This is a genomic window from Neobittarella massiliensis (ex Bilen et al. 2018), from assembly GCF_014269355.1.
Taxonomy (GTDB): Bacteria; Bacillota; Clostridia; order Oscillospirales; family Ruminococcaceae; genus Neobittarella; species Neobittarella massiliensis.
This window is the reverse complement of sequence record NZ_JACOGI010000002.1, coordinates 344,758-402,428: the sequence shown is the minus strand read 5'-3', so window position 1 is coordinate 402,428 and position 57,671 is coordinate 344,758. Positions and strand designations below refer to the sequence as shown.

Below are 57,671 nucleotides of genomic sequence, written 5' to 3'. Positions count from 1 at the left end.
CACCTCGCTGCGCGCCATCGAAAACGTCAAATTCCCCATGCTCATCAACGTGCTCTCCTACTCGGTGAACATCTGCCTCAACTACTGTCTCATCTTCGGCAAGCTGGGCTTTCCCCAGATGGGGGTCACCGGCGCAGCGGCGGGCACGCTGCTGGCGCGGGTGATAGAGCTGGTCGTCATCCTGCTCTACTTCACCTTTGCCGAGCGGCGCATAACCCTGCGCCTTCACGATCTGCTCCACTTCGACCGGCGGGTGGAACTGCCCTACGTCAAACAGATGCTGCCCACCACCGTCACCCAGGTGCTCTACGGGGTGGGCTGCACCATGTACCCGCTGGTGTTCGGCCGGCTGGATACCGGTGCCATGGCCGCCTACTCGGTGGCTTTTGCCGCCAATCAGCTGTTCACCTCGGCCATCTTCGGGCTGGTCAACGCCTCCTGCGTGCTCACCGGCAAAGCCATCGGCGAGGGAGATCGCCAGGCGGTCATGCGTAAGGGGCGCACCTTCAACTGGCTGTGCGTGGCCATCTCGCTGGTGTCGGCACTGGCGCTGTTTTTGTGCAAAGACCTGCTGCTGGGCCTCTACGCCATCGGCCCCGACACGCTGCACATCACCGACCAGTTCTTGGTGCTCTCGGCCATCACCATGCTGCCGGTGGGGATGGAGGGCATGTTCGCCGGCGGCAGCCTGCGCGGCGGCGGCGACGCCACCTTCAACATGATCTCCACCAACATCTGCCTGTGGCTGGTCGGCATCCCGCTGGTGTTCGTCGCCGGTTTCTGGCTCCACTGGCCCATGTGGGCGGTATTTCTGTGCACCAAGCTGTACTTTGTCATCAAGGCCATCTGCTGCCAGCTGCGCTTTAACTCCGGCAAGTGGATCAAAGACGTTACCAGCGCCAAAAAAGAGCAGCCGATAAGCAGCCGGGCCTGACTGCCGCCCTGAGGGGGCGGCCTATATAAGGGGGGTATCGCATTGAGATTGCGGCTACAGATCGAGCGCAGCGGCCAGTTTTACAAGTCGGTACTGGCTATCGCCCTGCCGGTGGCGCTCCTAAACATCTTCAATTTTAGCGTGGGCATGGTCGACAGCGTCATGCTGGGCCAGCTGGGCGAAACGGCCATGGCCGCCTCGTCGCTGGGCAACCAGGTGTTCGCCATCGTCAACAGCGTCACCTACGGCACCACCGGCGCCGCCGCCACGCTGCTCAGTCAGTACTGGGGCAAGAGGGATCTCGCCGCCATCCCCAAAGTCATCGCCGCCTGCATGCGCTACACCTTCCTCATCTGTCTGGCGGCGTCTGTGGTGGTGTTTTTGCAGCCGGTGGCCATCATGCGCATCTTTTCCAGCGATATGGCCGTCATCGCCGCCGGGGCGGGGTACCTGCGCATCTACTCGCTCTCCTACGCGCTGTACGCTATCTCCATCACGCTCATCACCTCGCTGCGGGCCATCGAGAACGTGCGCGTGCCCATGCTCATCAACATGCTCTCCTACTCGCTGAATATCGGCTTTAACTACTGTCTCATCTTCGGCAAGTTCGGGCTGCCGGCACTGGGCATCACCGGCGCGGCCATCGGCACGCTGTGTGCCCGCATCATCGAGCTGCTGGCCCTCATCATCTACTGCAAATTTTTCGAAAAAACGGTGCACATCACGCTGGGCAGCTTTTTCTGCTTCGACCGGGGTATCGAGCACCGCTTTTTCAGGCTGCTGGTGCCCATCACCATCACCGAGGTACTCTTCGGCGTGGGCAGCACCATGTACCCGCTGGTATTCGGCCGGCTGGATACCGGCGCTATGGCCGCCTACTCGGTCTCCTACGCACTGCAGCAGCTGTGCACCTCGCTCACCTTTGCCCTGTGCAGCGCCGCCTGTGTGCTCATCGGCAAAGCCGTCGGCGAAGGCGACCGGCAAAAGGTGATGGCCCAATCCAAGGCCTTTCACCTCATGTGCTGGGCGGTGGGCTTTCTCTCAGGCGCCTTTCTCTACTTTGGCAAAAACTGGCTGCTGGGCCTCTACGCCATAACTCCCGAGACCATGGCCGTCACCGACAACTTCCTCACACTGTCCGCCCTTACGCTGTCCATCGTGGCCATGGAGGGCATGTACGCCGCCGGCACGCTGCGCGGCGGCGGCGATGCCACCTTCAACATGATCTTTACCAACCTCTGTCTGTGGGGTATCGGCATCCCGCTGGTGTTTATCGCCGGTTTTGTGCTCCACTGGCCCATGTGGGCGGTATTTCTGCTCACCAAATCCTACTACCTAATCAAGGCCCTGTGCTGCCTGGTTCGCTTTTACTCCGGCAAATGGATCAAAGACGTCACCGCCGACGGCAAGTTCCTCAAAAAAACAGCGGCCGAGCCCAGCTGACCGGCAGCGGTCTATCCCCCTCAATACCGCTAAAAAACAGGCCGGTATATCTCTGTTTTCTCCATTGTTTTTGCCCTGTGGACAGTGGTACAATATTCCTATATCGCACGGGCGCCAAGCAAGTCCGCTCGCCCGCCACTTTTTACGCACGATTACAGGAGGAATACGACTATGCCACAGGTAGATTTAGCCCCCGACGAGAAGATCTGGCACCTGCAGATCTCTAAAAACGATATCAAAGGCGCCAAATACGCCATCCTGCCCGGCGACCCTGGCCGCGTGCCCAAGATCGCCGCCCTGCTCGACAGGCCCGAAAAGATCAACGTCAACCGCGAATACGTCACCTACACCGGCTACGTGGGCGATGCCAAAGTGGTGGTCTGCTCCACCGGTATCGGCGGCCCCTCCGCCTCTATCGCCGTAGAGGAGCTGCACATGCTGGGGGTGGATAACTTCATCCGCATCGGCACCTGCGGCGGCATCCACCTGGATGTGCTGGGCGGCGACGTGGTGGTGGTCACCGGCGCCATCCGCGCCGAGGGCACCTCCCGCGAGTACCTGCCCATCGAGTTCCCCGCCGTGTCCGATCTCGACATGGCCGTGGCTCTGCGCGACGGCGCCAAAAACCTGGGCTACCGCTACCACACCGGCGTGGTGGAGTGCAAAGACTCCTACTACGGCCAGCACTCCCCCGAGCGCATGCCCGTATCCTACGAGCTGCTCAACCGCTGGGAGGCCTGGAAACGCGCCGGCACCCTGGGCAGCGAGATGGAATCGGCTGCCCTGTTCACCGTCTGTGCCGCCATCGGCGCCAAGGCCGGTGCGGTCATGCACTGCGTGCAGAACCAGGAGCGCAAGGCGCTGGGCATGGAGAATCCCTTCGACCACGACACCGAGAAAGCCATCCGTGTGGTGCTCGAGGGCATCAAACTGCTAGAGGAGCGCGGCTTCTAAGTCCCGTTCCAACAAAAAAGTAAAAAAGAGCGCCGATGCAGCTATCGGCGCTCTTTTTCGGGAGGACTGCCCATGACAGATCAGCGTCAAAAAAGCCCCTACCGCACGCTGGGCGCGGTGTTTACCGCCGTGGGCGTGCTGGCCCTGCTGCTGGGGCTTACCTTCTACCTGCTGCAGCGGCAAGACCTGGCCAGCCGCCAGCCGGTAGTGGGGTCCATTACCGCCCTCGAGAGCAGCACCGCCTATGTCGACTACACCGCCGGCGGACAGGCGTACAGCGGGGTGCGGCTCAACTACTACAGCTCCTCCATGTACGTGGGGCAGCGCATCACCCTCTATATCGACCCCGACCGCCCCGGCCAGCCGGCGGTGCGCCAATTTCTAATGGGCTTTATCTTCGCGCTGCTGGGGCTGATATTTGCCTGCATCGGCTCCGGGCTGCTGTACTATCAGCGCCGCAAGCGCCGCCGACGGCAGTATCTGCTGCAAAACGGTCGCCCCATCACCGCCCAGGTCACCGACGTGCAGCGCGATGCCTGCATTCATGTAAATGGCCGCAGCCCCTGGGTGGTGTGGGCCCAGTATGTAGACCCCGGCAGCAGCACCATCTACCAGTTTAAGAGCGACTCGCTGTGGGCCGATCCCACCGCGCTGGTCGGCAGCACCGTGCGGGTGTACGTCGACCGCAGCGATTACCGCCGCTACTGGGTCGACACCTCTTTTCTCGATCGCTATCACATCGTGGGATAAAGTCACACTTTATGGGTCTTTTTGGCGTTTCGTTTGGTAATCCCTGGTATTGTGACCGCTTTTTTGTAGATAAATTATGTTTATATTGACTGTCTCTGTCGAATTGCTATATAATGGCTTTGTATAAGAGTTTGTCCACTTTATAAATAGAGGAGTTATCTGTGATCGAGACGCTGCTGCTGGCCGTGCTGCTGGCCCACAAGCGGGGGTATGCGCTGCGGGGCCTGCGTCAGGCCAAGCTGCTCTACCCCATCTACCTGTTCGAAGTGGTGACGCTGGGCTTTCAGGCCAGCATCTTTTTCGGGGTGTACACCTTTATCCCCTACGCCCCCATCATCAAAACCACCTACATGGTGGCGCTGGCCCTGCCGCTCATCTGCTATCAGCAGTACCGGGCCTGCCTGATCAGCGCCGGCTGCGTGTTCGCCGGCAGCATCTTAAACAATCTGGCCATGGCCGCCAACGGCGGCAAAATGCCGGTATACCCCACGCTCTCCTACCTCACCGGCTACGTCAACACCCGCAATCTCGATCTGGGCGGCAGCCTGCACGTGCTCGGCGGCAGCGCCACCAGGCTCAAGGTGCTCACCGACTATATCGACATTGGCTACAGCGTGCTCAGCATCGGCGATATTCTGGTGCGGGTCATGGGCTTTCTGGCGGTGTACTGCACGCTGCGCCACTTCCACCAGCTGTCTATCGGCGGCGGGGCGCCCGCCCCCAAAAGGAGCATTTCATGAAATTCGATATCATCCAGCTGCTGGCCCAGCTGCTGCGCGACATCCCCGAGGTACTGCTGCTCATGTGGGGGCTCTACACCTTCGCCGGGCGGCGGGTCAGCGCCAAAAATTACTGTATCTGCGGGGCCATACTGGTGCTCACCACCATCGGCTCGCGCATGCTGCCGCTGGCCAACGGGGTCTATGTCATCCTAAACGTCATCATCCTCATCCTGCTGGCCGTCAACGTCTGCAAGATCGAGGTGCTGGGCGCCATCAAGAGCAGCCTGATGGTCACCCTGCTGCTCATCCTCGGTGAGGGGATCAACGTGGTGTTGCTGCAGCTGCTGTTTAAAGACCAGGTGCTGGCCATCTTTGGCGACCCCGTGTACAAGTCCATCGCCGGGGTGCCGGCACTGGTATTTTTGGCGCTTTCCATCGCTATCGTCCGCCTGTACCGCCGGCGCAAAAACACCGCCCCCACCCCGTAACAGAAAGTCGAGGCCCTGCCCATGGAGCATCTATCCCGCGCGCTGGCCAACAAGGTGGGCGGGGCGCTGCACTACCCGCCCGAGCAGATCGAGGTGCTGGCCTACGGCTTTTTTGGATTGTTGCAAACGGCGTTTCTGCTGGCCGGCACCGCTCTGCTGGGCTGGGCGATCGGCGCCTTTTGGCCCTGCCTAGCCGCCGTGTTGGCCGGCTCGCTGCTGCGCCGCTTTGCCGGCGGCGCCCATGCCAGCACGCCCGGCCGCTGTGCGCTCATTACCCTGCTGGTCTGCGGCGCCGCCGCGCTGGCCGCCACCCTGCTGGCGCGGTCGGTATCCCGGCCGCCGCTGCTGGCGGCATATCTGGCCAGCTGTGCGCTCTGCCTGGCGGTGGTGGGGGCCCGCGCCCCGGTCGACAGCCCCAACAAGCCGCTGCCCAGTAAAGAGCGCTGCCAAAAGCTGCGGCGGGGCGCACTGACAGTGGTCGGGTGCTATACCGCCGCCGGCGCCGCCGCTCTCGTATTCGGCCCCGGCCCGCTGCCGGCAGTGACGGTGGCGGTACTGCTGGCAGTGCTGTGGCAGGTCCTCACGCTCACCCGTCTCGGCGGCAAGCTGTTGGGCCGCCTGTAAGCCTCCACTGCAAAAGTAGTCGTCCAGCGGCCCGGTACGCCCAGCTTGTAGCCGTGCCACACATTTTCACTGACCACGCGCCCCGGCCAACGCCGGCGGCGCTCCTATATGCGCAGGGCCTGTGGCCTTGTGCACACCACCAAAAGCGCCCCATAAAAGGAGGTGAACGCGATGAAGAAGAGAGCATACGCCGCTTTTGCCGCGGTGGCGGCACTGGCCGCCGCACTGATGGCGTCTTCGGCCTGCCTGTGGTTCTTCTACCAGCCCGAAGAGCCGAAAAGCCTGCGCAAGTAGGGTGTATAAGAGGGGGGCGACGTATGCCCCCCTCTCCTGCTGTCCGGTGACCTCTACCGCCTGGGCCCGCTTATCTCGCCCGGCAGTTTTCGCGCGATGGGGCCCCAACATACTCTGTCCGGCCTTCCCGTCGCCATAGAAAAGGAGAAGAAATGGCCCCTCACAAAACCTCCTATAAGCCCAGCGTGCGGGACTTTTTGTTCTCGGTGCGCCTGTTATCGCTGTTTTTTGCCTCCATCGCCTTTTTCCAGTTCATCTACCAGCAGGCGGGCGAGGCCCACGGCACCTACTTCTACCTGCTCTACGCGCCGCTGGCGGTGTGTGGGGTGTGTATCGCCGTCTTTCTGTGCATCTCCAACGTCTACCGGGCCGCCGGCAGATACGCCCGCCAGCTCAAGGTGCTGGAATGTGTGCTGATGAGCGCCATCTTTCTGTGTGCCATCGCCGTCACCGGCCTGTACCAAAGCCAGTACAAGATCCTGTTTTTATTCCTCATCATCAGCTACACCTTCGAGTACGGCATGCGTGCCGGGCTGTACCTGGCGGTGTTCGCCTCGCTGTCCATCGTCGGTATCGACCTGGTGTGGGCGCCGGTAAAAGGCGGGGTCAACCTCTATTTTCAAAATGACCTGCTGCTCTGCGGTGCCTTTATCGTCACTGCCTGGGCGCTGGGCTTTTACGCCCAGATGCGCCAGGAACACATCGCCAGTCTCGAGCGGCAGATCAATACCGATGGCCTCACCGGCCTGCTCAACCACCGCAACTTCTACGACGCGGTACAGCTGTGCTACGACACCGCCCAAAAAGAGGGTACGCCCCTGTCGCTCATCTTTGCCGACATCGACTACTTCACCACCTATAACGACTGTCACGGCCACCAGCAGGGCGACTTGGCCCTAAAAGAGACCGCCGACCTGCTGGCCTCTACCGCCGGGCAAAAGGGGCAGCTGTTTCGCTACAGCGGCGCCAAATTCGCCTGTATTCTGCCGGGGATGGACCAGCAGCAGGCCACTGTTCTGGCGCGGCAGATGCGCGATGCCATAGACCAGCACCCCTTTTACGGGCAGGAGCTGCTCCCCGCCGGCAGCCTCACCATCTCCTGCGGGGTGTGCGGGCTGAGCAGCCGCCACCTCTCCTGCAACCAGTTCGTGCAGGAGTGCGACGACGCCCTCTACCGGGCCAAGTTCTTCCGCAAAAACCGGGTGGAGGTGTACGTCTCGCTGCTGGACCAGTTCCGCGCCGCCGGCGACACCGACGATTTCGAAAACAGTCTCTCCTCCATCCGGGCGCTCATCTCGGTGGTCAACTCCCGCGACCTGTACACCTTCGGCCACACCGAGCGGGTGGTGTACTACGCCAGTCTCATGGCCAAGCGTCTGCACCTCAGCCGCGCAGACAGCCGCGCCCTGCTCTACGGCGCCTACGTGCACGACGTGGGCAAGATCAACGTCGCCAAAGAGATCCTGCTCAAGCCCATCGCCCTGACCGACGAGGAGTGGGCCGAGATGAAAAAGCACCCCAGCGACGGGGCCTACATCATCCGCAACCTGCCCAGCCTCAGTTTTGTGGCCGACCTGGTCGAGCACCACCACGAGCGCTACGACGGCAGCGGCTATCCCCACGGTCTCAAGGGGGAGGAGATCTCCTACCTGGCGCGCATCCTCACGCTGGTCGACAGCTTCGATGCCATCATCTCCAAACGCCCCTACAAAAAGGCCCGCACCATCGACGAGGCTATCGCCGAGCTGCTGCGCTGCCGCGGCACCCAGTTCGACCCCACCCTCACCGACATCTTTGTAGAGGAGCTGCGCTCCTTCCACAGCGCCCCCTACGGCGCCTGAAATTCCTCACCCCACCCAGGTGTCGCCCACTCAAGAGAGATCCGCCTGCACCGGCAAAACAGCCGGCTGGCGGGTCTCTCTCTTTGCGCCGTACCGCTCTGCGGCCCATCCCGGCGCGGGCGGCTCGCCGGCGGGGCACACCGCGTCAGCTCGGGCCCGCATATCCCCGCGCTGTCACCGCACTCCTCCCCCGCTGCCCACCGCTTTATCCGGGGGCCAGCAGCTTTTTCCCCAGCGCGCAAAAAAGGCGGCGCCCCACCGTCAAACGGGTGGGACGCCGCCTAATTTTTTATGTCTTCGCACCTGCCGGCAAACGGCCGATTAGTGCTCCTGCAGCGCTTCTTTGTCGCGGGTGACCTGCTTGATCCACTTGCTCCCGCGGGTGCGGAAGTAGCCGTAAAAGCCCTTGATGACATAGTCGCACTTGAGGATGATGAACACCACGATGGGGGAGAATTTAAACCAGAATGCCCCGGCAAAGGCAAGCGGCATAATAATGCCCCACATGATCACGGTGGTGTAGATGAGGATGTTGGTGGTATCGCCGCTGCCCACCTGCAGCCCGGTCACATACAGCGACTCGTAGGCGAAGGCGATCATGCACAGGCCGTTGATGATGATCATCTGGTCGGCCATAGCATGAGTGGCGGGGGCGATGTTGTAAAAGCCCAACACCAGGTTCTTGATCGACAACACCAGGATCATGGTGAAGATGCCCAGCCCCATGCCCAGCACGTTAAAGGTCTTTTTCTGCAGCTTGGCGCGCTGAATATCGCCCGAGCCAATGGTCTTGCCGATGATGACCGACGAGGCGCCCGACAGGCCCGACAGGAAGGTGGAGCCGATGCGGTGCAGCACCTCGGCGATCGTATTGGCGGCAATAGTAGTGGTGCCCAGACGACCAAAGATCACCGAGTAGGCCGCCATGCCGATGGTGAAGATCATCTCACTGAGCATCGACGGGGCCGCGTAAGACAAAAAGTCTTTAAACAGCACCTTGTCCTTGTGCATAAAGTCGCTGATCTTCATGCGCACGTGGGGGTTTATAAAGAACATGTGCACCAGCACGCAGCTCAGCTCGATGATACGGGCGATCAGCGTGCCGATGGCCACGCCGGTAATGCCCATCTTGGGCAGGCCAAACTTGCCGAAAATAAAACCGTAGTTCAAAAAGATGTTGACCGAGTAGGTGACCAGATTGATGATCAGCGGCGTCTTGGCGTTCTCGGTGGCGCGCACCGACAGCATGTAGGCGTTGCTCACCGCAAACATCACATAGGTCAGCGCCACGATGCGCAGGTAGTTGATACCGGCGTTTATGACCTCTTTATCGGTAGAGAAGATGCCCATGATCTGGGTGGGGAGCAGTATGACCGCGACGGCGGTGATCAGCGCCAGCAGCACCGAGCTGCGCACGGCGATAGCCAGCACCCGCTTGATGGCGTCGGTGTCCCCCTTGCCCCAGTACTGGGCAATGAGCACCGCACCGCCCAGCGTGAGCCCGCGCAGTATGCCCGAGACGATCAAAAAGGGCTGGTCGGCAATGGCCGACGCCGACATGGGCACCTCGCCCAGCGCGCCCAGCATAATGCTGTTTAACGTGGTGACACTGTACATCAGCGCCGACTGCAGCGCCAGCGGTACTGCCAGCGACAGCACCGACCCATAGAAGTACCGGTCCCGTTCGATCGCGATTCCTCTTTTCAAGTATCTTCCCTCTCTCTTCATAAAACTCTCTGTCCGGCGGCCGGCCACCGCCGCAACCCCCGGGTGGCCGCTCAAAAACACCGCGCCGCTACTTTAAAAAGTCGATGTGGGCGCCGGGCCGCACGCCCGCGCCAAACACATCTCCCCACCGAAAAACGGCGGCAGATACCCGCGCCGCACCGGCCATTACAGTTTAGCATACTCTCCACTGTTTTCCTATTGACAATGTCACGAAAATGCAAAATGACCTATGAACAGTTGCAACATATGTGCATATATCACAATTATCAGGCCTGAAACTGGCAAAGCTACACCGTTTTACCCGCCATTTACACAAATTTGCGCCAGTGCCGGTCACCGGACTCCCACCGGCCCCAGCACCCTGCTCGCACCGGGTCCAGACACAAAAATACCCGCCGCCCTGTTCTGGGGTGTCGGGTGTAAAAAAACTGTACAAAATCACCAGAGGGCGGGCGTCCTGACCCACTCCGGTCCGCTCCGGTCCGCTCCAGCCCACCTTGGCCTGCCTCAACCTGCCTCAGCCCGCTACCGTGTCGTAGTTGGCCAGCTCTCCCCGGTACAGCACCGCTCCAAAGCTCTGGCGGCCCAGGTCCTGCGGCCGTATCAGGCTAAAGTCTTTCTCAAAGTGCAGCGTACCGCTGTTTTCCAGCACAAAAGCCACGAACTGCGAGCAGACGAACCGCCGGCGAAAGCGTTTGGGCCAGCCCATCGCCATAAAAAACAGCCCGGGGAAGTTGTATTTAAACTCTGACTGGTTGCGCAAAAAGTACTCGATAATCTGCTTGGCGCGCAGGTACTGCTCGCTGCTCACCTCCAGCTGATACACCACGCAATGGGTGCCACTCAGCTCCTTGTACACGCCCCCGCGGGGGTCCTCGTGCACGAATCCCGCCTCCCAGGGCCGCTCCTTGATGGTGTTGCGCCCAAAAGAGTACAGCTGAGTCAGCGACTTGTCCAGCGATATCGAGACGTGGGTGAACTCGTTGCGGGTGATCAGCCGCAGCACCTTAGAAAACCAGGTGCCGGTGTGGGTAAACATGATGTATATGTACTGGGGCTGCACGACTGCGTCTTTCTCCATGAAAAAGGGCCACCTCTTGTCTGCGCGGCGCCGCTGGATTTGCAGCGCCGCGGCGAAATCGATCAAAACACAAAATGGGTTTCCGGCACTAGATCTTGTAGCTGCCGTCAGCCAGTGCCGCCAGCCGGGCCCTGATGGCGGGAATAGCCTGCTCGGGCGTCGTCACTTCCATCACCGAGTTCTCGATGGGGCACTGGCCGCTGCCGGTGCGGTTGGTGATAATGGGCACCTCCCGCCCACAGTGCAGCACCAGCCCCAGCTGGGCCGCCAGGTCGATGGCCGGGCGGCTGGCCACGAACGAGAAGATCTCTCTGGCGCCACACAGCGCGGCCACGAACACCGCCGCTTTGCCAAACACCCGGTCGCAGATATACGGCGCCGCCCCGGGGTACTGCTGATACAGATCTAAAAGCGGGGCGATGCCCTGCTTCTGCGAAGAAAAAAGCAGCTCTCCGCTCTCGCCGGCGGCCAGGCACTTGTCCTCGCTGTTTTCCATCTGTGCTCTGAGCTCCTGCAAAATCTTATGCACGGCACACATCCCTCTTTCTTACAAAACTCTTTCAGCTTCAGCGTGCACTACCCCGGTCACCGCGGCCAAAAAACATGCCACAGGCGCCGGCCGTATGCAGCGGGCGCCAACAGGGCGCAGTGGCGGCAGTGCGGCTATCTAATCTATTATAACAAAGCACCTCTCCCCTGCCAAGGGGCAGCGGCGCGATTCGCCTCGCTTGTGCACAAAAAAACGCACAAAAAAGGCAGCGCAACTCCTATGTGCGGGGCCATTGTTCCCCGGCGGCGCGGCTGCTATAATAGGTCTAGTACGTCATGCAACAAAATGATCATCAGGAGGAAGAGAACATGGAGGAATGCGTCTGTAGACAGTACATCCAGATCTTACAGCAGGAACTGGTGCCCGCTCTGGGCTGTACTGAGCCCATCGCCATCGCCTTTGCGGCGGCCAAGGCCCGCGAGGTACTGGGGAAGATGCCCCAGCGCATCGTCGCCAGCTGCAGCGGCAACATCATCAAAAATGTCAAGGGGGTCATCGTCCCCACCACCGGCGACATGAAAGGCATCGACGTGAGCGCGGTGCTGGGGGCCGTGGGCGGCGACAGCAGCCTGGGGCTGGAAACGCTCACCCCCATCACCCCCGCCCACCTGGCCACCTGCCGCGAGCTGCTTTCGCAGAACATCTGCCAGGTAAAACTGCTGGAAGGCGTTTCGAATCTACAGATCATTCTAGAGGTGTATGCCGATAGCGACAGCGCGCTGGTAGAGGTGTGTTACGCCCACACCAACATCGTGCGCATCGAGAAAAACGGGCAGGTACTGCTGGATGTGCGGGATCAGCAGAGCGGCAGCGGCCATGAAGGGGCCGATTACAGCACGCTCAATCTGCCCGACATCTTCGCCTTTGCCACCACCGGCGACATCAGCGAGCTGCAGCCCACCATCGACCGGCAGGTGCAGTATAACCGCGCCATCGCCCAGGAAGGGCTCAAAAATAACTACGGCGCCAGCGTGGGCAAGACGCTGCTCGAGGTGTACGGCGACCGGGTCGAAAACTTGGCCCGGGCCTGGCCGGCCGCCGGCAGCGACGCCCGTATGGGCGGCTGCGTGCTGCCGGTAGTCACCAATTCCGGCAGCGGCAATCAGGGCATGACCGTGTGTCTGCCGGTGCTGGCCTACGCCGAGCACCTGCACTGCGACCGCGAAAAGACCACCCGCGCGCTGGTGCTCGCAAACCTCATCGCCGCCTATCAAAAACGGGGTCTGGGCAAGCTCAGCGCCTATTGCGGGGCGGTCTCGGCCGCCTGCAGCGCCGGCGCCGCCATCACCTGGCTGTGCGGCGGCAGCTATCAGGATGTCTGCACCACCATCACCAACACGCTGGCCAACGTGTCGGGCATCGTCTGCGACGGGGCCAAAGGCTCCTGCGCCGCCAAGATCGCCTCGGCAGTCGACGCAGCGCTGCTGGCCCACCACATGACCCAAAAAGGCCGCACCTTCGGAGCCGGCGAAGGCCTGGTGATGGACAGCGCCGACCGCACCGTCGATGCCGTCACCCGCATGGGCCGCGAAGGCATGCGCTCTACCGACGTCGAGATCCTAAATATCATGATCGGCAAATAGCGGCACTTTTCATCATGGGGGACTTTATTCTCCCCGGCCCAACCCGGCCCAACCCAGCACAGTCCAACCCAGCACAGTCCGGCATAGAGCAGAGCAGCCGCCGACCGCACATCAAAAAGCCAGAGCAGCCGGGAAATCACTCGTTTCCCCGGCTGCTCTGGCTTTTTATAAAAGGTAGCTGGTGCCGCGCTCACCCCTCGATCTGGTGCCCCGCCTCACGCAGGCAGCACAGCGCTTTTTGGTAGTGCTGCTGTTTGGTCAGGATATAGTCGGTGTTGTAGGTCGATACGGCAAAGATACCGATCTCGTTTTGGGCCAGAATATCCGCGATCTCCGCCAGGATCCCGATCAGCGAAAAGTCTAACTGCCCCTCGATGCGCAGTATCCGCCAGCCGTCGTCGCGCTGGGTGGCGTTGGCGGGGGCGCGCTCGGTCCTGCACACCACCGATAGCTCCTCGTCTGTCTTGCCCAAAAAGCAAAATGTATCCTCCAGGTCCACCTGCGACAGGTCCGGCACCTTGCAGACCGACATCTGTACGGCAAATCTCCTTAAAACCATCTGTTCTCCCCTTATCTCATTCAGATCTTCTGTTCTTAGGCCGCCATCACCGCCGACAGCAAACTACTTCTTTTTGCGCCGCAGGGTCCTGAGCATCTGCTTGTCGTCACTGCTTACGCGAAACGAGTCGCACAGCTTCGAGATGGTCTTCTGGTGGGTGAGATCATCCAGCGCACCGCCCTGCAGCAGCTCCACCACATAGTCCGGGTCATAGAGGTAGGCAGTGGCGTAAAACCAGGCCAGCGCCATCTGCACATAGTAGTGCTCCCGGTGTATCTGCGCACACAGCGCCAGCGCCCGGCTGCGGTGGCTGTCCGCCAGCAAGTAGGTCATACACAGGACCACCGCCACCCGCACCTGCCAGGGGTCCGGCTGGTCAGCCAGCCGGGCACACAGCGCCAGCGTATAGTCCAGGTCCTTTTTCAGGCCCTTACAATGGCTGCAAAAGCTGTCGCACTGGGCCCAGTTGTGGATGCGGGGAATATACGCCTCTATATACTGCCGGGCGGTGTCGTCCAGCTCTTTGGCGGTGGCGCGCCCCAGCACCAAGCCGCACAGCACCGTCTCCTCCTGGGTGCCGTCGGCGCTGCAGTCCACAAAGCCGCGCCAGTCACCGGCGGCTATCTGCCTGGCCGCCGCCTGCAGCACCGGTGCCCGCACCCCCAAAAGCGGGGTATCGGCATCAGCCAGTATCTTCTGGTGAAACTGGCGGTAGCCGTCGTCGGCCTGTCCCTGCAGCCAGTTTATCAGCTGTTGGTAGTGTTCGCGGTCCCATCTGGTAGGCAGTGGCATATCGCTCATCATTTTTCCTCCAATATGATCGGCACCAGCTCCTGTAAGCTGGCTATGCGGTAGGTGATCTTTAACCCCTCATCCGACTTGTGTCCGGTGGGCTCGTACAATAAGCGCATGTTTTTGGGGCGAATACAGCGTGATTTGTAGTAGTCAAATGGGCATAGAATACAGCGCAGTATACACCGAGTAACTGGGAAAATAAAAACAGGTGCGGTAAAACATGCGGTCAAAAAACAGCGGGCCATCTGTACCCGCTGCTGCTATTTTACTGCGAAAGCACCCTGTCGAAAACACCGTCAAGCATATTCGCTGCCCGCTGCTTTTCGCCGTCCACCTCATGGCCGTATACGCCGAATGTGTCCATGCTGCCAGAGTGGCCGACTACCATTTTTATAAGCTGCTCGGGTACATCGGACTTCGCAAGGCTTATGAGGGTATGCCGCATTTCATATAGGCTGCATGAAATGTTGTGTTGCTTGCGATATAGTTTCCATTTTCCATAAAGACAGACGCTTGACATAGCGTTTCCGTGGCGATCAGGGAACAGCCATTTTGAAATAATGTGGTGCCGTTTCAGGTTTTCCCGTTGCTGTTCCAATATGGCCAGCTGGTGTCGACCTAGAATTATTGACCGCTGAGCATTTTCATTTTTTCCGGTGGTGATCTCTCCATAACTGTTTATAGAGCGCTGAACGGTCAGCGTGTTGCCCGAAAGATCGCTATTCTGCAACCCGCACAACTCGCCCGGACGCAAGCCCAACAGCACAAGAAAACGGAAAGCGGGTACATAGAAATAGGGCTGTACTTGTCCGCGCGTTTTTACAAGATCGGTAGAAAACAGGGTTTTTAAATCATCGGGTTGTAGTATACGCTTTTTGCCCACTGGTGCTCCGCGTGGTATCGTGATATCTTCCGGGCGCTCCATGGGTATACCGTTTTTCTTTGCGAACCGGCAAAACACCGATATTGTAGTACGTATGCTAGTAAGCGTCTTTTTTGATAGCCCACCCTTAAAACCGCGATCAATGCAGTTCTGCCAGTCCTGTTCAGTTAAAGCCGCAACCCGCTTGTGTTCCAGTCCGGGGAGCAACCAGCAGCGCCCGAAATACTCTGTTTGCTTATAGTTGCTGGTGCCGGTGGTGCTCTTTACTCTTTCCAGATGTTCGGCCCACAGCGCCCCGAAACGGACGTTTTCACGGCTGCTGCCAGTCTCTAGCCACTTGTCTGCCTTGCGCTCGGCCTCTGCCTTGCCTTTCTTACCTGCGGTAGCAGAGTAGAACGACCGACGAACGCCGTCTTTCTGTACATCAATGCGCCAGCGGGTCGATTTTTCCACCCAGCGGGCTTCATTTTTGCGTACTGCCATAGTTTACAGCCCCTTTCACATTGTGGTATAGTCAGGGGGCAGATCATGGCACGTTGCCATCCTCTAAGCCTTGCCGTAGTGTCCCTCGGGCACATGGCAGGGCTTTTTATTTTGTGCCCCCCAGCTTCCCTACAACATCATCAAACAGGTCTACATACTGATTTTTAATACGGTCAAATATCGTCGCGGCGGTATCTTCGTCGTATATGTGGGACGTGGAATTTCGGTCATTTAGTAGCCCTATCCATAGTGCCTCATCTTGTATCACACCATCTGCAAACGCCTGCCGTATGGCCGATTTGGGGCTATTTACATCCGTATAGCCTTGATCTATCAGATATTCACGCAAAGTTTTCCATGTCAGCTCTGTGCAAAACTCAAAGCGCTGTATAGCGCCATCACGGATAGAGGCTAACGGGTTGTTCTCATAGTCTTTTAGCGCCTCTTTCAGCCTGTCCACTGCGCTTATCAGCTTGGTGTATTTCTCCTGCATTTTATCCATAAGAATAACCCCGTCCCTCTCTATATTGCGCAACAGTGCCGCGTCTGTCTGCTGGGTAACATGGACAATATCGATTTTCAGCAGGGTGGGCAGATCGTCCAGCTGCGACCAAAAAGCAGGTTGGCACTCCTGTGGCATTCCCCAAACCGCAATATCTATGTCGCTGCCCTGCCGATGATCTCCACGGACCCGAGAGCCAAAGAGTACCACGCGATCAGCACCATATTTTCGACCCGCTGCCGCTATTTGACGGTATATTTGCTGCATTGTTTGACCCCCTTGTGATGGTTGTTGTGGCGGGTTTTAGGTCCTCTAGTCCCACAATAACAATATCTGGTTTACTATCTGGCATTGGTGTGGGATATCTACCACAGGTTGTTTTAGAAGGGTAAATCATCATCGTCGGAGAGATCTAACACGAACGGTTCTTGGTAAAAATTGTCATTTAATTTATTGTCAACCCATAAAGAATACAGGTCGTCATCTATTGTTTTCTCATTGCGAAGGGCTAACAACTTTCGCCATTCATGTAGAAAACCCTGAATTTTATTATCGTGTATAAATACCCCTAAATCGGGCGAGTTATATGTATCAAGATTAATTTCAAATATTTTTGATATTTCTGTTAAATCTCTTAAGACGTCCGCATATGTGATGTACTCAACTTTGTTTGTTTGCTTATCAGAAAGGCCACAAAGCCAGTCCATAGAAACTTTGCATTTCTGGGCGATATTTTTTAGGCCATCAACGGGGGCGTTTACGCTGCCACGCTCATAGCTAGACAACGTCTGCTGCTTTATCCCCAGAAATTCGCTGAACTGCCGCTGGTTCATATCCATCTGTTCTCTCAAATTTTTAATACGGGCTGCTGTAATTGAAACGTCTTTCACATTGTCCACCGCCTCTACAGTATCTATTCACACTTATATATTACTATATTCGATGTATGGTTGCAAGATTTATTTATATATACTCTCACTTATTGCGTTTTACAATTATTGCTGGTATAATCTATTTAAACAAGTTTTAAGGAGGTGCATTTGTGGAAAGCAGCAATAATGTAAAGGCCATTGTGGCACGGTCATGCATGACCATTGAAGAGGTCTCTCGGAAGTCAGGCCTAGCAATGTCCACCGTGTGCAATGCCATCCAGGGGAAAAAATATCTCTAAAAACCATTGGCAAGCTAGCCCGGGCGCTCGGGGTAGATGTGACCGAGATCATGGAGGTGAAGTGATGAAACCGTATAGCTATATCAGGGGCGCACTGCGCCAGTACGACATAGACCAGCAGTACATAGCGGGGCAGCTGGGCAGAAGTCGCGCCTATGTTTCGCAGCGATTTAGCGGACACGGTACATTTACGCTAGAAGAGGCGTACCAGATCATGGGGATGTGTGGCGTACCCGCTAGCGAGGTGTATAAGGCATTCCCACCGGGTGGGCAAGCCGTACACGATAAGCCCAAACCGCGCCTATTTATCGCGAGACGTGCCGACGGAGCGCGGCCATGGTAGGGGGTGCGGACCTTGCTTGAAAATGGATTTGTACAGCTGCACCGAAGTATTTTAGACTGGGAATGGTACGGGGACATAAATACAACCCGTTTATTTATACACCTACTGCTCACTGCAAACTATGAGCCTAAGCCTTGGAAAGGCATTACAATAGACCGTGGTCAGCGGGTTGCCAGCTATGGAAAACTAGCTGAAGAAACTGGACTTTCAATTAAGCAAATTCGGGCATCCATACGGCACCTCAAAAGGACAGGCGAGGTGGCACACACAGCAACCTCAAAATATGGCTTATTTACGGTAAAAAATTACGATAGATACCAGACACAGGGCACACAAACGGGCAGTCAAGTGGGCACACAAATGGGCAGTCAGAGGGCAGTCAAAGGGCAACAATGTAATAAAGATAATAAAGCAATAAAGAAAAAATATAATATTATTGGGGGAAAATCCCCCATCGCACAACCACAAAAATTCCAAAAACCAACGCTAGAAGAAGTACAAGCATATTGCCGAGAGAGAGGCAACGCTATATCGCCTGAACGCTTTATGGACTACTACGAGTCAAATGGTTGGAAAGTCGGCAAAAGCCAAATGAAAGATTGGAAAGCAGCCATCCGCAATTGGGAACGCAGAAACAATCAGGAGGCTAACCAGCAAGTAGAGTGCCTTGGGTACGGAAAAGGGGCGGTAAGACTATGAATGCCTATGGCCTCAATCTGGAGTGCAACGTAATAGGCGGTTTACTCTTATGGCCCGAGGAATTTGGCGCCCAGGTATTTGCCAGACTGCACGAGGACGACTTCGAGGAAGAGCTGTTGTCAGAGATCTTCGCGGCAGCCCGTAAAGCCATGAGAGGCAAGCACGATATAAACGCAGCGGAGTTAATGGCCCGCCTCAACGGCGAACAGAAAGTAGTCGCATATCGGTGTTGCGAGAGCGTTATCAGCAAGAGCAACTATCTGGGCATGGTCGAAACGCTCGCACAGGATAGCAGCCGCCGCAAGATCAAAAAACAGGTAGTTGAGCTGGCGATGGGAGAGGATTACGATTTGCTCCCAAAATTGCGAAAGATTGTAGAAACAGAGGCAGCTAAGGCAAACGGAGCCAAATACAAAGACCAAATGGCAGTAGAGGCCGTCAAGTTCTTGGAAGAGATCAACCGTCCACCAGACCCCGCTGAACGCATATGGACAGGCTTCCCGAAAATAGACCAGACCACTGGCGGGCTTAGAAAAAAGACGCTGTCTTATGTGGGTGCCAGACCATCTACAGGCAAGACGGCATTCGCCCTCAATGTATTGGCTAATCAGATACCGACCAAAAACCGCTGTGTATTCTTCACGCTGGAAATGTCAACCGGGCAATTGTTCGAGAGGCTGCTGGCCGACCGGCTGAATATACACTATGGCAAGATCAACAGCAAAAACCTGTCTGACAAAGAGCGGGCAGACATGTACAAGGCTCTGAACCAGATCGTGGAGCGGGACAACATCCGTGTGCTGGACGATATCTACACCGTGGAAGAGATGGAACACGCTATAGCCTCGATCAAGCCACAGCTGGTTTTGGTCGACTTTATCCAGTGTGTGCGCACTGTTCAGCGGTTCTCTATGCGGCGGCAGGAGATCGACTACATAAGCGGCGAGTTCAAACGCATGGCTAAGCGGTACAACTGCCATATCATGGTACTGTCACAGATATCCAGAGCAGGTAAAGAGGCTCCCCGGATGAGCGATCTCAAAGAGTCTGGCGCATTGGAGCAGGACGGCGACTATATCTTCATGCTGCATCGCCCCTATGTGCTGCTCAAAACAGACGGAGCAGACCCAAAGACAGCCGAGATCATGCTGGACAAAAACAAGTATGGGAATATAGGCGTGATAGATATGTGGTTTAAGGGCGAGTTTCAACGCTTTACGGAGGCGTGGGTATGTTGATAGATACAGACCGGATTGACCGAATGATTGTAGATGCAACAAAGAAACGATACGCACCAAGGGGCGAGCGGTTTCGGGAATACGAGAGGATAAAAGCCGATATCAGCGAGCTATACGGTGGGAAAACATGCAGCAAATACGAAACAGCGATAGAAAAATTGGCTGCTGCCTTGCGGCTATGATAGAGCATATATCGACCACACAGACAACAAAAAAGCTGCCTACAGCGCGGGAACACTGTAAGCAGCAAGCAAAATGACACCCCTATTTTACACCATGGCATGACGTAAAGCAAGGGGGACACGCGCGCGGGAGCAATCCGGCGCGCTTTTTTATGCGTACAAAACGGGACAGATCAAGGGGGAGGCATTGGGCATGACCGAGACGAAGCAAGGGCGAAGCAACGAAGAACTGGCAATACTGGCCCAGCAGGGAGACAAACGAGCCTTGTATCTGCTGTGGCAGCAGATAGAGACGCTTGTTTGCATGATATGCGGTAGGGCGTACCAATACCGCAAAGATCGAGCAGACCGGGCAGGAGTAGCAGAAGAGGACATGAAGCAAGAGGGCTACTTCGCTTTTCTCGACGCGGTGCAGGCCTATAGCCCGGCCAGCGGGTACAAGTTTACCACCTATCTGCACTACCCGCTACAAAACCACATAAACGCCCTATTAGGCGTGCGAACGGTGCGGACAATAAAAGACCCGCTTTGCAACTGTTCTAGCCTTGACGCGCCGATTTCGGGCGGTGACGATGAAAATATAACGGTTGCCGATACCATCCCCGATAAAGGCACAGAAATGGAAGAGGCAGAGCAGCGGGTATTTTGCGATCAACTGCGGGCAGACCTAGAAAAATGCCTTGATGAGATCCCCGATCCAGAGGCAAGCGCATTGCGGGCCGTCTATTTCGACGGCAACACGCTACAGCAAATAGCAGCCCAGCGCGGGCTGTCCATAGAGCGGGCGCGACAACTGAAAATCTCTGGGCTACGCAAAATGCGGTACGGGCCGAGACTGTCCCGGCTGAAAAAGTACGAAAACGAAATCATTAGTACCCAGCCATGGCGCGGCAGCGGGTTGGGTGCGTACAGGGTAAGCGGTGCATCATCGGTTGAAAAGACGGTTGAACGGCTGTCAGGCTTGTGGGCGGATGGTGCTTGACTGTCCTGTTTATCGGACACCCTAAAAAGGTACAACACATCACTGCTAAATTTTGAGCAGAGAGACTACCTCACTAGCGAATTTCACTGACCAGTTTTATTTGGGACTCCCATATTATTTACACCAAGCGTAAAAGTAAATATTACGTCTGTAACCAGAAATTTAGGTGCCATTTTTAAGTCCTCTTGTTCTGAAATATACGCTATGATAAAATAAACGAAACTATGTGTAACCGAAAGAAATGTCTTATCGGCTGCGATTCAATTTTCAAAAGATGGAGGATATGAAATATGAAAAAAGTAGTTGCTCTGATATTATCTGTCATGTTGTTGGGGATCTTAGTAGGTTGCACCAATGACACTAAGATTACTAACAAAGGTCCTGAGGCCAGCAATTCTGCGAGCGCTCAAACACCTACTGGAAATGAGGTGACTGCAAAGGACGGTTTTGGCGAGGGGCGCATGGGAGATATCATGCACACATACTTTTTCGATTATACAGTTAACAGTGCCTATGTGGACACTGCCTACGAAGATTATACTCCAGCAGAAGGAAACGAACTTTTGATAGCAGAGGTCACAGTAAAGAATACCAGTCGCGAAAGTATCGAAATGTACGATACTGATTTCCAGTGCCAGTGGAACTCAGATGGCGAAGACGACTATAGCTTTCCAATTACAGTAAATCATCAAGAATCCTCTGGGAAACAATTGCCAGAAACCTATACACTGGCTGTAAACGAGACAGTCGTAGGACTTTTGGTATTTGAAGTGCCTGAAGGTAATTGTGATTTTTCTATTTCTTATGAGGAGACTTTTGAAAGTAAGAATGAGGGTAATCTATTCTTTGTTTACTTTACTGCTGAAACCGATAAATGAAGTTCTGACACAACCTAATCGTAGGTAATAAAACAAATGAGAGGGAGTATAGCGTACTCCCTCTCATTTGTTTTGCTCGATTTCAATCAAAACTCCATTTCAAAATACCATATATGTTATCTAAGTCTTAAAAATTCAAGATAGGCCCAAAATACTATGATCCTTGCAGTATTTTTTGTATCCATACTGTCTCCAATACATCATATACGTACTGGTTTGGACTTCCAGCAGTAAAATATGCCGTATTGTCTCCGCCTAACATCTTTACTGCAAACGCACCGACTGCACATGATCTTGATTGGCCTGCATAGCAGTGGACCAGCAATGTATCGACTCTTTTGCATTCTTCAATAAATGAAATTGCTTTTTTTGCCATTTCGTCTGTAAAAAGAACAGCGCCCTCTACTTCGCGTACGATATCATCAAAATAAAGGGTGAGAACGCCTTTACAGAACTGATTTTCTGTAAAGGTAAATCCAAATCCATCTGTATGTGTATCCTGAATGGAGATAACAGCATATGTGTCTTGGAGTTCTGCCATTTCCTTCAAACCCGCAGGATAGTAATGCTGCATAACATATTCAACCGCATCAAAAACCGATTTTACCAAGACCCGTTTCATAAAAAAGCATCCTTAATCACTTTATATTGTAGGATCGATATTAGTACATGTTTTTCTGATCGTACCCGAGATTATAAAATATGGTGCTCTATGCTCTTGCTTAAATCGCCCAGTATGACCCGCTCATCGTCAAAGGATATCAGCATAAGCAGCGGGTTTCCACTGCTCAACAGGCCTTGCAGATTGCCACATGCGATATACTGAACAGCCATTACCGTTTACCCTCATCGCTGGGGAATGCCTCGCCTGTAACGGGGTTTACACCAAGGGAAATACCTGTCTCGTCTCGCTTAGACTGCACAAGCACAGCGCGGTTCACATATTCCGCCACGCTTTCCCCTGTCGTTCGCACGATCTTGTGTATCGCCTTTAATGCCTCGGCACACAGCATATCCCCAATAGGGGCAGAAGATACAGGCGCAATGCCTGAAATATCTCGCTCTATAGTTTCGGAAATAGAACGATTTATAAAGCCGTTGGTGCTTTCTCCGCGCGCCTCTGCATGAGCCTTTATTTCAGCTTTGCGGCCTTGGGGCATGGTTAAATTTACACGGTCGTATGCTTTGGCATTCCATCTATTATTGGCTTTTGTTCTTGCGGTACCCATGGTTTCACCTCCACGTTTATTATATACTATACAATACACTTGTGCAAGTGTATAAACCGTACTTGCACAAGTGTATAATTGTACTTGCATAAGTACACGCACATGATTGTACTTGCACAAGTACAATGGAGACATGTTTTCGCAGCATTTGCAGGGCAGGAAAAAGCACCCGCTGTACGGTCCAAAACAGGCCATGCAGCGGGTGCTTTTGGTGTGGGCAGTGTGATTCGTTTTCAGCTAAAAGCTTTGAATAACGGGCATACCTTCGGGGCGTTGGGTGACCGTCATTGCTCGCCCTCCTTGATGTTCTCCATAATATCGGCAGGCTGGCAATCAAGGGAATTGCAGATTTTTTCTATTACTTCCGTTGTCACAGTATCGCCTTTAGACAGTTTGGCAAGAGTGGGCGAAGAAATACCGGCAAGGCCAAGTAAATCTGTTTTTTTTAGCCCTCTCCGTTGTAGCAAATCAAAGAGTTTATAATATCGAATGCTCATATGCTCTCACCTCTTTCTATAAATTAGTATACACTAATAAAAAATAAATGTCAACTAAATAAAATTAGTAAAGATTAAGAAAATATTTGCAAAAGCTATTGACGAACAAATCAGCGTATGCTAATATATATTTAGCGAAAGCAAAATAAAAACAAAACAACGTTAACAAAAGGAGTAGGCACCATGAGCACGAACGAATTTGCAAGCAAGGTACAGGCTATCAAGGAGCTGCAAGTCATGGCCGACGAGCTGGCCGCAGAGATCGAGGCGGCCAAGGACGAAATAAAAAGAGAAATGGAGGCGAAAGGTACAGAGAAGATTATAGCCGGGGCTTTCAAGGTGCGGTACACCACGGTCAAAGCGACCAGATTTGACAGCAGAGCCTTTAAAGCCGACCACGCCGACTTGTACGGACAGTACACGAAGCAGACCGAGAGCCGCCGGTTTTCCATCGCATAGGGGGCGGCAAATGGTAATAGGAATTGGCTGGCTGCTCCTGTTTCTGGCGGCAGCATACAGCGACGGAGGCGGGGCCGGGTGGCTGCCGCTGGCCTGTATAGGGCTTGCCCTTATGATCTGTGGGCAAAGAAAAAAGCTGCCTACGACGCGGCAACGTCGTAAGGCAGCAAATGGAAATAGAGATATACATATTGTACTGCACCCGCAAGCCGGGCGCAAGGGGGTAAAACAAAATGTCCTATATAGAAATTAGCAAGCGTTTTGTAGACATACTGCTGGATGAGTACCGGCGGGAATACGGGGAAGAGCCATCAGACATAAACAAACAGCTGTTCCTATCCTGCTCGCGCTGGGCAGCACAAGCGTATAGCGAGGGTTTCACAGACGGCATGAACGCCGCACACAATACAATAACCGCACAGGGAGGACAAGTGAAATGAGCTATAGAGAGAACGTGGGGAAGAGCGCAGAAGAGATACTAGCAGACTACACAAGACAGTATGGCAAAGAACCGAAAGGTAATCTAAAAGACCTCTTTTTGCTTTTTGTAAACGGTACATCAGCGGCATATGAAGAGGGCTTTCAGGATGGCTTGAACGCCGCACGAACACAAGAGAACATATAGGCAGTACACCCGCTGTAAGGGCTATAACAAAGCGTTATACCTCCTTGCAGCGGGTGCTTTTATTCCCCCCCTGTATGGCTCGATTTAAGGGCATACGCGGGGGCCGGTGTGGGGAACCCTTTCCAACTCTGCCCCCATAAAAGAGAAAAGGGGTGTGGTGGCAATTGGTGGCCCATGGCGCAATGTAGCACCCTTTTTACCTCGCCAAAATCTCGCTTGTTTTTTACAAAGCCATCAGCCCCAATTATTGGCGTAGTAGCAGGCTTTTTCGCTCTTTCTGGTAGTTGTTACAAAAGGTCGAAAAAAAGTCTACAAAAAACGGCTATTTTCACCCGCTGAAAAGGCAGTGCAGGGGGGTGGTGTTTCGCCACCCCCCTATGAAACTTGTCAAAACTAGACTTCCCGAGCACTTAACAAAACTTAACTATTTAGCATAACAGCAAATGAAGCCATGGTATTTAATTATCTGATTTTTGTTCATATTATAGAAATCCAATATCGTTGAATAACACCACTTTCACTTAACCCTACTGTGTCAATGATTTCTTTTTCCAACACACCGCCATTTTTTAAAATCGTTTTCTGTGACGCTTTATTATTTTTATCGCAGGTTAATAAAACTCTATTTTCTCCAAACTCATGGCAAATAGGTAAGATCAATCTAAGCATTTCTGACGCATAGCCCTTCTGCCGTTCTGATGGACGAACACTATACCCGATATTGCCGCCGAAATTAAAAAGGAAGTCAGATAATGGGTGGCGAAAATCAATCATACCGACAACACGATTATCTTTTTGCCGTATAGCTAAAAAGATCTCTGATGGAACATATTCGCCTTTATATTTTGCTTTTAGTCTTGTTTCAAAATCAATCCATTCTTGAAAGGATTGAACATCTTCAAGCCCTGCACACCCGTCAAAACTATCTCCATTTTGCGCCAATTCTTCTTTGTATGACATAACTTGTTCTGCGTATTGTTTAGATGGCTTAACTAATAACAACTTACACGACATATCTATTACCCTCGCAAACATCAGATTTGTCTTTTATTATATTATACGTTATTTTTTACAAAAGATAGGAAAACGCGACCTTTGAAAAAATAGCGCTGTCCGGTCCTGTGGTCCGTCAGATGGGGTAACGAATGAGTACCCCATGGGCAACGATGGCAGCAATCGTACCCGCTGAATGTGTGGACAGGTGAAACGCCTACCTATTGTAACGGAGGACATTTTTGTCCATAACCTACCCCAAACCTCTTGTACATAAGGGGTCACCAATTCAGTGACCCCCTCGCACTTATGGGTATCCCTAAAATGGAGACCCCCAAAACCTAGGGGGTCGCATTTTGCTACCCCCCGCCGCGTTTGTGGGTATGTCCAAAATAGACACCCCCCTAAGCACTATGGGTCCCACCCGCTGAAAGAGCGAAAACAGGCCTAAAAAACCAAAAGTGAGGTAAAAAGTGCGGTCAATCAATTTTGTGGGCGTGCTCTTCACCAAGAACAATTGCCAATAAATCGCATAAATTCGCTATTCTATAGGTGATCTTTAACCCCTTATCCGACTTGCGTCCGGTGGGCTCGTACCAGCAGGTGTCCAGCCCGGCCTGCTGGCCGCCCAGCATGTCCGCGTGCAGCGTGTCCCCCACCATCAGCGTGCGGGCAGGGTCCAACTGCGGCAGATGCTCAAACACATAGTCAAAAAACTGCCGGTGTGGCTTCTGCGACCCGGTCTCATCCGACACAAACGTTCGGTCGATATAGGGCAGCAGGCCCGAGCGCTGCATGCGGCTGTGCTGGGTGGCGGTGATCCCGTTGGTCACCACCACCATGCGCACCTTGCCGTACAGCGCCGACAGCACTTCTCCGGCCCCCGGTATGGTAAAGCCACCCTGTCCCAGCTTCTGCATAAACAGCCGGTTTAGCGTCTTTGGGTCACCGGGCAGCTGCAGGTGCTGCAGCGTGCGGGCAAAACGCAGCTGTTGCAGCTGCTCCTTGCTTACTTCTCCGCGCTCAAACTGCTCCCACAGCGCATCGTTATACCGCCGGTACACCCGCTTTATCTCCCGGTCATAGGGCAGCCCGTTCTGTGCAAAAGTATAGTGCAGTGCCACCTCCTCACAGGCGTCAAAGTCCAGCAGTGTGCCATCGGCATCCAGCAGTAGCGTATCGTAAAGCATAGGTCCTCCTGTCAGTAAGTATGATCACAACAAGACCGGTCTCCCCGGCGCACCTACCGCGCGCATGGGGCGCGTTCCGCGCCGTCCCGGTCATCCTCTCTAACGGCCAGTTCTCTGCCGTCCCGCGGCCCATGTTCCGCCACCGCGCAAGACCGGCGGTAGGCGGCGCACATCCCACTTTCTTCCGGCCACTCTCTGCATCTCAGGCAGCCTGCACCGCCGGGCAGCTCTGTCCCTGCTCCGGCAGTGTCCCGTCCGGCACCCTGCTTTTCGCCGGCAAAAGCCAAAAGGCGGACGCGTTCCCCCACTCTTCATTCCTCATCTCTCAGTTCCAATACCGCTGCCTGTGTCTTGCCCTATGGCCGTATGCTCTCTGCCGGGCAAGCCGTCGGCAGGCGGGCCTGTTTCATACATAGTGCAGAGAGAGCGGGCGTTTAAAACCGTGTGCGGCGCCAGCAGCTCACCGGCGGCTCACCAGCAACCCACAAGCAGACCAGCACTGACCCAACGCCGATCCGAGACCAGCCCAACACCAGCCCAACTCCAACCCAAAACCAGCCCAACATCATCGCCCGTTTTTGCCTATTCTCCAAAAAGATGTCCGTTGGGCCGCTCTCTTTTCGCCTTTCTTTTCCTCCCTCACCCCGCGCACAGCGGTATATGGGGGCAAGGTGTCCACACCGGCTCTCTCCGCGGCACAAACCGGACCAAACAGCCGTTCTCCCCAGTCACAAAATGGTCCTCTCCTCAAGGTGTCCCCACTCAAAAGCAAAGCTCTGCCAGTACCGGTCCACCGGCAAACCGGTTCACCAGTGCACCAGCACACCAGTATACCTGCACTTCTGAACAGCCGCACGGGTCACATTCTATTGGCCGGTATCCCCAGCTCCATATTGCCCGCACCGCCCGATACCGGCTTTTGCACCTACCTGTTCGGGCAACAGGCGCAGGGCAACAGCAAAATACATCGCGGATCGCCTAACAGAAGCTATAAAACAAATGATCTCCCACCACTACCCAGTTCTGTGCCGCTAAAGCTGCCTCGGCCCTGCTGCTCCCCACTTCATACCGTTCCTGCCAGCAGTTTTTCAGGGCCATCACCCTCCACCAGCTGCTCCCCGCACACCCCAGTATGCCCCTAGTCGATCACAGTCCCCACCACCGCCCACGCTCTGCTTTCGCCGTGCGCGGTCCCGACATTTTCCGCCCCCTATGCGCCGTACGGATTCGACCCCGCGCGGCTGGCGCACCTCCGCTCTCGGTGCATCGCTGCCGTTCTTTGGGGATCGCCGCGACCGCGCTGCCCAATAACGAGTAGTTCCGTCCCCGCAGGCGCCGGTTTTCCACGCAGTCGGCCGCCGTATCTATCCGCCTCTTTCTATATCATGTATCTCATATAATAGGCAGCCGCTCTCTTATCCGCATCCGGTCGGGCCGCCCCGCTACCTCGTCCACTGCGCAGCACCGCACCCATACATTCCGGCTCCCGCGCAGGTCGGCATACAGGTACACCAACATACCAGCAACCGGCACGCAGTAGACGGCCTGCCTTTCCCGGTATAGGCAGGTCTATTCTCCGGGCAGCGAGCTGTCATCACTACCGTGCTATTGTCGCCAGCTGTTGAGGGCCGTTTTCCCCCCTGACTACTGGGTCCACCGCCATTCACCGGTCTGTATATGCGCAGCTACCCCACCAAAAACCTGCCTGTACTCCGTCTTTCTCACACAGTACCAAACCGTACGCACACACATTTTTTACCCGCTCTAACAGGCGCCGCGTATTCCTAACGGGCACTGGCAGTCGCCGGTACCGCTCTGCCTGTCCGCCGTCTTTCCCGGGCGGCACCAGCCCGTGCGCACACGCGTTTTTTACCCGCTCTAACAGGCGCCACATATTCCCGCCAAGCAACAGCGGCCGCCGGTACCAGTCTGTATGTGCGCAGCCGGCCCCATCAAAGACCTGCCTGCCCGCCGTCTTTCTCACACAGCGCCAGCCCGTACGTACACACGTTTTTTACCCGCTCTAACAGGCACCACATATTCCCGCCAAGCAACAGCGGCCGCCGGTACCAGTCTGTATATGCGCAGCCACCCCGCCAAAAACCTGCCCGCCGTCGTTCCCGCACAGCACCGGCCTGCGCACACACACGTTTTTACCCACTCTAACAGGCGCCGCGTATTCTCGCCGGTGCCCGGCGGTCACCGGTACCACTTTCTAGGGCTATACTACCATAATCAAAAAGCCGGGAGCAGAGGCCCTACATTCACACATTTTTTAACGTTCCGTGAATTTTTCCAATATCGACTAAATTTGTCTATTTGTGTGCTATACTATTTGCAAAGACCGCCATATCGAGGTGGTCTCGGCACTGGTCCGGCAGCGCCGCCCGGCGTGGCTGCCAACTCTCCCAGTATACAGTATAGCACATCCATCCCCGCCGGCCCAAGCAGGCAGGCCCCCCAAGGAGGTATTTGTATGGCGATCTTTAAAAATCATCTTGCGCGCACACTGCCAGCTCTGGCCTTAGTCGGTCTCTTTCTGCTGGCCGGCTGCGGTGACAGCACCTCAGGCGGCAGTTCCTCAGACGGCAGTTCCTCGACTGCCTCCTCCGGCGCCGCCGACAGCAGCGCCACCAATACGCTCACCTCGTTTACCGCCGAGGGTCTGGACGGCAAGACCTACTCGCAGGACTATTTTGCCCAGTACGATCTCACCATCGTGCAGATCTGGGGCACCTTCTGCTCTCCCTGCATCCGCGAGATGCCCGATATGGTAGCTGTATCCCAGCAGTACGCCGACCAAAAGGTGGGCATCATCGGTATCGTCATCGACACCACCGATGTCGATGCCAACGTGCTCGAAGACGAGCTCGACGCCGCCAAAAAAATCGTCAAAGAGACCGGGGCCGACGGGTTCCCGCACCTTATCCCCTCTAAAAGCCTCATACAGTCCAAGCTGCAGTACGTTACCGGCACCCCCGAAACTGTGCTGGTCGACAAGACCGGCAAAGCGGTAAAGATCATCACCGGCATGCGCACCCAGGCCCAGCTGCGCAACGAGCTCGACGCCGCGCTGCAAAAGGTGGCCCAAAATGGATAGGCGCACCGGTCTCACCGTCCGCCGGCTGGCCGCACCGCTCCTTATTTTTCTGGGCCTTATCATGATGGCCGTAGGCGTCTGGCGGGGCGAGGTAGCCGTGGTGCTGCAAAAAGCCGTCAATATCTGTCTGGAGTGTATCGGCATTGGCTAGCAAAAAAGCCCGGGGCGGGCGGCTGCGGCTGTGGGTGCAGGCGGCCAGCGCGGCACTCTCCAACGGCTATCTGGTAGGCTTTGCCCGGGGCAACATCTTTAAGGGGCGCAGCAAGGCGGTCTGCCTGCCGGGGCTCAACTGCTACTCCTGTCCCGGTGCCATCGGCGCCTGCCCCATCGGCTCGCTGCAGGCGGTGTTGGGCCACCGCAGCTATCAGTTCGCCTTTTATGTGCTGGGCTTTTTAACGGTAGTAGGCGCGCTGGGCGGGCGTTTTGTCTGCGGCTGGCTGTGTCCCTTTGGGCTCATTCAAGATCTGCTCTTTAAGATCCCTTTTTTCAAAAAGCTGCGCAAGCTCCCCGGCGACCGCTTTTTAAAATACTTAAAATATGTCATGCTGGTGGTGCTGGTCATCCTGCTGCCACTCTACGCCGTCGACTTTTTGGGTCAGGGCAGCCCCTGGTTTTGTAAGTATGTCTGTCCGGCCGGCACGCTGGAGGGCGGTCTGCCGCTGGTGGCTGCCAACTCCGGCCTGCAGGCGGCGGTGGGTTGGCTCTTTGCCTGGAAAAATGCCATCCTCATCGCGGTCATCGTCCTCTCGCTCCTGGTCTACCGGCCGTTTTGCCGCTATCTCTGCCCGCTGGGCGGTATCTACGGGCTGTTTAATCCTATCTCCCTGTACCGCATCCGGCTGGATCCGGCCGCCTGCACCCAGTGTGGTGCCTGCCAAAAGGCCTGCAAACTGGATATCGATATCTTCCGCCACCCCGGCAGCCCCGACTGTATCCGCTGCGGCGCCTGTACTCGCGCCTGCCCCCACGGCGCCATCACGATGGGGATCACCTCTCCCTGTAAGAGCGGCCAAAATAGCCGCCACTGCAAAAAAGGCGATCGACTTGCCTAAAATAGGCCAAATTTACAATTTCGTAACAATTGTATACATTAAAACAGGGCGACAGATAGAAGCAGTTTCTATCTGTCGCCCCGCCTTTTTCCCGCCTATCATCTCCAACATCGGGGGCCCTACCGCCATGTAAACACAAAAAAGGCGGCTACCACAGGCAGCCGCCTTTTTTATCAATCTTACAGCATATGCTCCATCATCAGCTTTTTCATGCGGGGATTGTCCAGTTTTTTGCACATGGTAGCGTTGGGCTCTTTGCCCAGCGTGTTGGTCCAGTCACACACCACCTGGCCCAGCGTCTGCTCGCTATGGGTCTCTACGTAAGTATAGGCGTGCGGGGCCTCGATGATGAGGTCGGGCCACAGCGCCACCGCCATGGCCACCGGGTCGGCCATGTCCAGGCAGGGGTGGCCAAAACGGCCCTCGTTGAGCTCCATCAGGCACTTGTTGCAGCGGATACAAAAATGCGAGCACTCGGTCTCTTTATCCAGATAGGCAATGTCCTCCGGCTCCAGCATAGCGTCGCCGCAGCACATATCCCAACCCACATACACCTGGTCGATGCCCGATTTCAGCACTACATCGCAGGCCTCGGGGTCGGCCCAAATATTAAACTCAGCCACCGGGCTGACATTGCCGGGGGCAAAACCAGAGGTGCCCATGATATAGAGCTTTTTGATCTTTTTGGCGATGTCGGGCGCCTTGAGCACTGCCATAGCGATGTTGGTCAGCGGCCCCAGCGCCACGATCTCAAGTTCACCGTCGTATTTGCGGGCCATATCGATAATGATGTCGATACCGTGTCCCTCACTCAGCTGGTGGGCCGGCTCAGCCAGGTCCATATTGCCCATACCGTCCTCGCCGTGGGTCTCGTAGGAGTGGATGAGCTTGCGCAGCAGCGGCCGGTCCATACCCGCGTATACCGGGGGCATGTAGGTGCCCGCCACCTCGCAGGAGATCAGGGCGTTTTTGTTGGCCTGCTCAATGGTCACATTACCGGCAACGGTGGTGATGGCCTCGACTTTCACATCGTTGCACTTGAGTGCCATAATGATGGCCACCGCATCGTCGGAGCCGGTATCGGTGTCGATGAGGAAAATGCGCTGTTTATCCATTTGTGTACCTCCAGGTAGTCATAGCAATCCAGACCCCTGCCCTGTAAACAGCGGGCAGAAGTGCCAGAAAGGGGCTCGGGGCCACTTGCCCATGAGCCTTTGTTGTTATAACTTCCGGCAGGGGTGGGTGCACGGCGCCCCCGCCAACATTTTCATTTTACCAGTTTTTTTTAAACAGTCAACTGTAACACAAATTTTTGTGCACTTCACAGATTCGGCCGGTCCATATTTGTGAAGGATATAGGTGGACAGAACTAAAAATCGCCTGTTTTCCAAGGCGGCAGCGCAACAAATTGGCGGTTTTTTCTCAATTTAGAGGTGCAAAGAGCCATTTTTTGGCGCTGGGACTGCTGTTTTCACCTCTCGGTTGTGCTATAATGAGAAATACTGACATACATCAAACCAATTTTTTGAAGGAGGACTATAAAATGCGTGACAAAAACACATTTTATATCACGACGCCTATCTACTATCCGTCCGATAAACTGCATATCGGGCACAGCTACTGCACCGTGGCCACCGACGTAATGGCCCGGTACAAGCGAATGCAGGGGTTTGATGTCATGTTCCTCACCGGCACCGACGAGCACGGCCAGAAGATTGAGCAAAAAGCCACTGCTGCCGGGGTCACCCCCCAGCAGTACGTCGACGATATCGTGGCCGGCATCAAAGACTTGTGGAAGCTGATGAACATCTCTAACGACCGGTTCATCCGCACCACCGACGACTATCACGTCGAGTCGGTACAGAAGATCTTTCGCCGCCTGTACGAGCAGGGCGACATCTATAAATCTGTATATAAAGGCAAGTACTGCACCCCCTGTGAGTCGTTTTGGACCGAGAGCCAGTTGGTCGACGGCAAGTGCCCCGACTGTGGCCGCGAGGTGGTAGACGCCGAGGAAGAGGCGTATTTCTTTAGGCTCTCGAACTACGCCGACCGCCTGGTCAAGTACTATGAGGAGCACCCCACCTTTATCGAGCCAGCCTCCCGTTTAAACGAGATGGTCAACAACTTTATAAAACCGGGTCTGGAGGACCTGTGTGTCTCCCGCACCAGTTTCAGCTGGGGCATCCCGGTCGATTTTGACCCCGGGCACGTGGTGTACGTGTGGGTAGACGCCCTGACCAACTACATCACCGCCCTGGGCTACGAGAACGACCGCTACCACGACTTCGACAAGTACTGGCCGGCCAACGTGCAGTTCGTGGGCAAAGAAATTACCCGCTTCCACACCATCATCTGGCCGGCTATGCTCATGGCGCTAGATCTGCCGCTGCCGGGAAAAGTCTACGGCCACGGCTGGCTGCTGATGGACGGCGGCAAGATGAGCAAATCGTTTGGCAACGTGGTGGACCCTGAGATCCTCTGCCGCCGCTACGGCGTCGATTCTCTGCGCTATTTCCTGCTGCGGGAATTTCCCTTTGGCTCCGACGGCAACTTCACCAACGAGCTGCTCATCAACCGCATCAACTCCGACCTGGCCAACGACCTGGGCAACCTGGTGTCGCGCACCGTGTCAATGGTAGAAAAATACTTTGGCGGCAAGCTGCCCGCCGGCCGCCAGCACGAGGAGCTGGACGATGAGCTCATCGCCCAAGTCACCGGCTTAAAGGCGATATACGACGAGAGCATGGAGAAGTTTGCCTTCCAGCAGGCGCTCATCGACGTATTTAAAGTGGTGTCGCGCACCAACAAGTACATCGACGAGACCTCCCCTTGGGTGCTGGCCAAAGACGAGCAAAACAGCATTCGTCTGGCCACGGTGATGTACAACCTGCTGGAATCTATTCGGGTGTGCGCCACACTGCTCACGCCTTTTATGCCCGACACCGTCGAGAAGATCTTCGACCAGATCGGCGCCGACCGGGCCAGCGCCACCTATCAGGCGGCGGACAAGTTTGGGATCTTGCCCGAGGACGTGGCGGTGCAGAAAGGCGATACGCTGTTCCCCCGCATAGACGCCAAAAAAGAGCTGGCCATGCTGGAAGAGGAACAAAAGGCTAAGATGGCCGCTGCCCAGAAAGCAACAGCCGAGGAGGCCGCCCCCCAAGAGGAAGAGATCCCCGGTATCATCACCATCGACGACTTTTCCAAAGTGCAGCTTTTGCCCTGCGACGTGCTGGCCTGCGAGCCGGTAAAGAAGAGCGACAAGCTGTTAAAATTCAAGCTGTTCGATGGCCAGAGAGAGCGCCAGGTAGTATCGGGTATTGCCAAGTGGTACGCGCCGGAGGACCTGGTGGGTAAAAAATTGCTGGTAGTCGCCAACCTAAAGCCGGTGAAGCTGCGGGGCGAGATCAGCGAGGGGATGATCCTCTCGGCCGAGTGCGGCGACGACGTACAGGTCATCACCCTGGAGGGCACCATCAAAGCCGGCAGCAAGATCTGCTAGGCACCCTTTAGAACACAGAAAAATGCGCCGCATCAGCGGCGCATTTTTAAACGCTTTTCACTTTTATTTCAGCCATAAAAAAGGATGATCGCTATGACACAGATCTTTGACTCCCACGCCCATTACGACTCCAGTCGATTTGATGGCGACCGCGACCAGCTCATCGCCTCGCTGCCGGCCTGCGGGGTAGCCTACGTGGTAAACGCAGCCTGCGATATCGAGAGCTGCTACACCTCCCGCCAACTGACCGAGCGCTACCCTTTCTTTTACTGCAGTGCCGGCGTGCACCCCTTGTCGGCGGCGGAGGTGGTGGGCACCGATTACCTGGATGTAGTGCGGCGCTGTGCCACCGAAAACCCCAAGGCAGTGGCCATCGGCGAGATCGGGCTGGACTACCATTACGACGACCTGCACAGAGAGGCCCAAAAACAGATATTTGACGAGCAGATGGCACTGGCTGAACAGCTGGATATGCCGGTCATCATCCACAGCCGGGAGGCCACCGCCGACACGTTGGAGATCGTGCAGCGGCACCGCTGCCGAGGGGTGGTGCACTGCTTTTCGGGCAGTGCCGAGACCGCCCGCCAGTACCTGGACATGGGCTATTATGTGGGTTTTACGGGGGCAGTGACCTTTAAAAATGCCAAAAAGCCGGTGCAGGCGGCAGCCGCCGTGCCGCTGGACCGGCTGCTCATCGAGACCGATTGCCCCTATATGGCCCCTGTACCCTGCCGCGGCAAGCGGTGCGACTCTACCATGATCCCCTATACCGCCCAGGTGTTGGCAGATATCCACAGCGTGCCGGCAGAGGATATCCTGGCCTGCACTTTAGACAATGCCAAACGCTTGTTTGGCCTGTCATAAATATACTATTCGTAATTATTAGCAAGCAATATACAACTCTGCGGTTCAAAGGCAGGGGCGACTATTGACAGTCGTCCCTGCCTTTTCTGGCATATACATGCCTATATGTCTCCTGCAGATCGATCTTTTCCCAAAGGGAAACGGGGGCTGTTCGCTACTGCTTCAAAACCGCCTGCACAGCAGCCAGCGACAGGGCCGGATTTACCGTCTCCTCGCTCTGTAATGCCAAATTGGCGCAAGCGGTAGAGAATTCCAGTGTTGCGCGGCTGCTGAGGCCCTGTAAAAAGCTGTAGAGCAGCCCCGCCGTAAAAGCGTCCCCCGCCCCGGTGGCGCTGACTGCATGCGAAAGCGGCGGAGGGCTGTAGCGGGTGCGGCCGTCTTGACTAGCCCAGTAAGAACCGCCGGGGCCCAAAGTGACACAGAGGTTTTGCACCCCTCTGGCCAACACCTGATCGGCAATGCGGTCCAGATCGGTCTCGCCGGTCAGGGCCTGTGCCTCCTGCTGGTTGGCCTTTAGTGTGTGCAGCATATCCAGACAGGCGGCAGTCGGCTCTGCCAATGCCGGGGCGCCGATATCTAAAAAGATGGGCTTATCGCCATAATTTTGGCGGATATAATCGAGCGTGGCCGCCGGCAGTGTGGGGCAGATGAGCAGCACCTGCGCCTGGTGCAGCAGCTTCTGGTGCCGGTTCAGGTATTCGGGAGTGATGTAGCTGGTGATCTCGCCGTCGGCGGCGCCAAAATACATCTCGCCGTCGGGGCTGGTGATCCCCATGAACACCGAGGTGGGCAGCGCCTGGGTGACCTGCACCTGCTCACAGCCCAGACCGGCGGCGCGGCAGTCGCGCAGCAGCATCTGCCCCTGGGGGTCATCCCCCACACAGGAGAGCAGCTCTACATGGCCCGGCCCCAATAGCCGGGCCAAATTCTCGGCGATGTTGCGCACAATGCCCCCGCTGGAGGAGCGCACTTTAAAATCGGTGTTCTTAACGCCGGTGACGATGGGATGTCGGGCAAAACCGATGATATCGATGCTGGCCAGGCCGATACACACTACTTCAGCCACTGTGGGTCCCTCCTTTTTGATAGCGCTGCACCCACCGCAGCACCTTTTGATCGGTTAGGTCGGGGGCGATACACGCCTCGCAGGTCATGGTGATGGCGGCCGCCGCCTGACAAAAATCTACGGTCTGGGCCAGGTCGTAGCCCTGTGTGCGACAGTACTGGGTGGCGGCGGTAAAACAGTCGCCGGCACCAGTGGTATTGACCGGCTTAAGCGGCAGCGCCGGGCGCCGTACTCGTCCACCGCTCTGATCACCGGCCATAGCTCCATCTGGCCCCATAGTCAAAAACACACGGGTCGGCCCCATCTGCAGCAGCGCCTCCAGCATCTGTTCGGGGCAGTGTTTGGGGTCATCCTGCCCGACGAGGGCTGCCGCCTCGAACTCGTTTACCTTGAGGGTATCGATGCGCGCGAGATAGCGCCTGGCCAGCGCAGCGTGCTCGGTGGCCGAGACATCGACTACCTTGGGCACCTGGGGAAATTCGTCAAACAGGTAGTCCAGCGCATCGGGCTGCAGGCTCATACACATCATGACCGCCTCGGCCTCGGCCAGCAGCGCCCGGTGCTGGGCCAGGTAGTCGCCCGTGAGGTACTGGCAAATGCGCAGGTCGCCCACCGCCACACAGGTGTCACCGCTGGGGCCGTTGAGCAAAATACAGCTGCTGGAGGGGTGATCCGGGACCTGCCGCACCGCTGTGCAGTCGATGCCGGCCGCAGTACTGTCGCGCAGGATCTGCTGGGCGTACAGGTCATCCCCCACACAGGTGAGCAGCTTTGCCCGCCCCCCCAGGCGGCACAGGTTTTCGGCCATGTTGCGGGCGGCGCCGCCGGTATGGGCCGATAGGCGAAAGGTGGGGTTTTTATCTCCCAGCCGCACCGGCTGATCGGTGAGGCCGATGATATCTACACTGCTGTCGCCGATACAGACGGTATATCCCCCGCTCATAGAGCTTGCTCCCGGCGGCTCTCCACCGCGGCCAGCACCCGCTGCAGGGTGATCTCGCCGTTGACGGTGTCGGCGCTCTGCAGGGTGATCTCGGCGCAGGCCATCGCGAATTCCAGCGACTGCGGCGGGGCGTAACCGACCATGTGGCCGTAGGCGATACCGGCGGTGAAAGAGTCGCCCGAACCGGTGGTATTGATCACCGGCAGATCGGGGCGTGCAGCAGCGAACAGGCGCGTCCCGCGGGTATCGCGGTAATAGGCGCCCCGGTCGCCCAAGGTAATATACAGCTGTTTTACCCCCATGGCGAACACCGCCTCGGCGGCCATATCCAGATCGGGCTGTTGGCGCAGGGCGATACCGGTGAGCTCCTGCGCCTCGTACTTGTTGACCTTTAGGATATCGACCATCGCCATGCGCCGGCGCACGTTCTCTACCAGGCCGGCCGAATTCATATCCAGCAGTTTGGGGATGTGGGGCAGCTTGCGGGCGATGAAGTCTAGGCACTCGGCCGGCAGCGCCGGGCAGAGCACCAGCAGTGACGCCTGTTGGAGCAGCAGCATATTCTCCTCGAAATAGGCGGCGCCCAGCCGGTCGGAGCACAGCGCGTCGCCCAGTCCCACCAACATCTCGCCGTCGGGCTGGTCGACGCTGATAAAGGTATTGGAGGCACAGCCCTCCTCGATGCGTACCCGCGACATATCTATTCCGGCGTCGGCGCTGTCCTGCAGGATCTTTTGCCCGTAAAGGTCGTCGCCCACATTGGAAAACAGCACCGCACTGACTCCCAGACGGGCCAGGTTTTCGGCGATGTTGCGCATCATGCCGCCGCAGGACATCTTGACGAGGATATCGTTATTTTTCTCCCACAGCTTGATCTCTTGCCGGGAGAGGATCGCGATGTCGATACCGGTGGTGCCGCAGCAGGCTACAAACGGGCGCCGCCCGGCCACGTGGGTGTTGCCGCCCTGTATTTCGGCCATGTATTTTCCCCCTTTTTTCTGTGTCGCATGGGCAAAAACGCCCACAAAAAATGTGCATATTGCCGCATACGCACGCTGCCATCTCTACTTTTTTATAGCTATAGCATAACACAGACTTACCAGATGTCAACGGATTTTTTGTGGCCAAAACAGACACAGGCAGTGCATGGCCCCCGCGGGCTATGCACTGCCTGTTCGCTTTTATCTCTGCTCCCCCTGCTCCCCGGTCACTGGGCCTGTGGGGCCGTATTATCGGTGTCTTCACCGGTCTGGCCCTGCCGCTGTGAAGAGGCGGCGCTGGAGGAGGACTTAGAGGAACTGCTCTCGGCTCCGGATTTGGTCTTTTTCTGGTAGGAGGTGTCGTTTTCCAGTTTCTCGTCGTCTTCGGCTTCTTTTATAGCGTGTATGTAGTAGCTCTTACCGTCTTTTTGCAGCACATAGATCATGGTCTTGTCGACCTCTGGCGCATAGACATTGCCTTTGGCATCACCGGTCCAGGTACTGCCCGAGGGCACGTACCCCACCGTGAGGCGGATGACGTCGCCGCTCTTTTTCATCTTGGCCACATACGGGGTATAGTAGCCCATCATGCCGGCAGCCGGCAGGCGGTAGACCTGTTTTTCCTCGTCGTAGACAAAGAGCAGATCACTGCCAAAAGACTGGTGTTTGAGTTTCACATGGGTGCCGAACAGCTTGGCGCCGTACAGGTCGAGATCGGCCGCCGGCAGCAATACGTTGCCGGCATCATCGGTGGCGTAGCGGCTGGTATCCTCGTTTTTAAGCACCGCCCACATAGAGGACTGCAGCAAAAATTCTTCGCTGGCCTTGCCGGCGTCATCGAACGGGACCGGGTCGAGCATGACCACCGGCTCGAGATACTTTTGGTACTCCAGGCGCTCATCGCTGTCGTCAGTCAGCCACAACACGCCTTTTACCCCCAGTGTGACCAAAAAGATGGCCCCCAGCAGGGCGAGAGTCAAAAAGGTGTAGCCCACCGCGCGCACCCGCCGCCGCTTGACCTGCTGCGGGCTGGGTTTTACTTTATATCCTGGCAAAAAAGTCAACTCCTATCTGTGTGGGCCGCCCCTAGCGGATCTGGCCGTTACCCATGACGATGTACTTGTAGGAGGTCATCTCCCACAGGCCCATGGGGCCCCGTGCGTGCAGCTTTTGGGTGGAGATGCCGATCTCGGCGCCCATGCCGAACACGCCGCCGTCGGTAAAGCGGGTGGAGGCATTGACGTACACCGCCGCCGCGTCTACCCCGGCGGTAAAGATCTCGGCCGCCTTTAGATCGCGGGTGACGATACACTCGCTGTGGCCGGTGGAGTAGCGGGCGATGTGCTCCATGGCCTCCTCGATGCCCGAGACCACCTTTACCGAGACTTTGTAATCTAAAAACTCGGTGTCGTAATCCTGCTCGGTGGCGGGCTCTGCCCGCTTGCCCAAAATGGCACAGGTCTCTTTGCAGCCCACGATCTGCACATAGGGGTCCTCCATGGCGGCCGCCACCCGGGGCAGAAACTCGGCCGCCACCTGGCGGTCTACCAAAAAGCTCTCGGCCGCGTTGCAGACCGAGGGGCGCGACACCTTGGCATTTTGGGCGATGCGCACCGCCATATCGATATCGGCGCTCTTTTCGACGTAGATGTGGCAGTTGCCGGTGCCGGTCTCGATGACCGGAACGGTGGCGTTTTGCACCACAGCCCTGATCAGCCCCGCCCCGCCGCGGGGGATGAGCAGATCGAGGTAGCCGTTTAATTTCATGAACTGGGTAGTCACCTCGCGAGAGGTGTCCTCGATGAGCGTGACCATATTGGGATCGAGCCCCATCTGCTCGATGGCGCCGCGCACACAGGCCACGATGGCCCGATTGGAATCCAGCGCCTCTTTACCGCCCTTTAAAATTACGCAGTTGGATGTTTTTAAGCACAGTGCCGCCGCATCCAGCGTGACGTTGGGGCGGGCTTCGTAGATGATGCCGATGACCCCCATAGGCACCCGCACTCTGGTCATTTTGAGACCGTTCTCCAGGGTGCGGCCGTCCTCGACGCGGCCGATGGGGTCATCGAGCCCCGCCACCTGCAGCACTGCGTCGGCCATGGCCGCCACGCGGCTCTCGTCGAGCTTTAGCCGGTCGAGCATCGACTCGCTCATGCCGCCCGCCGCCGCTCTCTGCATATCCTGCCGGTTGGCGGCGACGATCTGCTCACAGCCCTGCCGCACTGCGCCGGCCACAGCGGTGAGCAGCGCATTTTTTTGCCCGCCGTCAAGCGCTGCCAGGCAGCGGTGAGCGGTCTTGGCCGCCGTGCCGATACGGGTGAGATCAGTCATGTACATCCACTCCTTTAAACAGCGTGCCCACCACTTTGCCGTCTACCACGTCGTAGAGTCGCTTGGGATCGTCACCGTTGATGATGAGCATGTCGCAGCCGCATCTGGTAGCGATCTCGGCCGCATTTATTTTGGTGACCATACCGCCGGTGCCCCGGCGGGAACCGGCGCCGCCGGCGGCACGGCGCACCGCATCGTCGATAACGTCGATGCGGGAGATGATCTTGGCATCGGGGTACAGGCGGGGATCCCTGTCGTAAAAACCGTCGATATCGCTCATGATAATGAGCGTATCGGCGCTCACCAGCTCGGCCACGATGGCCGACAGCGTATCGTTGTCGCCGAACTCGATCTCCTCGACAGCCACCGTGTCGTTTTCGTTGATGATGGGGATGACCGACAGCTGCAGCAGCCGCTCGAGCGTGTTGCGGGCGTTTTGGCAGCGGGCGTCGTCCTCGATGGCGTCGCGGGTGAGCAGCACCTGGGACACATTGTGGTGGTACTGGGAGAACTGCTTGTCGTACATGTACATCAGCTCGCACTGACCCACCGCGGCCGCCGCCTGTTTGGTAGGGGTATCGGACGGCTTGCAGGGCAGCCCCAGTTTGCTGACCCCCACGCCGATGGCGCCAGAGGAGACCAAAATGATCTCCTGGCCGGAATTTTTGATATCGGACAGCACGCGGATGAGACTCTCGATCCGCCGCAGGTTTAGATGGCCGGTCTCGTAAGTCAGGGTGGAGGTGCCCACCTTGATAACGATACGCCGTTTTTCTCTGTGCTCTGTCTGCACGCTGACATCCCTCTTTTGCAGCTAAAATACCGCTGCCCCGGCCGCCGGTCTACCGACGTGCGGGCGGCAGCCAAAACAGGGGCGTAAGAATACCCATATTGTAGCATATAGGCCTGTAAAAAGCAAAGAGGCAGACCGGTAAAAGCGGGCTGCGCCAGGGCTGCTTTGGAGCCGTGGCGGCGGGCGGACCGGACCGGCGGCCGCCCTGCGGCTGACGCGGCGCCGCGGCGTGCGATTTGGCCGCGCATTTATCGGTCAACCGCAACCCCGTACCACCAGCTGCGGCCCGCTGTTATGGAGCTCTGGCCGGCTGCCCTCGGTGCGTGCCGGCAGCCGCGGTGTTCGTGGGCGCGGGCGGCAGTGGACACCGGGTACACCTCTGCCGGACAGACCTCTTAAAGGCCCCCTACCGCGCATTGTTGTACTACCGACTTCATACAATCCTCCGCGCAGTGACCAGATATTGCCCATTTGCTGCCTGAAAAAAGCTATTTTAGCTCTGTTTGCGGGGTAAAAACAGGGGTCAGACGGCTATTTTGAGGTAGAAAACGCCTATTTTGGTGCAGTGGCTCTGACCGGATGGGCCGGGCCAATTGTAAACAAATTGTAAAAACGGCCCTTTTAGGGCCTAAATGAACGGTTCAGATCTGCTGGGGCCGGCGGCAGACGGGACAGGTCTGGGTAGGTGTGGGTAGGTATGGTTGGGGCAAGTGGAGAAAGTTGGGGCAAGTTGGGGATGTCGATTTATTAGCTGGCGGCGGCGCGGGGGAGCGGACAGAGCAGAGCGCCCCGGCACATGTGTGCCGGGGCGCTCTGTATCTGTTTTTAAAGGTCTGGGACGAGCACTGTTTTTTATATCTCCGTCAATGTAGACAGCCGTTTACAGGCCGGCCTCTTTGGCGCGCTGGGCCACACCGGCGGGCACGGGAGGCAGTACCTCGGCGGGGACGGGGCAGTTGTACACGCCGCCGGTCTCGGCCACCAGCTCCTGCCGGGCCTGCTCGGCCAGCGAGGGATCATCGATGACTTTGGCGGCGGCCAGAGCCATCACCTCGCCGGCTTTGAGCAGCCCTTTTTCGCCGATGGAGCTGCCGGTCTGGCCGGTGACCTGCCAGGTGTGGGGGGTGGTGCCCAGGCAGAAACCGGCCAGCATGACCTGGGCGGTGGGGGTGACGTAGCTGACATCGCCCACATCGGTGGAGCCGGCCATGGGGATACCGGTTATGTTGAGCGGCAGGATGGTGGTGTCCAGCGGGGCGGCCACCACCTCGGCCACCTTGTCGGCGCCGAAGCGCTTGGCCAGACCGGCCTCGATCTTCTGGCGCATCTCGGCCGGCTGGGACTGGAAGTACTGGGCGGCCAGCGCCTGGTCTTCGGCGGTAAACTCGGGGGCGCCCATCTCGCGCAGGGCGGTATCGATCACTCTGGTCATGGTGGGGTTGGGGATGTAATCGCTCATGCCGGCCTGGATCTCGATGTTTACCTGGGTGCCGCAGATGAGCGCGGCGCCGCGGGCCACATCTTTGACCCGCTCGAGGATCTCGGCCACCTGGGCATTTTTGGGGGCGCGCACAAAGTAGTGCACACAGGCGTGATCCTGCACCACATTGGGCGATGAGCCGCCCACATCGAGGTAGGCGTAATGGAGGCGGGCCTCGGGGATGATGTGCTCGCGCAGGTAGTTGACGCCCACGTTCATGATCTCGCAGCTATCCAGCGCGCTGCGGCCATCGTGCGGGGCGGCAGCGGCGTGGGCGGTGCGGCCGGTAAACTTGAATTTGACGCTGACGTTGGCCAGCGAGCTGGTGCCCCAGGCGCCGTTGACATCGAACGGGTGCCAGGTAAAGGCGGCGTCGACGTCGTCAAACAGTCCGGCCCGGGCCATAAAAGTTTTGCCCCAGCCGTTTTCCTCGGCCGGGCAGCCATAGAGCCGCACGGTGCCGGGCTTACCGCTTTTTTGCAGGTACTCTTTTACCGCTACCGCGGCGGCGGCAGAGCCGGTGCCCAGGGCGCTGTGGCCGCAGCCGTGGCCGCTCTCCTGCCCGGGAATGGGGTCTTTTGTGGGGCAGCCGCCCTGCTGGCTGAGCTGGGAGAGCGCGTCGTACTCGGCCAAAATGGCGATGACCGGCTTACCGCTGCCGTAGCTGGCCACAAAGGCGGTGGGGATATCGGCCACGCCGGTCTCGACGGTAAAGCCCTCGGCGGCCATGTAAGCGCACAGCGCTTTGGCGGACTGGATCTCCTCGTAGCCCATCTCGGCGCTCTGCCAGATGGTGTGGTGCAGGTCGCACAGGGCCTGACGACGCTGGTCAATGGCCTGTTTTACGGTGTTTTTGGCATCCATGATCAAGTATTCCTCCTCCGATAACGTGTGGGACCGACCGGGCCGGCCATGCCGGGCGCCCAGTGGGCGGCGGCGCTGGCGGGGCGGTCATACCGGGGGACCGGACCGGCCCCCCAAAGAGTTTCTGCATACAGTATACTATATCCCGCTGGCGGTTTGGGCGCCGACTGTGGCCGACGGCGCAACTTTGGTGCAGCCGCCAATTTTGACCGCACATTTTCGTGTTTTCCACCAGTTGGCCCGCCGCGGTGGAAAACCGGCACTGGACCGGGCCTGAAAGTAAAAAAGTGGGGGCCGCAACGGGTATGCAAAAAGGGCTCCGCGGCTAAGACATGCATACGGCCGCTGCGGTTTTATTGGGCGGCACCGGCGGAGCAACTGTGGGCCGACCAGACCCGGGCCCAGACAGAGAGCAGCGGCGGCAGGACCGGTAAGGTCTGCGCCTTTGCCGATCTTTTATTGGCACCGGATGCAGACGACATGCACAAGGCGGTGCTGCCAAAGCTGCTTTTTACTATGTGGTGCACGGGGGAGCCGGTCTGCGGTACGGGGCCGCCTTTCGCGGGCCAGCCGGGGAGAGCGGCCTAAAAAAGAGCCCGGCAACGGCGGCTGGACGGCGCGCTGTTACCGGGCTCTTCTACCGATGTTTTTTAGGGGCAGTGGCTATTCCTGCGGCTACTCTTTGGCCTTTTTTGCCTTCTCGATCTCGTCGAGGGCCTCTTTGCGGGAGAGATTGATGCGGCCCTGGCGGTCTATCTCGATGACCTTGACCACCACCACGTCGCCGGGGTTCACCACGTCCTCCACCTTTTCGACCCGCTGGCGGTCGAGCTGGGAGATGTGGACCAGCCCCTCTTTGCCGGGGGCGATTTCGACGAAGGCGCCGAAGTTCATGAGGCGGGTGACCACACCTTTGTACAGCGCGCCCACCTCGGGGTCGGAGACGATGGTCTTGATGATGGTGATGGCGCGGTTGCAGCCCTCGAGGTCTACGCCGGAGACGTACACGCTGCCGTCGTCCTCGATATCGATCTTGACGCCGCACTCGGCGGTGATCTTTTGAATGACTTTGCCGCCGGAGCCGATGACTTCGCGGATCTTGTCGGGGTGGATGTTGATGGTGAGCATTTTGGGGGCGTACTGAGAGACCTGCTCTCTGGGGGCGGCGATAGCCTTAGCCATCACCTCGTCGAGGATGTAGAGCCGGGCTCTGCGGGTCTTTTCAAAGGCCTCGGCAATGATGTCGTAGGTGAGGCCGTCGTTTTTGATATCGACCTGGATGGCGGTGATGCCTTTATGGGTGCCGCCTACTTTGAAGTCCATATCGCCGAAAAAGTCCTCCAGCCCCTGGATATCGACCATGGTCAGGTGGCGGTCCCCCTCGGTCACCAGACCGCAGGAGATGCCCGCTACCGGGGTGCGGATGGGCACGCCGGCGGCCATGAGCGCCAGTGTGGAGCCGCAGATGGCCCCCTGTGAGGTGGAGCCGTTGGAGGAGAGCACCTCGCTGACGACGCGGATGGCGTAGGGGAACTCGTCCTGGCTGGGCAGCACCGGCACCAGCGCCTTTTCGGCCAGCGCGCCGTGGCCGATCTCGCGGCGGCCGGGGCCGCGGCTGGGCCGGGTCTCGCCCACCGAGTAGCTGGGGAAGTTGTACTGGTGCATGTAGGGCTTAAATTCCTGACTGTCGATGCCGTCGAGCTTTTGCTGCTCGGAGATGGGGCCCAGGGTGACGACAGAGAGCACCTGGGTCTGGCCGCGGGTGAACATACCGCTGCCGTGGACCCGGGGCAGCAGGTCGACCTCGGCGGCCAGCGGGCGGATCTCGTCGATGCTGCGGCCGTCGACCCGCTTGCCTTCATCCAGCAGCCAGCGGCGCACGATGGTCTTTTGCAGCTTGTAGATGCAGTCGTCCAGCAGCTTGCCCTGCTCGGGATACTGCTCGTCGAGCTGGGCGTGTACCCGCTCGTACACCGGGCCCAGCGCCTTGTCGCGGATGCGCTTGTCGTCGGTATCCAGCGCCACCCGCAGCTCGTCCTCGACCAGCGCGCACACCTGCTCGTACATCTTTTCGGGCAGGGCCTGGGACTCGAACGGCAGCTTTTCCTTGCCGATCTTCTGCTGGATATCCAGAATAAAGTCGACCATGCGCCGGATCTCGGCGTGGGCGGCTTTGATACAGTCGAGCATGGTGTCGTCGTCGATCTCGTTGGCGCCGGCCTCGATCATGACCACTTTTTCTCTGGTGCCGGCCACTGTGAGGTGCAGGTCGGAGGCGTTTTGCTGCTGCTCGCTGGGGTTTAGGATCATCTGCCCGTCGACCAGGCCCACCATGGCGCCGGCAATGGGGCCGTTCCAGGGGATATCGGAGATGGACAGGGCCACAGAGGCGCCCAGCATGCCGGCTATCTCGGGTGAGCAGTCGGGGTCGACCGACATGACGGTCATGACGACCGAGACGTCGTTGCGCATGTCTTTGGGGAACAGCGGGCGCAGCGGCCGGTCGACCATGCGGCAGGCCAGGATCGCCTTGTCGGAGGGGCGGCCCTCACGCTTTAAAAAGGAACCGGGGATCTTGCCCACCGAGTAGAGCTTTTCCTCGAAATCGACCGACAGGGGAAAAAAGTCAATCCCGTCGCGGGGCTTGACCGACATGGTGGCGTTGCAGAGCACCGAGGTCTCGCCGTAGCGGACCATACAGGAGCCGTTGGAGAGGCCACACATTTTGCCGGTCTCGATCTGCAGGGGCTTGCCGGCGAAGGTGGTCTTGAACACGCTGTAGTTATCGAACATCTGGCTTCCTCCGTTTTCCGGGAGCGGCCGATATTTTAGCGGCAGAGCCTACACCAGACCGGCTGATGTACGCTTTACTGCTAAAACGATAGGCCTTTTCTCCCCTATTTTTGTCATTTTACCTATATAATTCAGATTATACGAGAAAACCAGAGCCGTGTAAAGAACTGTCCTTTTTTTCGTGAATGTGTGGAGAACCCCGCTTATTTTTTGTACAGAACACAAAACAGAAGATTTCCCGAGAAATAGCCGGCGGCAGCTCGCCCCGGGCGAAAGCGGGGCGGCGGGGCGAAAGCGGCGCGAAAAAAGATATAAAAAAGGGCCGGACGCATGCGTCCGGCCCTTTTTGGCAGTGTGCTTATTTGCGGATACCCAGCTTTTTGATGATGGCGCGGTACCGCTCGATATCGGTCTTGATCAGGTAGTTGAGCAGGTTGCGGCGCTTACCGACCATCTTTAGCAGGCCGCGTCTGGAGTGGTGGTCGTGGCTGTGCTCTTTCAGGTGCTCGTTGAGATGGTTGATGCGGGCGGTGAGAATGGCGATCTGTACCTCCGGCGAGCCGGTGTCTTTCTCGTGTACGCGGTTCTCCTCGATGATCTGGGTCTTGTTCTCTTTGATGTTCATGCTTTTCACCTCATATAAAATTCGCATTGCCGCTGGCGTAGTATTGGGCTGGTGAAGCGCCCAAAGCGGCTGTATCACCGCAGGGCTTGCCCCCAAAACCAGGCGCAGGGCCGTACAAGTTGTATTATACCACAGAAAAGTGCGGCAAGTAAAGTACTTTTTACCGGGCGGTGGCTGCCGATCGGGGCGGTCAGGGCTGCCGGCCCGCAAAGGTGCGGCGGGCGGTCTGCACGTCTTTTTGCACCTGATCGTAGAGCGCCTGCACCGAGGAAAACTTCTGCTCGGGGCGCAAAAAGTCGAGCAGCTCGACGGTGGCCGGCTGGCCGTACAGGTTGCCGGAAAAGCCGAGGATATTGGTCTCGGCCAGCGGCAGCGCGCTGCCCACGGTGGGTTTTACCCCCACATTGGTGATGCCCCAGTAGCGGCCGCCAGGCAGATAGACCCGCGACAGGTAGACCCCAAAGCGGGGCAGCACCATCTGCGGGTCGATGGGCAGATTGATGGTGGGGAACTGCATGGTGCGGCCCAGCTGGTTGCCGCGCTGCACGGTGCCCTGCACCTGATAGGGGTGGCCGAGCATCTGCGCCGCCCGGCTTACCTGGCCGGCGGCGATGAGCCGGCGGATGCTGGTGGAGCTGATCTCCTCGCCGCCCAGGCGCACCTCGCCCACCACCGACAGCTCGACGCCCATCTCGGCGCAGAGCGCGCCCAGCGTATCGACATTGCCGGCGCCGTTTTTGCCGAAGTGAAAGTCGAAACCGCAGCAGACCCGGCGCGCCTGCAGCTGCTGGCAGAGCACCTGCTGCACGAACCGGCGGGGACTCATGCCGCGAAACTCGGAAAAGTCGGGGGTGAGCACCAGCTGCACCCCCAACTGCTGGAGCAGCTGGTGCTTGCGCTGCTCGGTGATGATGCGGCCCTGGCCGGACTTTTTGCTGCCGTCGCCGCCCTGTACGGTAAAGGTAAACACCGCCGGGCGCAGCGCCTGACCGGCACCGGATACCGCCTGGCTGATGACTGCGGCGTGTCCCAGATGGATGCCGTCGAAAAAGCCCAGCGCCACCGAGGTTGGCTGCAGGCTGCAAAATTGCAGAGTCGTGGCGATCTCTAACACGGTGCACCTCCCAAAAACAGGCGCAGCACCTTGAGCTGGCCCTCCTGTAACTGTGCGACGCCCAAAAAGCCCTGCGGCCCGTATATCCGCATGGGGCCGGGGACCGGGTCTGTCAGCTGGTCGGCCCGCAGGCGCACCCCGTTGCAAAACAGCCGCGCGTGAAAGGCGCTGAGTGTGCAGGCCGGATAGGGCAAAAACACCCGCTCCACCGGCAGAGCCAGCTGGCAGAGCTGCTGTTTTTGCGCCTCGGCCTGGGTGAGGGTGATACAGTCTTTGAGGGTGAAGCCAGCCGAGCGGGTGCGCTGCAAAGCGGTCATGGTGGCGCCGCAGCCCAGCGCCCGGCCCAGGTCGTCGATCAGGGTGCGTATGTAGGTGCCTTTGGAGCAGAGCACCCGCAGGTGATAGCTGTTTGGCTCTGGGCCCTGACCGGTGAGCTCCAGCTCGTGGATGGTGACCGGGCGGGACTCGCGCGCGACCTCGACCCCCTGCCGGGCCAGATCGTACAGGCGGTGGCCGTCTACCTTGACCGCCGAGTACATGGGCGGCACCTGGCGGATGTGGCCGCGAAAGGCGGCGAGGGCCTCTTTGACCCGGGCGGGGCCGACGGTGACCGGGCTGCGGCTCAACACGGTGCCGGTGCGGTCGAGGGTGTCGGTGGTGTATCCCAGACAAAAGGTGGCCAGGTATTCTTTTTGATCGTCGCAGACCATGTCGCAGGCGCGGGTGGCGCTGCCCAAAAACAGCGGCAGCACACCGGTGGCCATGGGGTCGAGGGTGCCGCCGTGGCCGATCTTTTTTTGGCCGGCGATGCCCCGCATTTTGGCCACCACGTCAAAGGAGGTAAAGCCCTCCGGTTTGTCGATACAGAGTATACCATTGATCATAGCGGTTTTAAAAAGTCCTTTACCAGTGTGAGCAGTTGCTCTTTGACTTGTTTTAGCGTGCCGGTGAGCTGGCAGCCGGAGGCGCGGATGTGGCCGCCGCCCCCCAGCTGCCGGCACAGTGCGCAGGCGTCGACATAGGTGCTGGTGCGCACCGACACCTTGTACACCCCGGCCTCTTTCTCCTTGATGGTGATGCCCACCTCTACCCCCTCTATCTGCCGGGGCAGGGCGGTGAGGCCGTCGAGGTCGCTCTGTTCGATGCGGCTGTCGGCCATGTCCTGCAGGGTGATGACCGCCAGCGCACAGCGGTCGTCGTAATAGAATTCCAGCGACTGCATCAGCCGGTTCTCGGCCATGATGCGGGCGCGGGAACGGGTGTCGAATACCTCCCGCCCGATGGTGCCGTTGTCGGCCCCCCACTCCACCAGTTTGGCAGCGGTGTAAAAAGTCTGGGCGGTGGTGTTTGCGTAGCGAAAACAGCCGGTGTCGGTAGCCAGGCCACAGTAGAGACAGTTGGCGATGTGGCTGCTGGGGGCCACGCCCATCTGCTCCAGCACGGCAAAGATCACCTGGGCGGCGGCAGCGGCGGTATCGTCGAGACAGAGCGCCGCCGCATAGCCGGTGTTGGAGACGTGGTGATCGATACACAGGTCCACCTTGTCGCCGTATGCCCCTTCCAGCCGACCCATGAGCTTTTTGTCGGCGATATCTACCGCCACGATGAGCCGGGGCTCGAACTTCTCGTCGCGGTAGCCGCGCAGCATAAAGCGGAACTTGCCCGATATCTCGTCGGGGCAGAGCACCCGCGCGCGTTTGCCCAAACTCTTTAGCCCAAAATACAGGCCGTAGCCGCTGCCCAGGGTATCGCCGTCAGGGCTGTGGTGGCACAAGATCAAAATATCGTCGTGGCCAAGCAGCATATCCGCCGCCTGTTTTACAGTCACTCTCTCCATGGCTTGTCCTCTTTTCCTGTGGGCGGCCGCCGGTGCCGGGGCCCCCAAACAGAGCAGTCCCGGCCGCGGCCTGCCAAGTGCAGCACCTCCCAGGCCGGGACAGCAGTGTTATTCCGGCTGGCTGTTGCCGCCGGGATGGCTTTCGTGTAGATCGTCGAGCATTTTGAAGATGTGGGTGGAGTGCTCGATAGAGTCGTCGGCGACGAAGCGGAACTCCGGTGCCCGACGCAGCTTGAGCCGGTGGGTGATCTCGCGCCGGATGAGGCCGGCGGCGCTGCGAAAGCCCTCCACCGCCTCGGCCGCGCTGTCTTTGCCCTCCAGCGAGCTGACATACACCGTGGCGTAGGACAGATCGCTGGTGACATCCACCTTGACGATGCTGATGAGACCCTGCTTGATGCGGGGGTCTTTGAGCCGGCGCATCACGTCTACCAGCTCTTTTTTCACATCTTCAGAAATGCGATTGACTCGATAAGAAGGCATGTTTTTTCCTCCTGCGCTCTCGCTTTTCTATTTAGTGTACCCATTTGCCGCCCACCTGTGCGGGCGGCGGGGATGGTAATATTTGTGTTGTACGAGCCGGTCGCTCGGGGTCGCGGCCGCGCTGCCACACCTCTACCCACGTTTTGGACAGATAGTGCCGACCTGTTCGGCGTGCGGCAAACGCCGCTGCGCAACCGGACATGCGCCGGCACAGCAGCTCCTCTCGCAGGTAGGCGCGGTGAGCGCCCGCCTGTGCCTGGGGGTGCCTTACATAAAAGATGGTATACGATTGGCCGAACAACTGGCCGCACAACAGTGTAAATACCTCTTTATTAGGTCCACCAGACCTTAACCTGCGTTTTGAACAGACAAATTAAATCTGTTCGCCGCACGGCGAACTCCTATCAGGCCGCTTCTGCGGCCTGGGGGGAGATTTCAAAGAGAGGGGGGACGGAGGAGGGCGGCAGCCTGCACGATTGGCCCCCACATCCGTATAGCTCCTCTTTCCAAAGGGCTATCAGACTTCTTCCCGCGTTTTGAACAGACAAGTTCAATCTGTTCGCCGCTCGGCGAACTCCTATCAGGCCGCTTTCGCGGCCTGGAGGGAGATCTCAAAGAGAGGGGGGACGGAGGAGGGCGGCAGCCCGTGCGATCGGCCCCCCTCTTTTGATGGGTAAAACATTTGTTTTAATCGCGATACTCTTCCAAAATATACGCCTCGAAGAAGTCGCCCTCTTTGATGTCGTTAAACTTGTTGAGGCTCATGCCGCACTCGTAGCCCTGCGCCACCTCTTTGACGTCGTCTTTGAAGCGCTTGAGGGAGGCCAGCTCGTCATCGGCGATGATGATGCCGTCGCGGACGATGCGGATCTTGGCGTTGCGGGCGATCTTGCCCTCGGTGACGTAGCAGCCGGCCACGGCGCCCACATTGGAGATGCGGTACACCTGGCGCACCTCGGCCCGGCCCAGATCGACTTCGCGGATCTTGGGGGCCAGCATGCCTTTCATGGCCGACTTGATCTCTTCGATGGCATCGTAGATGACCCGGTACAGCCGCATATCTACGCCGGACTCCTCGACTTTTTTCTTGACCAGCGCGTCGGGACGGACGTTAAAGCCAACCACCACGGCGCCGGTAGTCTCGGCCAGCATGATATCGGACTCGGTGGGGGCGCCCACGGCACCGTGGATGACCCGCACCCGCACCTCGTCGCCGGAGAGCTTCTCCAGCGACTGCTTGACCGCCTCGACCGAGCCCTGTACGTCGGCCTTGACGATGATGGGCAGCTCTTTGACCTCGCCCTCCTCGATCTGGCTGAAGAGGTTCTCGAGGGTGACCTTTTTGTAGGAGTTGAACACTTCCTGTTTCTGCTGGTACTTTCTCTTCTCGACCAGCTCGCGGGCCAGTTTCTCGTTCTCGACGGCGCTCCAGTCGTCGCCGGCGGCGGGCACTTCGGCCAGGCCGGTGATCTCGACGGGGGTGGAGGGGCCGGCCTCTTCGAGGGCGTTGCCGCGCTCGTCGGTCATGGCGCGCACGCGGCCCACGGCAGTGCCGGCGATGAGCACATCGCCTTTGTGCAGGGTGCCGTTTTGCACCAGCAGCGTGGCCACCGGGCCGCGGCCCTTATCGAGCTTGGCCTCGATGACGGCGCCTTTGGCCATGCGGCCCGGGTTTGCCTTGAGCTCTTTTACGTCGGCGGTGAGCATCACCATCTCCAACAGGGTGTCGATGCCCTGATGGGTGGCGGCCGATACCGGCACACAGATCACGTCGCCGCCCCACTCCTCGGGCACCAGCTCGTACTCGGTGAGCTCCTGCATGACCCGGTCGGGGTTGGCGGCGGGTTTATCCATCTTGTTGATGGCCACGATGATGGAGACGCCGGCCGCCTTGGCGTGGTTGATGGCCTCGACGGTCTGGGGCATGATGCCGTCGTCGGCGGCCACCACCAGAATGGCGATATCGGTCATCAGGGCGCCGCGGGCGCGCATGGCGGTGAACGCCTCGTGGCCCGGGGTGTCGAGGAAGGTGATCTCGCGGCCGTCTACCTTTACCTTGTAGGCGCCGATGTGCTGGGTGATGCCGCCGGCCTCGCTGGCGGTGACTTCGCTCTGGCGGATGGCGTCGAGCAGGCTGGTCTTGCCGTGGTCGACGTGGCCCATGACCACCACTACCGGCGGACGGGTGACCAGATCCTCGTCTTTGTCCTCCTCCTCGGTGAACAGCCGCTCTTCCAGCGTGACCACCACTTCTTTTTCCACCACGGCGCCCAGCTCGGTACCGGCCAGATAAGCGGTATCGTAGTCGATGACGTCGCTGATGGAGGCCATGATGCCCAGGGGCATCAGCTTTTTGATGACCTCGGTGGCGGTGACCTTTAAGCGGGAGGCCAGCTCCCCTACGGTGATCTCCTCGGGGACGGTGATCTTGAGGGGCTGCTTTTTGACCTTGGCCATGCGCAGCCGCTGCAGGCGCTGCGCCTCGGTCTCCACCTTTTTGCCGCCTCTAAAGCGGCCGCCGCGGCCCGGGCGCCGGCCAAATTTCTGCTTGCCGGCGGTGGGGTTTTTGGTCTTGGGGGTGGAGGGGGCGATCTGCTCGTAGCGCTGGTTGAATTTGTCGAGGTTCACATCGACGGTGCGGGTCTCGACGTGGCGCAGTTTTTTGGCCTCTTTGGCGATCTCCTCGGCCTGCTTGGCGGCTTTGGGGTCCTCTTTTACCGGCAGGGTGACCGTCTGCAGCTTCTCGGCCGGTTTTTGCTTTTTGGCCTTGGCGATCTTTTTGGGGTTTTTGGGCGGCTGGGGCCGCTTCTCTAAGTAGCTGTCGAGATTGGGCGCCTGGTTTTGCGCGGTGAGTTTTTCAAAGACGTAGTTGAGCTGGTCGTCGTCGAGCACCGTCATATGCTTTTTGGAGAGGTCTACCCCGCGGTCCTTGAGCAGGTCCATAATATCTTTGCTGGGCAGATCCATATCCTTGGCGATCTCATGTATTCTATGTTTTATCATATACACAGTCCTCCTATTGGTCACAGGCTAAAAGTTTTTGTAGGCCGCTGGCAAATCCGTCGTCACAGACGCACAGCACCGCGTATTCCCGGTGCAGTTTCGAGGCGATATCCCGCCGGGACAGGCCGGTGTGCCGGAGGGGCACCCCGGCGCGCTGGCAGTAGTATGCCGCCTCTTTCGCCGTTTTTTCCGACGCGTCGCACGCCAGCAGGCAGAGTTTACCCTCACCCTGTAAAACCGACGTCTTGACACTGTCAAAGCCGTAAGACAGCTTGCCCGCCCGACGGCACAGCGAGAGCATGCTGAGTACCTTTTCACTCTCCATGGGCAGCCATCTCCTGAAGCAGAGATTCGTACACCTCGGGGGATATCTGCGCCGAAAGCGCCTTTTCCAGCCGTCTGGCTTTCTGAGCTTTTTTCAGGCAGTCGGGGCAGGGGCACAGATAGGCCCCCCGCCCCGGCTTTTTGCCGGTGGCGTCCAGAGAGATCTCGCCCTCTTTGTTGCGGACCACCCGCAAAAGCTCCCGCTTATCCTTTTGTGTACCGCAGCCGATACACATGCGCTGCGGTATGTGTTTTTTCACCAACGTGTAAAAACCTCCCCCTCATGGTGTACGCTGTATGATCAAGGGGCGCCGCCGGCCCTGCCGGCAGGCCCCGTTTATGCTATTCCTCTTCGCCGTAAAAGCCGCTCTCGGGCCGGATATCGATCTTCCAGCCGGTGAGTTTGGCGGCCAGGCGGGCGTTTTGGCCCTTGTTGCCGATGGCCAGCGAGAGCTGCCCATCGGGCACCGACACCCGGCAGGTGTGCAGCTCGGGGTCGAGGATCTCGACGCCCACCACAGTGGCCGGGCTCAGCGCCTCGGAGATAAAGGCCACCGGGTCTTCGGACCAGCGGACGATATCGATCTTCTCGCCGGCCAGCTCGTCGACGATGGCGGCCACGCGGGCACCTTTGGGGCCGATGCAGGCGCCGACCGGGTCGACGTCCTCGTTTTTGGACCACACGGCGATCTTGGTGCGGCTGCCCGCCTCGCGGGAGACGGCCTTGATCTCGACGGTGCCGTCGTAGATCTCGGGCACCTCCATCTCGAACAGGCGCTTGACCAGGCCGGGATGGGTGCGGGAGATCATGATCTTGGGGCCGCGGTCGGTGGCCAGCACATCGACGATGTACACCTTGACCCGGTCGCCTTCGCGCAGCTCTTCGCCCTCGACCTGCTCGGACTTGATGAGCACCGCCTCGGCTTTGCCCAGATCGACGGTGACGAAGCCCTTGACCGGGTCGACCCGCTGCACCGTGGCGGTGACGATCTCGTGCGCCTTGGACTGCATGTCGCGCACCATCATGCCGCGCTCGGCCTCGCGGATGCCCTGACGGATGACATGCTTGGCCGTTTGGGCGGCGATGCGCCCGAATTCTTTGGTCTTGAGCTTCATGTGGACCACGTCGCCCAGCTTGGCGTTTTTGTCGTAGGTGAGCGCCTGGTCGAGGAGCACCTCGGTCTCGGGGTCTTCGACCACCTCCACCGCCGTTTTGACCAGGTACACCTCGAACTTGCAGGTGGCGGGGTCGAGCTCCACCAGCACGTTGTCCTCGCCGGCGTCGTAATCCTTTTTGACGGCGATGACGATGGCGTTTTTGATCTTATCCAGCAGGTAGTCGGCGCTGATGCCTTTCTCTTTCTCCAAGAGCGCCAGGGCCTCAAAAAATTCGGTGTTCATCTTTCTAGTTTCCTCCCATTTCCAGTTGCTCTATGTCCACAGCCTGTACCCGCACCGCCTGAGTCAGGTCCACGGTGACCTGGCCGGCCTCTGTCTGCAGGGAGATACTGTTTCCCTCTTTTTGTAAAAGCTGGCCCTCCAACTCTTTTTTGCCGTCTTGCGGGCGGATGAGCAGCACCCGCACCGGCTTGCCGATATAGGCGGCAAAGTGGGCCTCGCGGTGCAGCACCCGCTCGATACCGGGGGAGCTGACCTCTAAGTAATAGCTGTCGGGGATGGGGTCTTTTTCGTCGAGCACCTTACTGAGCGCGCGGCTGACCTTTTCGCAGTCGTCGATATCCACGGCCGGGTCTCTGTCGATGATGACCCGCAAAAACCAGTCTGAGCCCTCTTTTATATAGAGTACGTCCCACAGCTGCACGCCGCACTGCTCGCAGATGGGCTGGGCCAGCTGGGTGACCAGAGCGGCGGTGTTGCCGCCTTTTGATCTCTTTGCCAATACATTGCCCTCCATAAAAACGAAAGAGCGGGAAACCCCACTCTTTCGACCATCCTTTATTCTACCGTAACTAGTTTAGCATACCAGCCGGCCAAATGCAAGCCATTTTGGCGCTAAATCCCGCTTATTTGGCCGATCTGCACCCCTTTTTCCCTACCCCTCGATCTGCTTGCCCAGGAATGAGGCGGCGGCGATGACCAGCTTGCTCTCGGCTTCGCCGGCGACGTCCTGCTCGTCGGAGCAGAGCATCAGCACGCAGCCCACCACGTCGCCGGCGCTGATGATGGGGGCGGCCACACAGGCGGCGCGGTCGATGCCCTCGATGGGCAGCACTTCCTCGGCGTCGCTGGCGGTGCGGGCGTAGACGCGGCGCTCTTTGCAGAGGTTCTCGGTCCACTCGGTGATCCGGCGGTCGAGCACCTCTTTTTTAGAGATGCCCGCCGCGGCGATGGCGGCGTCGGCGTCGGTGATGACCACCGGCAGGCCGGAGGTCTTGCCCAACACCTCGGCGTAGGTGGTGGCAAAGGCCGACATCTCCCCCATGGGGGAATATTTTTTAAAGATGACCTCGCCGCCGTTGTCGGTGTAGATCTCCAGTGGGTCCCCTTCGCGGATGCGCAGGGTACGGCGTATCTCTTTGGGGATGACCACCCTGCCCAGGTCATCGATTCTTCTCACTATTCCGGTCGCTTTCATGGCTTTTCCTCCCTATATCGCAAGCATAGTGTGCAAGATTTCTCTACACTATTATTTACAGTACAGGGAAAATTTATGCCGCCTGTCGGCCATATACGGCGGTTTCTTTTAGACGCTGCCAAAATTGTCAAGGGGCGCGGGATCGGGGCGAAAAAACAAGTTTGTGCGCGATCTTAAACGATCGACATAGGGGGCAGGGACAGCGGGGTGAGGCGGGGCGCGGCGGGGCTCACTGCTGGGACGCGAGGTAGAACTCTAAAAAGGCCGGCACATCTACCGACTTGGCCAGCAGCACATTACCCCCGCCGGGCTGGCCGGAAAACGGGTCTCTGTCCTCCACCGTGACGCCGCGGGTGTACCGGCCCTGGGTCTCGACCAGGATATGGGTTTTTTCAAAACAAAACAGCTCGGGGCGCAGGGCAGCGGCCACCGCCATACAGTCGTGGGCGCCGCAGGCGGCGCAGTAGCGGCCCTCGCTGTCCCCCGGCGGGGTGCCCCAGCGCGCCAGCATGGGGGCGAAGGTGTATTTTTTCCACAGCCGCACCAGCTCCTGCAGCAGCTCGCCCCCCGGCAGCCGGCGGGCAAACAGCGCGTCTTGCACCGGCTGGCTGATGTCGGTGGCCAGCGTCACCTCCAGCCCCAACTGCAGGATGTCCATGCCGCTTTCGAACACCAGCTGGGCGGCTTCGGGGTCGGAGGTGATGTTGCCCTCGGGGTAGGCGCGGGTGGTCATGCCGCCCATGAGCACCAGCTTACAGCGGCGCATCACCTGCGGGGCGCGCTGCACGGCCAGCGCGATATTGGTGAGGCAGCCCAGCGCCACCACCGTGAGCTGGGGGCAGCGCTCTGCCGCCTGTACCAGCGCCGCCGGCCCGTCGGCGGGCAGCCGGGCGGTGTCAAACGGGGGCTGCAGCACCCGGCACTGGGGCGGCTGCTCGCCGGCATCTACCCGGCCGGCCAGCGGCTGGGCTGCCCCGGCGTACACCGGCACCCCGGGCGCGCCGCAGGCGGCACACAGCTGACTGGCCAGCTGGGCGCGGCGGGCGGTATTTTTGTACACCGTGCTGACCCCCACCACCCGGGCGCCGGGACAGCGCAGGGCAAAGGCCAGCGCCAGCGCGTCGTCGACGTCGTCGCCGATATCGGTATCGATCCACAGTTGTTTTTGCATCTGCATCTCCTCTGCTGGTCATGCCGCCCGCGGCCGGGAGGCGA

At 58.1% G+C, this 57,671-nt stretch carries 56 protein-coding genes (1 of these 56 running past the window's edge); 22 read left to right on the top strand and 34 right to left on the bottom strand.

The genetic code is table 11. The features are described from left to right. From H8K20_RS10955 to H8K20_RS10915, 9 genes are all read left to right on the top strand, one after another. Positions 1-934, top strand: partial view of an MATE family efflux transporter gene (locus tag H8K20_RS10955; protein ID WP_186488429.1) — the 3' portion only. Its footprint begins 461 nt before the window's first position; the window shows 934 of its 1,395 coding nt (coding positions 462-1,395); the start codon falls outside the window, past its left edge; it ends in the stop codon at positions 932-934. A 42-nt stretch (positions 935-976) separates the two neighbouring features. Beyond that, on the top strand, positions 977-2,377 hold the full coding sequence (locus tag H8K20_RS10950) for an MATE family efflux transporter (RefSeq protein ID WP_186488428.1): 1,401 nt from the start codon (positions 977-979) through the stop codon (positions 2,375-2,377). A gap of 171 nt (positions 2,378-2,548) precedes the next feature. Continuing rightward, complete coding sequence (gene udp, locus H8K20_RS10945; protein ID WP_105205379.1) at positions 2,549-3,331, top strand: uridine phosphorylase; 783 nt, start codon at positions 2,549-2,551, stop codon at positions 3,329-3,331. 72 nt (positions 3,332-3,403) lie between these two features. Continuing rightward, the gene (locus H8K20_RS10940; protein ID WP_186488427.1) at positions 3,404-4,081 is read left to right on the top strand and encodes a DUF3592 domain-containing protein; all 678 of its coding nucleotides are present in this window, start codon (positions 3,404-3,406) and stop codon (positions 4,079-4,081) included. A 161-nt stretch (positions 4,082-4,242) separates the two neighbouring features. After that, positions 4,243-4,821, top strand: coding sequence for a DUF5317 family protein (locus tag H8K20_RS10935; protein ID WP_186488426.1), 579 nt, complete (start codon positions 4,243-4,245; stop codon positions 4,819-4,821). After that, entirely contained in the window at positions 4,818-5,291 is a 474-nt protein-coding gene (locus H8K20_RS10930; protein WP_105205382.1) for a hypothetical protein, read from the top strand. Before H8K20_RS10935 ends, H8K20_RS10930 begins: the two co-directional genes overlap by 4 nt. 21 nt (positions 5,292-5,312) lie before the next feature. Beyond that, on the top strand, positions 5,313-5,915 hold the full coding sequence (locus tag H8K20_RS10925) for an accessory gene regulator ArgB-like protein (RefSeq protein ID WP_186488425.1): 603 nt from the start codon (positions 5,313-5,315) through the stop codon (positions 5,913-5,915). A 171-nt stretch (positions 5,916-6,086) separates the two neighbouring features. Continuing rightward, positions 6,087-6,209, top strand: a complete 123-nt coding sequence (locus H8K20_RS10920; protein WP_105205384.1) for a cyclic lactone autoinducer peptide — start codon at positions 6,087-6,089, stop codon at positions 6,207-6,209. A 152-nt stretch (positions 6,210-6,361) separates the two neighbouring features. After that, a complete protein-coding gene (locus H8K20_RS10915) occupies positions 6,362-8,050 on the top strand; it encodes a bifunctional diguanylate cyclase/phosphohydrolase (protein WP_186488424.1) in 1,689 nt (562 codons plus the stop codon). A 321-nt stretch (positions 8,051-8,371) separates the two neighbouring features. Here H8K20_RS10915 and H8K20_RS10910 read toward each other — a convergent pair whose 3' ends face one another. The 3 genes from H8K20_RS10910 to H8K20_RS10900 form a co-directional block, all read right to left on the bottom strand. Next, complete coding sequence (locus H8K20_RS10910; RefSeq protein ID WP_164998247.1) at positions 8,372-9,757, bottom strand: MATE family efflux transporter; 1,386 nt, start codon at positions 9,755-9,757, stop codon at positions 8,372-8,374. Between the two features lie 538 nt (positions 9,758-10,295). Next, positions 10,296-10,859: a hypothetical protein gene (locus tag H8K20_RS10905; RefSeq protein WP_154866945.1), complete on the bottom strand. Its 564-nt coding sequence runs from the start codon at positions 10,857-10,859 to the stop codon at positions 10,296-10,298. Between the two features lie 88 nt (positions 10,860-10,947). Next, positions 10,948-11,388, bottom strand: a complete 441-nt coding sequence (locus H8K20_RS10900) for a DUF1893 domain-containing protein (protein WP_186488423.1) — start codon at positions 11,386-11,388, stop codon at positions 10,948-10,950. A gap of 329 nt (positions 11,389-11,717) precedes the next feature. Here H8K20_RS10900 and H8K20_RS10895 point away from each other — a divergent pair, with 329 nt between their 5' ends. Continuing rightward, entirely contained in the window at positions 11,718-12,992 is a 1,275-nt protein-coding gene (locus H8K20_RS10895; protein WP_186488422.1) for an L-cysteine desulfidase family protein, read from the top strand. A 190-nt stretch (positions 12,993-13,182) separates the two neighbouring features. On the opposite strand, the gene H8K20_RS10890 is transcribed toward H8K20_RS10895, so the two are convergent. The 5 genes from H8K20_RS10890 to H8K20_RS10870 form a co-directional block, all read right to left on the bottom strand. Beyond that, entirely contained in the window at positions 13,183-13,551 is a 369-nt protein-coding gene (locus H8K20_RS10890) for an ACT domain-containing protein (protein WP_105205390.1), read from the bottom strand. Between the two features lie 63 nt (positions 13,552-13,614). After that, entirely contained in the window at positions 13,615-14,352 is a 738-nt protein-coding gene (locus H8K20_RS10885; protein WP_186488421.1) for a DNA alkylation repair protein, read from the bottom strand. Positions 14,353-14,611: 259 nt separating this feature from the next. Next, positions 14,612-15,712, bottom strand: a complete 1,101-nt coding sequence (locus tag H8K20_RS10880) for a tyrosine-type recombinase/integrase (protein WP_105205392.1) — start codon at positions 15,710-15,712, stop codon at positions 14,612-14,614. 106 nt (positions 15,713-15,818) lie between these two features. Beyond that, on the bottom strand, positions 15,819-16,481 hold the full coding sequence (locus H8K20_RS10875) for an HI0074 family nucleotidyltransferase substrate-binding subunit (RefSeq protein ID WP_186488420.1): 663 nt from the start codon (positions 16,479-16,481) through the stop codon (positions 15,819-15,821). A 113-nt stretch (positions 16,482-16,594) separates the two neighbouring features. Next, entirely contained in the window at positions 16,595-17,104 is a 510-nt protein-coding gene (locus tag H8K20_RS10870) for a helix-turn-helix domain-containing protein (protein WP_186488419.1), read from the bottom strand. A 636-nt stretch (positions 17,105-17,740) separates the two neighbouring features. On the opposite strand from H8K20_RS10870, the gene H8K20_RS10865 reads away from it, so the two are divergent. From H8K20_RS10865 to H8K20_RS10850, 4 genes are all read left to right on the top strand, one after another. Continuing rightward, positions 17,741-18,427 carry a hypothetical protein gene (locus H8K20_RS10865; protein ID WP_186488418.1) on the top strand — a complete coding sequence of 229 codons (687 nt, stop codon included), beginning with the start codon at positions 17,741-17,743 and terminating at the stop codon, positions 18,425-18,427. After that, positions 18,424-19,665, top strand: coding sequence for a replicative DNA helicase (locus H8K20_RS10860; RefSeq protein ID WP_186488417.1), 1,242 nt, complete (start codon positions 18,424-18,426; stop codon positions 19,663-19,665). The genes H8K20_RS10865 and H8K20_RS10860 overlap by 4 nt, the downstream gene beginning before the upstream one ends. 375 nt (positions 19,666-20,040) lie before the next feature. After that, positions 20,041-20,829 carry a sigma-70 family RNA polymerase sigma factor gene (locus H8K20_RS10855; RefSeq protein ID WP_186488416.1) on the top strand — a complete coding sequence of 263 codons (789 nt, stop codon included), beginning with the start codon at positions 20,041-20,043 and terminating at the stop codon, positions 20,827-20,829. A 290-nt stretch (positions 20,830-21,119) separates the two neighbouring features. Beyond that, complete coding sequence (locus H8K20_RS10850) at positions 21,120-21,707, top strand: DUF4352 domain-containing protein (RefSeq protein ID WP_186488415.1); 588 nt, start codon at positions 21,120-21,122, stop codon at positions 21,705-21,707. A 154-nt stretch (positions 21,708-21,861) separates the two neighbouring features. Here the strand turns inward: H8K20_RS10850 and H8K20_RS10845 are convergent, their stop codons facing one another. The 3 genes from H8K20_RS10845 to H8K20_RS10835 form a co-directional block, all read right to left on the bottom strand. Then, positions 21,862-22,329, bottom strand: a complete 468-nt coding sequence (locus H8K20_RS10845; protein ID WP_186488414.1) for a hypothetical protein — start codon at positions 22,327-22,329, stop codon at positions 21,862-21,864. Between the two features lie 211 nt (positions 22,330-22,540). Then, entirely contained in the window at positions 22,541-22,936 is a 396-nt protein-coding gene (locus H8K20_RS14085) for a hypothetical protein (protein WP_186488557.1), read from the bottom strand. 284 nt (positions 22,937-23,220) lie between these two features. Further along, positions 23,221-23,433: a helix-turn-helix domain-containing protein gene (locus H8K20_RS10835; protein WP_186488413.1), complete on the bottom strand. Its 213-nt coding sequence runs from the start codon at positions 23,431-23,433 to the stop codon at positions 23,221-23,223. 183 nt (positions 23,434-23,616) lie between these two features. Between H8K20_RS10835 and H8K20_RS10830 the strand changes: the two genes are divergently transcribed. The 3 genes from H8K20_RS10830 (at position 23,617) to H8K20_RS10820 (ending at position 24,517) form a co-directional block, all read left to right on the top strand. Next, on the top strand, positions 23,617-23,892 hold the full coding sequence (locus H8K20_RS10830; protein WP_186488412.1) for a hypothetical protein: 276 nt from the start codon (positions 23,617-23,619) through the stop codon (positions 23,890-23,892). A 233-nt stretch (positions 23,893-24,125) separates the two neighbouring features. Continuing rightward, positions 24,126-24,332 carry a hypothetical protein gene (locus tag H8K20_RS10825; RefSeq protein WP_186488411.1) on the top strand — a complete coding sequence of 69 codons (207 nt, stop codon included), beginning with the start codon at positions 24,126-24,128 and terminating at the stop codon, positions 24,330-24,332. Further along, positions 24,329-24,517, top strand: coding sequence for a hypothetical protein (locus H8K20_RS10820; protein ID WP_186488410.1), 189 nt, complete (start codon positions 24,329-24,331; stop codon positions 24,515-24,517). Before H8K20_RS10825 ends, H8K20_RS10820 begins: the two co-directional genes overlap by 4 nt. A gap of 477 nt (positions 24,518-24,994) precedes the next feature. Here the strand turns inward: H8K20_RS10820 and H8K20_RS10815 are convergent, their stop codons facing one another. Next, on the bottom strand, positions 24,995-25,477 hold the full coding sequence (locus H8K20_RS10815; RefSeq protein ID WP_407938510.1) for a GNAT family N-acetyltransferase: 483 nt from the start codon (positions 25,475-25,477) through the stop codon (positions 24,995-24,997). 512 nt (positions 25,478-25,989) lie between these two features. Continuing rightward, positions 25,990-26,700 carry a YjjG family noncanonical pyrimidine nucleotidase gene (locus tag H8K20_RS10810; RefSeq protein WP_186488408.1) on the bottom strand — a complete coding sequence of 237 codons (711 nt, stop codon included), beginning with the start codon at positions 26,698-26,700 and terminating at the stop codon, positions 25,990-25,992. 2,476 nt (positions 26,701-29,176) lie between these two features. Here H8K20_RS10810 and H8K20_RS10805 point away from each other — a divergent pair. Genes H8K20_RS10805 through H8K20_RS10795 form a run of 3 tightly spaced genes read left to right on the top strand, consistent with a single transcriptional unit; the run spans position 29,177 to position 30,852 of the window. Then, entirely contained in the window at positions 29,177-29,800 is a 624-nt protein-coding gene (locus H8K20_RS10805; RefSeq protein WP_105205412.1) for a TlpA family protein disulfide reductase, read from the top strand. Further along, positions 29,793-29,951, top strand: coding sequence for a CD1871A family CXXC motif-containing protein (locus H8K20_RS10800; RefSeq protein ID WP_186488407.1), 159 nt, complete (start codon positions 29,793-29,795; stop codon positions 29,949-29,951). Before H8K20_RS10805 ends, H8K20_RS10800 begins: the two co-directional genes overlap by 8 nt. Beyond that, positions 29,944-30,852 (top strand): 4Fe-4S binding protein, encoded by a 909-nt coding sequence (locus H8K20_RS10795; RefSeq protein ID WP_186488406.1) that lies wholly within the window; start codon positions 29,944-29,946, stop codon positions 30,850-30,852. Before H8K20_RS10800 ends, H8K20_RS10795 begins: the two co-directional genes overlap by 8 nt. 179 nt (positions 30,853-31,031) lie before the next feature. On the opposite strand, the gene H8K20_RS10790 is transcribed toward H8K20_RS10795, so the two are convergent. Next, on the bottom strand, positions 31,032-31,967 hold the full coding sequence (locus tag H8K20_RS10790) for a nucleoside hydrolase (RefSeq protein WP_186488405.1): 936 nt from the start codon (positions 31,965-31,967) through the stop codon (positions 31,032-31,034). A 428-nt stretch (positions 31,968-32,395) separates the two neighbouring features. On the opposite strand from H8K20_RS10790, the gene metG reads away from it, so the two are divergent. Together metG and H8K20_RS10780 are read left to right on the top strand one after the other, a co-directional pair. Further along, entirely contained in the window at positions 32,396-34,357 is a 1,962-nt protein-coding gene (metG, locus tag H8K20_RS10785; RefSeq protein WP_243206445.1) for a methionine--tRNA ligase, read from the top strand. A 93-nt stretch (positions 34,358-34,450) separates the two neighbouring features. Next, complete coding sequence (locus H8K20_RS10780; RefSeq protein ID WP_105205416.1) at positions 34,451-35,221, top strand: TatD family hydrolase; 771 nt, start codon at positions 34,451-34,453, stop codon at positions 35,219-35,221. Between the two features lie 154 nt (positions 35,222-35,375). Here the strand turns inward: H8K20_RS10780 and H8K20_RS10775 are convergent, their stop codons facing one another. The 20 genes from H8K20_RS10775 to H8K20_RS10680 all read right to left on the bottom strand — a co-directional run bounded on the left by H8K20_RS10775 (position 35,376) and on the right by H8K20_RS10680 (position 57,627). Continuing rightward, positions 35,376-36,287, bottom strand: a complete 912-nt coding sequence (locus H8K20_RS10775) for a PfkB family carbohydrate kinase (RefSeq protein ID WP_186488403.1) — start codon at positions 36,285-36,287, stop codon at positions 35,376-35,378. Continuing rightward, a complete protein-coding gene (locus tag H8K20_RS10770; RefSeq protein WP_105205418.1) occupies positions 36,280-37,230 on the bottom strand; it encodes a carbohydrate kinase family protein in 951 nt (316 codons plus the stop codon). The genes H8K20_RS10775 and H8K20_RS10770 overlap by 8 nt, the downstream gene beginning before the upstream one ends. After that, positions 37,227-38,210 (bottom strand): carbohydrate kinase family protein, encoded by a 984-nt coding sequence (locus H8K20_RS10765; protein WP_186488402.1) that lies wholly within the window; start codon positions 38,208-38,210, stop codon positions 37,227-37,229. The genes H8K20_RS10770 and H8K20_RS10765 overlap by 4 nt, the downstream gene beginning before the upstream one ends. Positions 38,211-38,437: 227 nt before the next feature. Further along, positions 38,438-39,265 carry a hypothetical protein gene (locus tag H8K20_RS10760; RefSeq protein ID WP_186488401.1) on the bottom strand — a complete coding sequence of 276 codons (828 nt, stop codon included), beginning with the start codon at positions 39,263-39,265 and terminating at the stop codon, positions 38,438-38,440. 31 nt (positions 39,266-39,296) lie between these two features. Beyond that, positions 39,297-40,544, bottom strand: a complete 1,248-nt coding sequence (locus H8K20_RS10755) for a glutamate-5-semialdehyde dehydrogenase (protein ID WP_186488400.1) — start codon at positions 40,542-40,544, stop codon at positions 39,297-39,299. Then, the gene (gene proB, locus H8K20_RS10750; protein ID WP_105205422.1) at positions 40,537-41,337 is read right to left on the bottom strand and encodes a glutamate 5-kinase; all 801 of its coding nucleotides are present in this window, start codon (positions 41,335-41,337) and stop codon (positions 40,537-40,539) included. The genes H8K20_RS10755 and proB overlap by 8 nt, the downstream gene beginning before the upstream one ends. 880 nt (positions 41,338-42,217) lie before the next feature. Beyond that, entirely contained in the window at positions 42,218-43,681 is a 1,464-nt protein-coding gene (locus H8K20_RS10745) for an amidohydrolase (RefSeq protein WP_186488399.1), read from the bottom strand. Positions 43,682-44,356: 675 nt separating this feature from the next. After that, positions 44,357-46,474: a polyribonucleotide nucleotidyltransferase gene (locus tag H8K20_RS10740; RefSeq protein WP_186488398.1), complete on the bottom strand. Its 2,118-nt coding sequence runs from the start codon at positions 46,472-46,474 to the stop codon at positions 44,357-44,359. Between the two features lie 358 nt (positions 46,475-46,832). Beyond that, complete coding sequence (gene rpsO / locus H8K20_RS10735; RefSeq protein WP_105205425.1) at positions 46,833-47,099, bottom strand: 30S ribosomal protein S15; 267 nt, start codon at positions 47,097-47,099, stop codon at positions 46,833-46,835. A gap of 190 nt (positions 47,100-47,289) precedes the next feature. Beyond that, positions 47,290-48,213 (bottom strand): bifunctional riboflavin kinase/FAD synthetase, encoded by a 924-nt coding sequence (locus H8K20_RS10730; protein WP_186488397.1) that lies wholly within the window; start codon positions 48,211-48,213, stop codon positions 47,290-47,292. Next, on the bottom strand, positions 48,207-49,097 hold the full coding sequence (truB, locus tag H8K20_RS10725; RefSeq protein ID WP_207721551.1) for a tRNA pseudouridine(55) synthase TruB: 891 nt from the start codon (positions 49,095-49,097) through the stop codon (positions 48,207-48,209). The genes H8K20_RS10730 and truB overlap by 7 nt, the downstream gene beginning before the upstream one ends. Beyond that, positions 49,094-50,050 (bottom strand): DHH family phosphoesterase, encoded by a 957-nt coding sequence (locus H8K20_RS10720; protein ID WP_186488396.1) that lies wholly within the window; start codon positions 50,048-50,050, stop codon positions 49,094-49,096. The genes truB and H8K20_RS10720 overlap by 4 nt, the downstream gene beginning before the upstream one ends. Before the next feature lie 108 nt (positions 50,051-50,158). Then, positions 50,159-50,533, bottom strand: a complete 375-nt coding sequence (gene rbfA / locus H8K20_RS10715; RefSeq protein WP_105205429.1) for a 30S ribosome-binding factor RbfA — start codon at positions 50,531-50,533, stop codon at positions 50,159-50,161. Between the two features lie 687 nt (positions 50,534-51,220). Then, on the bottom strand, positions 51,221-53,536 hold the full coding sequence (gene infB / locus H8K20_RS10710) for a translation initiation factor IF-2 (RefSeq protein WP_105205430.1): 2,316 nt from the start codon (positions 53,534-53,536) through the stop codon (positions 51,221-51,223). A gap of 13 nt (positions 53,537-53,549) precedes the next feature. Continuing rightward, positions 53,550-53,861 carry a L7Ae/L30e/S12e/Gadd45 family ribosomal protein gene (locus tag H8K20_RS10705; RefSeq protein WP_105205431.1) on the bottom strand — a complete coding sequence of 104 codons (312 nt, stop codon included), beginning with the start codon at positions 53,859-53,861 and terminating at the stop codon, positions 53,550-53,552. Then, a complete protein-coding gene (gene rnpM / locus H8K20_RS10700) occupies positions 53,851-54,123 on the bottom strand; it encodes an RNase P modulator RnpM (RefSeq protein WP_105205432.1) in 273 nt (90 codons plus the stop codon). The genes H8K20_RS10705 and rnpM overlap by 11 nt, the downstream gene beginning before the upstream one ends. 79 nt (positions 54,124-54,202) lie before the next feature. Then, on the bottom strand, positions 54,203-55,261 hold the full coding sequence (nusA, locus tag H8K20_RS10695; RefSeq protein WP_105205433.1) for a transcription termination factor NusA: 1,059 nt from the start codon (positions 55,259-55,261) through the stop codon (positions 54,203-54,205). 4 nt (positions 55,262-55,265) lie between these two features. Next, the gene (locus tag H8K20_RS10690) at positions 55,266-55,760 is read right to left on the bottom strand and encodes a ribosome maturation factor RimP (protein WP_186488395.1); all 495 of its coding nucleotides are present in this window, start codon (positions 55,758-55,760) and stop codon (positions 55,266-55,268) included. Between the two features lie 153 nt (positions 55,761-55,913). Continuing rightward, complete coding sequence (locus H8K20_RS10685; protein WP_105205435.1) at positions 55,914-56,456, bottom strand: stage V sporulation T C-terminal domain-containing protein; 543 nt, start codon at positions 56,454-56,456, stop codon at positions 55,914-55,916. 229 nt (positions 56,457-56,685) lie between these two features. After that, positions 56,686-57,627 carry a nucleoside hydrolase gene (locus H8K20_RS10680; protein ID WP_186488394.1) on the bottom strand — a complete coding sequence of 314 codons (942 nt, stop codon included), beginning with the start codon at positions 57,625-57,627 and terminating at the stop codon, positions 56,686-56,688. Between the last annotated feature and the right edge of the window lie 44 nt (positions 57,628-57,671).

Bases quoted from the DNA above. Each gene is read 5' to 3' on its own strand.
- udp (WP_105205379.1), top strand. From the start codon at position 2,549: ATGCCACAGGTAGATTTAGCCCCCGACGAGAAGATCTGGCACCTGCAG.
- H8K20_RS10940 (WP_186488427.1), top strand. From the start codon at position 3,404: ATGACAGATCAGCGTCAAAAAAGCCCCTACCGCACGCTGGGCGCGGTG.
- H8K20_RS10930 (WP_105205382.1), top strand. From the start codon at position 4,818: ATGAAATTCGATATCATCCAGCTGCTGGCCCAGCTGCTGCGCGACATC.
- H8K20_RS10925 (WP_186488425.1), top strand. From the start codon at position 5,313: ATGGAGCATCTATCCCGCGCGCTGGCCAACAAGGTGGGCGGGGCGCTG.
- H8K20_RS10920 (WP_105205384.1), top strand. From the start codon at position 6,087: ATGAAGAAGAGAGCATACGCCGCTTTTGCCGCGGTGGCGGCACTGGCC.
- H8K20_RS10915 (WP_186488424.1), top strand. From the start codon at position 6,362: ATGGCCCCTCACAAAACCTCCTATAAGCCCAGCGTGCGGGACTTTTTG.
- H8K20_RS10905 (WP_154866945.1), bottom strand. From the start codon at position 10,859: ATGGAGAAAGACGCAGTCGTGCAGCCCCAGTACATATACATCATGTTT.
- H8K20_RS10895 (WP_186488422.1), top strand. From the start codon at position 11,718: ATGGAGGAATGCGTCTGTAGACAGTACATCCAGATCTTACAGCAGGAA.
- H8K20_RS10890 (WP_105205390.1), bottom strand. From the start codon at position 13,551: ATGGTTTTAAGGAGATTTGCCGTACAGATGTCGGTCTGCAAGGTGCCG.
- H8K20_RS10885 (WP_186488421.1), bottom strand. From the start codon at position 14,352: ATGAGCGATATGCCACTGCCTACCAGATGGGACCGCGAACACTACCAA.
- H8K20_RS10880 (WP_105205392.1), bottom strand. From the start codon at position 15,712: ATGGCAGTACGCAAAAATGAAGCCCGCTGGGTGGAAAAATCGACCCGC.
- H8K20_RS10875 (WP_186488420.1), bottom strand. From the start codon at position 16,481: ATGCAGCAAATATACCGTCAAATAGCGGCAGCGGGTCGAAAATATGGT.
- H8K20_RS10860 (WP_186488417.1), top strand. From the start codon at position 18,424: ATGAATGCCTATGGCCTCAATCTGGAGTGCAACGTAATAGGCGGTTTA.
- H8K20_RS10855 (WP_186488416.1), top strand. From the start codon at position 20,041: ATGACCGAGACGAAGCAAGGGCGAAGCAACGAAGAACTGGCAATACTG.
- H8K20_RS10850 (WP_186488415.1), top strand. From the start codon at position 21,120: ATGAAAAAAGTAGTTGCTCTGATATTATCTGTCATGTTGTTGGGGATC.
- H8K20_RS10845 (WP_186488414.1), bottom strand. From the start codon at position 22,329: ATGAAACGGGTCTTGGTAAAATCGGTTTTTGATGCGGTTGAATATGTT.
- H8K20_RS14085 (WP_186488557.1), bottom strand. From the start codon at position 22,936: ATGGGTACCGCAAGAACAAAAGCCAATAATAGATGGAATGCCAAAGCA.
- H8K20_RS10835 (WP_186488413.1), bottom strand. From the start codon at position 23,433: ATGAGCATTCGATATTATAAACTCTTTGATTTGCTACAACGGAGAGGG.
- H8K20_RS10830 (WP_186488412.1), top strand. From the start codon at position 23,617: ATGAGCACGAACGAATTTGCAAGCAAGGTACAGGCTATCAAGGAGCTG.
- H8K20_RS10825 (WP_186488411.1), top strand. From the start codon at position 24,126: ATGTCCTATATAGAAATTAGCAAGCGTTTTGTAGACATACTGCTGGAT.
- H8K20_RS10820 (WP_186488410.1), top strand. From the start codon at position 24,329: ATGAGCTATAGAGAGAACGTGGGGAAGAGCGCAGAAGAGATACTAGCA.
- H8K20_RS10815 (WP_407938510.1), bottom strand. From the start codon at position 25,477: ATGTCATACAAAGAAGAATTGGCGCAAAATGGAGATAGTTTTGACGGG.
- H8K20_RS10810 (WP_186488408.1), bottom strand. From the start codon at position 26,700: ATGCTTTACGATACGCTACTGCTGGATGCCGATGGCACACTGCTGGAC.
- H8K20_RS10805 (WP_105205412.1), top strand. From the start codon at position 29,177: ATGGCGATCTTTAAAAATCATCTTGCGCGCACACTGCCAGCTCTGGCC.
- H8K20_RS10800 (WP_186488407.1), top strand. From the start codon at position 29,793: ATGGATAGGCGCACCGGTCTCACCGTCCGCCGGCTGGCCGCACCGCTC.
- H8K20_RS10790 (WP_186488405.1), bottom strand. From the start codon at position 31,967: ATGGATAAACAGCGCATTTTCCTCATCGACACCGATACCGGCTCCGAC.
- metG (WP_243206445.1), top strand. From the start codon at position 32,396: ATGCGTGACAAAAACACATTTTATATCACGACGCCTATCTACTATCCG.
- H8K20_RS10780 (WP_105205416.1), top strand. From the start codon at position 34,451: ATGACACAGATCTTTGACTCCCACGCCCATTACGACTCCAGTCGATTT.
- H8K20_RS10770 (WP_105205418.1), bottom strand. From the start codon at position 37,230: ATGAGCGGGGGATATACCGTCTGTATCGGCGACAGCAGTGTAGATATC.
- H8K20_RS10765 (WP_186488402.1), bottom strand. From the start codon at position 38,210: ATGGCCGAAATACAGGGCGGCAACACCCACGTGGCCGGGCGGCGCCCG.
- H8K20_RS10755 (WP_186488400.1), bottom strand. From the start codon at position 40,544: ATGACTGATCTCACCCGTATCGGCACGGCGGCCAAGACCGCTCACCGC.
- H8K20_RS10745 (WP_186488399.1), bottom strand. From the start codon at position 43,681: ATGGATGCCAAAAACACCGTAAAACAGGCCATTGACCAGCGTCGTCAG.
- H8K20_RS10740 (WP_186488398.1), bottom strand. From the start codon at position 46,474: ATGTTCGATAACTACAGCGTGTTCAAGACCACCTTCGCCGGCAAGCCC.
- rpsO (WP_105205425.1), bottom strand. From the start codon at position 47,099: ATGAACATCAAAGAGAACAAGACCCAGATCATCGAGGAGAACCGCGTA.
- truB (WP_207721551.1), bottom strand. From the start codon at position 49,097: ATGATCAATGGTATACTCTGTATCGACAAACCGGAGGGCTTTACCTCC.
- H8K20_RS10720 (WP_186488396.1), bottom strand. From the start codon at position 50,050: ATGGAGAGAGTGACTGTAAAACAGGCGGCGGATATGCTGCTTGGCCAC.
- rbfA (WP_105205429.1), bottom strand. From the start codon at position 50,533: ATGCCTTCTTATCGAGTCAATCGCATTTCTGAAGATGTGAAAAAAGAG.
- infB (WP_105205430.1), bottom strand. From the start codon at position 53,536: ATGATAAAACATAGAATACATGAGATCGCCAAGGATATGGATCTGCCC.
- H8K20_RS10705 (WP_105205431.1), bottom strand. From the start codon at position 53,861: ATGGAGAGTGAAAAGGTACTCAGCATGCTCTCGCTGTGCCGTCGGGCG.
- nusA (WP_105205433.1), bottom strand. From the start codon at position 55,261: ATGAACACCGAATTTTTTGAGGCCCTGGCGCTCTTGGAGAAAGAGAAA.
- H8K20_RS10685 (WP_105205435.1), bottom strand. From the start codon at position 56,456: ATGAAAGCGACCGGAATAGTGAGAAGAATCGATGACCTGGGCAGGGTG.
- H8K20_RS10680 (WP_186488394.1), bottom strand. From the start codon at position 57,627: ATGCAAAAACAACTGTGGATCGATACCGATATCGGCGACGACGTCGAC.